Source organism: Streptococcus porci DSM 23759, from assembly GCF_000423765.1.
In the GTDB taxonomy this organism is placed as follows: Bacteria; Bacillota; Bacilli; order Lactobacillales; family Streptococcaceae; genus Streptococcus; species Streptococcus porci.
In genome coordinates this window covers 127,137-184,807 of record NZ_KE384090.1, presented here as the reverse complement: position 1 = coordinate 184,807, position 57,671 = coordinate 127,137, and the positions used below count along the sequence as shown (strand labels likewise).

Below are 57,671 nucleotides of genomic sequence, written 5' to 3'. Positions count from 1 at the left end.
CAAATGAAAGGAGGTTTGCTTGATGTCATTTTTAGAAGCAAACGAAAAAATCGCAGAGAAAGTTGTTGGTGCCCATAAGGCAATAGAAAAAACGGTTGTGGGAGGCTATAAGGCAACAGAAAATGCAGCAGTTTCAGGCTTCAATACAATTTCAGATAAATTTATCGGAGCATTTTTTACAAAGGATAATGAAACAGTAGAGGAAGCAAAGGCCCGCATGTCTAAAATGGACTTTAATCAACCTAACTCATCTAAGGGTGATGACAAGTAAGCAAGAGTAGATTTTCTTGCTAACCATACTAAATAATAAGAAGAAAAGGAATATTATGAAAAAAAGAGATTTTATCAGTTTGATTGCTTATACGGTGAGTTTATTGGTCTTAGCTTTAGGGATGTGCTTTTATACCTTGCCAGAATGGAAAATGACTACCCTAGGAATGCCCTTATCGGTAGCCGGTCTGCTATTACTTGCACTATCTTGGGTTCTGCAGAGGAAGTTAGCAGGTAAAGGGGCTCCTAAGTTTGATTGGAAACAGATTGTTAAAGTCATCTACTGTGTTTTTGCCTTGTTGGTTTTTGGTGGAGGCTTCGCCCTTGTGACAACTGGGAATTTTGTTCTGGGTCTAGTCCTAGGCCTTGTTGGCCTTATATTAGTGATTGGGATGATTCCTGTAACTGTTGGCTTAAAAAATTAAAGAAAACCTGAGGGATGTCTCAGGCTTTTATTGCTTTCTGGTGATACAGATTTGGATGATGTCAGCTATCTCTTCAATCGATTCAGCACAGCCATTTCTCACCCACTTGGATACGACTTGTGTTATGCCTGCCAGAAAGAAGCTAGATACATAGGCAATTTGTACTGGATTTTGGATCCCTTGAGCATGAAAGCGAGGAGTAAAAATCGTTGCTAGCAAGTGTTCAAAGTGTTCCTTGTGGTGAAAATCTAATTCGTGATGAAGATAAATCTGATAGATTTTCTGGTGGTCTTTTACAAATTGTAGGTAGGGAATGAGGTAGGCATCCCCTGTTAAATCAGCTTCGATGTTTATGTTGCTAAGATCATGAGATGGGAATTTAGTTAAAAAAAGCTGAGTAAGGAATTGATTGGCATCTTCTAATAAGTCAAATTGATTGTCATAATAATGATAAAAGGTAGAGCGATGCACCTTGGCTTGCTTACAAATTTTGCTAACAGAAATGTCTTCAAAATCTTCCTCATCTAAGAGAAGAATCAATGCTTGTTGCAGTTTTGTTTTGGCTGATTCAGTCATAGTTTCCGATCCTTTGGTTTCATTACTTACTAGTCTACCTCAACATTCTGTTTGAAACAAGTCGCTTTTACCACTTCGTTTCATTTATGACAATTGATACAACTGACAAGTTTCTCCAAATCCCTAATTTCTTCTTGAATGAAATTAACTGACTAGCAAACGTTCTGTCTGCCTTGAAACCGAGGAAGAAGTAGAATAGACTAGAAAAGATTTGAGAGTTCATCTCAGATTTTTTTTTGTGCGATAAATAAACCTACCAACAATTTTCAAAAAAAGTTGTAATAAAACTGTTGACAACTTCGAAGGGTTAGGATATACTAGTTTACATAAAGTTGTAACAAAATAATTTACAACAAAAAACAATTCGGAGGAAAAGAAAATGAAAATAGCAGTAGTAGCAGCAAACGGTAAAGCAGGTAGCTTGATTGTGAAAGAAGCGGTAGCACGTGGTTTTGAAGTAACGGCCATCGTTCGTGGTGAAAATAAGACAGTAGCACAGCAGGTTATTCAAAAGGATGTTTCTGACTTGACAGCCGATGATGTGATTGGTTTTGATGCGGTAGTGGATGCAGTAGGTGCTTGGACAGCAGACACTGTCCATGTGGTTCCTGATGCAGCCAAACATTTGGCGGCTATCCTAAAAGATTCACAAACACGTTTGCTTGTGGTAGGTGGAGCGGCAAGCCTCTATGTTAATCCAGAACATACCTTGACTGTGGCAGATGTGACAGAGTTTCCAGCGGAAGTATTGCCTGTGCTAAATGCTCACAAGGAAGCACTTGAGGCCCTTCGTCAAGTAGATGATGTCAACTGGACCTATGTAAGCCCGGCAGGTGATTTCCAAGCAGACGGTGAACGGACAGGTCGCTATATTCTTGGCGGTGAAGAGTTGGTCTTGAACAGCAAGGGAGAAAGTGTTATTTCCTATGCAGATTATGCCATTGGTATGATTGATGAGATTGCATCAGGTGATCATCTCAAAGCACGTATTAGCCTTGTCAGCGAGTAAAAGGTTGTTATGCAGATCTCAAATAAATTTACCATTGCCATTCATGCCTTGGCCTTTATCCATCTCTTTCAAGACCAGCAACGTGTCACCAGCAAGGTTTTGGCAAACAGCATTCAAGCCAATCCCGTTATCATTCGCTCGGTTCTATCTGGTTTGAAGGATGCGGGAATTGTAGATGCCAAGCAGGGTAGTGGCGGTTTTCGTTTAGCAAAGCCACTTGATGACATTAGCCTTTATGATATCTTTGTTACGGTTGACAATATCGATAAGAAAGGCTTGTTCAACTTTCATGAAAATCCCCATCCCGACTGTATCGTAGGGGGGAATATCCATGCTGCTGTGGACGACAAACTAGTCCAAGTCCAGACAGCTATGGAGAAAGAATTGAAAACTATGTATATGTCTGATGTTCTGGTTGACCTAGAAAAAGCCATTGAAGAAAAAGTGAAAAGGAATTAAATTGTTATCTTTTCACAATGCTCACTATATACAAAAAAGACTTAGAGTGACTGAAAAACAGTTGTCTAAGTCTTTTTGCTTGGTCTGGTCAAGATTGTTGATAAGCTTGCTCTATTGCTCACCCATCAACCGCATGATGTCATCAGGGCTTTCCTTACAGCCTCTAGCAACCCAGGTTTTAAGCACTCGGAAAAATCCTCCCACAATAAATTGCAGGTGAAAATCATCAGTCAAGTCCCCCAGTCTTTCTTTGAAATAGCGTTCCAAGACCTCCTCGAGCATGTAGTCCAAATGGTTGGCTGTCAACAATCGAATCTTGTCCTGTTGCTCATACCAAAAGTCAAAAAATTGCCGTAAAGCTAGTAAGAGATGAGCATCTGACCAATCCGACAAGTCAATCTGTTGCTCGGTCAACCAGGCTTGCAATTCCAAGTTGAAGGATCGTTCGAGCACCTCTTCCTTATTGGAAAAGTTTCTGTAAAAGGTCACCCGACCGATGCCAGCTCGCTCCACCAACTCTGACACACTAATCTTTTCAAAAGATTTGTCTTCCAGCAACTCCCACAAAGCCTCTACGACACTCTCCACAAATAACGACTCTTTCCGCTTCACTCTTTCCATGCGAAACACTTCCTTTCATTTGTTTCCTTTTGGGCAAATAGCAGAGCTGGGACTAGTTTTCCTACTGTTCATCTGCTATACTGATAAAAAAACGAAACACTTGTTTCTAAAAATATACCATAAAGGACAGAAAAAAAGAAAGTATGAAAAAAGTTTGGAAAATAGTAGCAGCTGTAATAGCCACCTTAGCTTTGCTTGGTTTTATTGCCTATAAAATGACCTTTGGTTGGTCCGCTCCTGAGCTTGTTGATCAGACCCCACAAGTGAATGAATGGTACAGCCTCAGTCCCGAAGGGGTTGTAGATTCTCAGGGCAATCAGGCACACGGCCTGCTTCGTATCGGTAAAGAGAAGAATAAGGTGATGGTCTATTTCTTTGGTGGTGGTGTGAGTATCAATGAAGAGACTGCTAGTGGAGGGACTCAATATTATGCGACCACAACTGGCCATCAAGATTATGTTGCGACTTGGGGAATTGGAAGTTCCCAGGAAGATAATCCATTTAAGGACTGGACTATGATTGTGCTTCCGTATGGGACAGGAGATTTTCATGCTGGCACACAGAATTTTACTTACGTAGATGATAAAGGTAAGGAACAAGCGATTTATCATCAGGGTTATAATAATTTGTCAAGTATATTAGCGGCAGCCAAATCGCACGTTGGCAATCCCGATACACTTCTGGTGACTGGATTTTCAGCTGGCGGATTTGCGACCTCACTGCTAGCGGATGATGTCATTTCTCATTTTCCAACGGCGAAAAATGTCACCGTTGCAGTTGACAGTTCCTTTTTGAGACATGATAACTGGAAAAGTATTGCGGAAAATGTCTGGAAGACACCGACTTCCATTAGTGACCGTCTCCATTCAGACAATATTGTTTTAGATAGCTTAGTAGCCCTCCATGAGAAACGCGGGGATAGCGTTAAGATTTTATTTGACATTTCCTATCGAGATGGAATTCTTCAGCAATATCAGGCTTATATTGACCAAGGGCAACTAGCAGATGCAACAGAAGAGAGCAGTGAGCACTTTCAAAAAGAACTTAAAAAAATGATTCAAGAACTGCAATCTAAAATTAATGGCGTGGGTATTTTTATCTGGAACTATGGGCAAGATGAAAAGACCACAGCTACTCAGCACACCACCATTAACTTCTCAACATTCTTTACCCCTATGTCTCAAGACAAGAGTGTGGCAGAATGGCTGGATGATGCGGTTAACGGAGAGGTAAAGAGTTACGGGTTAGAACTATTAGATTAGGAGAACAACATGAAAAAATTCAAAAAAATCATCTTATGGATCCTTGGGATTGTAGCTAGTCTCGGTATCATTGCTTATGTGTCTGTTACCAATCATCCGCAGTTGATGGTCGGTGTCATTCAATCGTTTATGTACAAGGAAAGTTCACCTAACTCTTACAGTCCCCTATATGATCCCATTGACGGCTTGAAAGATAATGGTCAGTATTTGAAAAGTGAGATTGCCTATAGCAAGGAATATCCTAACAGTTTTTTAGATATTACCTATCCAGACCAAAATTTTGAAGTTGACCGTCCAACCCTCTTCTATTTCCACGGTGGTGGATTCTTTGGAGGCAGCAAAAATATGGGGGACCCTCTGGCTGCTAGCCAATCGACCTATCTCATTGACGATATCGTTTCAAAAGGTTACAACGTTGTTAATGTTGACTACGCTTTGGTGCCCGATTACCATTTTCCAACGCCTGTGATTCAGATGAATCAGGCTATCGCCTACATGAAGGAACATGCTGAAGAATACCATTTGAACATGGATAATGTTGTCTTGATGGGTTCATCAGCAGGTGCCATCATGGTAGCACAATACGGTAGCCTCTTAGCAAATAATGATTACGCTCAGCTATTGAACATTGAACCAAGTATTGCAAAAGAACATGTCAAAGCTCTGATCATCGACGACGCTCCCTTAGATTACGCCAAGTTTAGCTTAAGCACGAAGCTCTTGGTTGGAAATTATGTTTCAGAAACCATTTATCTAAGTGAGGAAGAAATCAATGCCTATAACCCGATTTCACATGTGAACAAGGACTACCCAGCTAGTTTCCTTCTGGGAAGCGAGTATCGAACAGATATGGTATCGCTCAACAAGGCCTTGAAGCAAGCGGGAGTTGAAAATGAATTGGTCGATCCCTTAGCAGAAGAAGGGCTTGAAAAGCCACATGGCTTTGTGGCTAATTTACGAACAGACCCTGTGTCGGCCAAAGCATTTGAGCGGATGATTACTTTTATAAACGATAGAGCCAAGGAATAAAATAGATGACGATACAAGAATTGTCTCCGAAGTGGCGTCAATGGATAATTGTCTTACGAATCGTAGCGGTACTTTTGCCCCTGCTTTTCTTGCTTTATTTTAGTTGCTAGATGACATTCTTAAAGTATCTTTGTATTACACGTTCAGCATATGCAAAGATTGAGCGAGGAGAACATACATTATCAGCTGAGGTTTTAATACAATTCTCGAATCTTTACAACGTCAGTACTGATTATTTGTTGGGGCAAACTGACTTTCCCCACCGAATAAAGAATAATTTAAAATAGTCCTTCCTGATTTGTTCATTGACAATTGAATAATTCTAGGAGGGACTTTATTTATTTGTTGAGCAATAGAATGTAATGCGCCAGGAAATGAGCGAAAATCATTTATTCAAAAATAGGATGGTAACCTATCTGCCATGACACAAATAATGATAATGATACTTCTGACCGTTCAGGCTGCCATCGTAAAAGGACAGCGGGTGGAATTCCCATGATTGATTTAACCAGTCATACCCACAATGGATGAAAATATCAAAGAGAGAAGTAGTTATGAAAATAAAATTTGTATCTGTTGAAAATAGTATCGCTGAATGGGCAGATAAAAAAGCACTAATGAGAAGATGGGAAGGATTAAATCAATATACTTTGAATAGATGGTTAAGTCAAATGAGAGAAAATAAAGAGTTTAAAGATTATGTAATCAATCCGACCCATAAATTAGTCTTTATTAATTTAGAAGGATTTGAAGAGTTTTTAAGATGGAAACAAAGGGCGGTAAAATAAAGAAAATCGTGGTATAATAGACATTGTCAATTTTTCTATTAAATATAGTTTCGATTTTCTTTTAGATAATACTAAAGTGGGCGATATTATGTATTATAGAACACGAAAAAATGCTAAAGGGGAAACTCGTTTTGAAGTAGTTGAAAAATACAAGGATCCACTTACAGGAAAGTGGAAAAATGCTACAGTAACTTTTTCAAACGACACTTCAAGGTCTCGTATAGATGCTGAAAGAAGATTGATTGATAAGATTGATAAAATAGTCAACAACGTAGAATATCAATATAATCCTCAAAAAATCAAGACATTTGGTCAATTGAAACAAAATTGGTTAGAAACTTGGTCTGTTTCAGTGAAACCGCAAACTGTCAAAAGAGAAGCCTTTGTGTTAAAGAGATTAGGAGATATTATTGGTGATGACTTCTTGCTTGAAAGCATTACGCCATTACTTATGAAAATTTTGATATTAAATGTATTCGAGAAGGAAAGCAAAAAATTATTGGGTATGAAATGGTTTGGTGAAATCAGTCTAAATTTGGTGACTTTTTGGTGACCTGATAGAATTTTGACAAGTTTACCACCGTCAAACCCCTGCTAGGAAAGGAATTATACACTCATGGCAATTATTCAATGGTTTCCAGGGCACATGTCCAAGGCACGCCGTCAGGTGCAAGAGAATCTCAAGCATGTTGATTTCGTGACTATTTTGGTCGATGCAAGGCTCCCCCTATCCAGTCAAAACCCTATGCTGACCAAGATTGTCGGTGACAAGCCAAAATTGATGATTCTCAACAAAGTCGATTTAGCTGACCCTGTTCGTACAAAAGAATGGCAGAGCTACTTTGAAGGTCAGGGCATTCGTACCCTTGCTATCAACTCAAAAGAACAAGCGACGGTGAAAAAGGTGACCGACGCAGCCAAGAGTCTGATGAAAGACAAGATTGAACGTCTCCGCCAAAGAGGGATTCAAAAAGAAACCCTACGGACCATGATTATCGGTATTCCAAACGCAGGAAAATCTACCCTTATGAACCGTCTTGCTGGTAAGAAAATCGCCGTCGTCGGCAACAAACCAGGTGTGACCAAGGGACAGCAGTGGCTCAAAACCAACAAGGACTTGGAAATCTTGGACACGCCAGGGATTCTCTGGCCTAAATTCGAAGATCAGCTGGTCGGCTTAAAATTAGCTCTAACAGGCGCTATCAAGGATCAACTTTTGCCTATGGACGAGGTGACGATTTTTGGTCTTAACTATTTCAAAGAAAATTATCCAGAGCGCCTCCAAGAGCGTTTTAAGGGGATGGACTTGGAGCAAGAGACACCAGAACTCATAATGGAATGGACGCAAAAATTAGGTTTCCGAGATGACTATGACCGCTTTTACAACCTTTTTGTCAAGGACGTTCGGGACGGGCGTTTAGGCACTTATACATTAGACAGGGTGAGTGACTTAGATGGCGACCGTTAAGGAAATTAAAAACCAGCTGGCAGAGCTGACCGATTTGTCAGACCCTCGCTGGTCTAATTTTGAAGCGGATCAGCGGGCTGGAGTTCAAGTAGCAATCAAACAACGCCGCTCTGCTATTTTCAAAGAAATCCAAGAAGATGAGCGTTTGGAAAAAATGCTGCGCTACGAAAGGAATCTGTATGCGCAAGGCTTTGAGTTTATCGCAGGGATTGATGAGGTTGGTAGAGGGCCACTAGCAGGGCCCGTTGTGGCAGCCTGTGTTCTTTTGCCCAAAAATTGTAAAATTAGAGGCCTTAATGATTCGAAGAAGATTCCCAAAGCTAAGCATGATAAAATCTATCAGGCAGTGCTTGATAAAGCTTTAGCAGTCGGTATTGGTGTTATGGACAATCAGGTCATTGACCAAGTCAACATCTATGAGGCAACTAAGCTTGCCATGCTTGAAGCTTTGGGGCAGTTAGAGCAGGTACCGCAACACCTTCTTATTGATGCCATGACATTGGATACGCCAATTCCTCAAACATCGATTATCAAGGGTGATGCTAATTCTCTTTCCATCGCAGCGGCGTCCATCGTTGCCAAGGTGACCAGAGACAAGATGATGACAGACTACGATACCCAGTATCCCGGCTATGCCTTTGCCAAAAACGCTGGTTATGGGACTGCTGAACATTTGGCAGGACTGGCAGAGTTTGGGGTAACGCCTATCCACCGTAAAAGCTTTGAGCCCGTGAAAGGAATGTTAGGATATAGTGAGAGAACTTAAAAAAATGCTAGCAGGGGAATTTTACAATCCTGCGGACCCAGAAATCCAGTCGCTTCGACAGATTCGTCAAGAGAAAATGGCGCTTTTTAATGCTGAAGAGGATGCAAGTAAGCGCTCTGACCTGCTCAAATCTTGGTTTGGAGCGACGGGGGACAATCTCCATATGGAGCGCACCTTTTCCTGTGATTATGGCTGTAATATCTATGTCGGAGAGAATTTTTATGCTAATTTTAATCAGACTTTCTTGGATGTTTGTGAGATTAGGATAGGAGACAACTGCATGTTAGGTCCTAATTGCCAACTATTGACACCTCTGCACCCACTAAATCCCAGCGAGCGCAATTCTGGTTTAGAGTATGGAGCACCTATTACTATTGGAAACAATGTCTGGCTAGGTGGTGGTGTGACAGTATTGCCAGGGGTAACCCTGGGAGATAATGTCGTGGTTGGAGCTGGTTCAGTCGTTACTAAATCTTTCCCCGCTGATGTGGTCATTGCAGGCAACCCTGCTAGAGTTATTAAGAAAATCAACAGTTGAGCTTGTCTCAACTTTTTTTCGTCTTCACGAATAATCAAGTGGAGGTTATTTATGAATAATTTTGATTTGTATAAGTTGCGAAAAGCGGGGCTGACGAACCTAAATATTCTGAATGTATTGGATTATCAGGAGCGAGTTGGCAAGTCGCTTTCCCTGCGTGATATGGCGGTGGTTTCTCAGTGCAAAAATCCAGTCCTTTTCATGGAAAAGTTTAAAAATCTGGACAGCAAAAGCCTTCGTGAGGAGTTCAACCGTTTTCCGAGTCTGTCCATTCTAGATAAAGAGTACCCGCTGGAGTTGAAAAATATCTACAATCCTCCCGCTCTGCTCTTTTACCAAGGCAATTTAGAACTTCTCAATAAGGGAAAGTTGGCGGTCGTGGGTTCACGCAAATGCTCGGAGATTGGCGCTCAGTCGGTGGCTAAGATTATCAAGGAGCTGGGGAATCGCTTTGTCATTGTTTCTGGCTTGGCACGGGGGATTGATACTAGCGCACATGTGGCGGCTTTGAAAAATGGCGGAGCGACCATTGCTGTCATCGGTTGTGGCCTTGATGTCTACTATCCAAAGGAAAACAGTAAGTTGCAGGACTATATTTCCAGAAATCAACTTCTCTTAACTGAGTATGAAGTGGGGCAGGAACCAAAGAAATTTCATTTTCCAGAACGTAATCGCATTATCGCCGGGCTTTCCCAAGGCGTCATCGTGGCAGAGGCTAAAATACGTTCGGGCAGTTTGATTACCTGCGAACGTGCCATGGAGGAAGGACGGGATATTTTTGCTGTTCCAGGCAATATCTTAGATGGAAAATCTGATGGTTGTCATCAGCTAATCCAAGAGGGAGCAAAATGCATCACATCAGGTTTTGACGTCATTTCTGAATACAACTAAATAAGGACTTTTTCCTATAGGAAAAAGTTTTTTGTTGACAGGAAGAAAAAACTAGGTTATCATGCTATAGATTTATAGAAAATAAAGGAAAATCTATGGCAAGTGCAACAGCCACCACGGCAAAGAAAACAGGTAAGAAAAAAAATAGTACTTCTAAGAAAAACTTAGTCATCGTTGAGTCGCCTGCAAAGGCAAAAACCATTGAAAAATATCTAGGACGTAACTATAAGGTTGTGGCATCGGTCGGTCATATCCGTGATTTGAAAAAATCTAGCATGTCCATCGACTTTGAAAACAATTATGAGCCTCAATACATCAATATTCGTGGCAAAGGTGATTTAATCAAGTCTCTCAAAAAAGAGGCTAAAAATGCAAAACAAGTCTATCTGGCGAGTGACCCGGATCGAGAGGGGGAAGCTATTTCTTGGCATTTAGCTCATATCTTGGATTTGGATTTGTCCGACAAAAACCGCGTGGTTTTCAATGAAATCACCAAGGACGCTGTCAAGAGTGCCTTTGTAGAACCTCGCCAGATTGATATGAACTTGGTCAATTCCCAGCAGGCGCGCCGTGTTTTAGACCGTATTGTAGGTTACTCCATTTCTCCCTTGCTGTGGAAAAAGGTTAAAAAAGGTCTATCGGCTGGACGTGTGCAATCCGTTGCGCTTAAGTTGATTATTGACCGTGAAAATGAGATTAAGGCTTTTAAACCAGAAGAATACTGGACCATTGACGGTGCATTCAAAAAAGGAACCAAGAAATTTGAGGCATCTTTTTATGGACTTGATGGCAAAAAGTTGAAACTTGCTACCAATGACGATGTTAAAGTGGTGCTGTCACGCATCAAGGGTGATGACTTTAATGTCGACAAGGTTGAAAAGAAAGAGCGTCGCAGAAATGCTCCCTTACCTTACACAACTTCGTCTCTGCAACAAGACGCAGCAACCAAAATTAATTTCCGAACCAGAAAGACCATGATGGTTGCGCAGCAATTATACGAAGGAATCAATCTAGGTTCTGGTCAACAAGGTCTCATCACCTACATGCGTACTGACTCAACTCGTATCAGCCCCATCGCACAAAGTCAGGCGGCAACTTTTATTAGTGAACGATTCGGAGAAAAGTATTCTAAGCATGGAAGCAAGGTGAAAAATTCATCAGCAGCTCAAGATGCCCATGAGGCTATCCGTCCGTCCAATGTTTACCAGACGCCTGAATCCATTGCAAAATATTTGGATAAAGACCAACTTAAACTATACACCCTGATCTGGAATCGTTTCGTGGCTAGCCAGATGACGGCTGCTGTCTTTGATACCGTCAAAGTGACCTTGTCGCAAAATGGTGTCATTTTTATAGCCAATGGAAGTCAGGTCAAATTTGACGGCTACATGGCGGTTTACAATGACTCTGACAAGAACAAAATGCTTCCTGATATGGCTGAAGGAGATAGTGTTAAGAAAGTTCTGGCATCACCAGAACAACATTTCACTCAACCACCAGCACGTTACTCTGAGGCAACTCTCATTAAGACCTTAGAGGAAAATGGAGTGGGGCGCCCATCTACCTACGCTCCAACTTTGGATGTTATCCAGCGACGTTACTATGTCAAATTAGTTGCTAAACGCTTTGAACCGACAGAACTTGGGGAAATTGTCAACTCTCTCATTATCGCCTTTTTCCCAGATATCGTGGACGTCAAATTTACTGCTGAGATGGAAGGTAAGTTGGATGAAGTTGAGATTGGCAAGGAGCAGTGGCAGAAGGTTATTGACGCTTTCTATCAACCCTTTGCTAAGGAATTGGAAAAAGCAGAGACAGAGATTGAAAAAATTCAAATCAAGGATGAGCCAGCAGGATTTGATTGCGATCTTTGTGGTCATCCAATGGTCATCAAATTAGGACGCTACGGCAAGTTTTACGCCTGCAGCAACTTCCCAGATTGCCATAACACCAAAGCTATTACTAAAGAAATTGGTGTGCTCTGCCCAACCTGCGGTCAAGGTCAAATCATTGAGCGCAAAACCAAGCGCAATCGTATTTTCTACGGTTGTGACCGCTACCCAGACTGTGACTTTACATCATGGGATATTCCAGTTGGGCGTAACTGTCCCAAGTCAGGTCATTATTTGGTCGAGAAAAAAGTTCGCGGCGGTGGCAAACAGGTTGCTTGTAGCAGTGAAGACTGTGACTATAAGGAAGAAAAAGTCAAATGATTCAGGAGGACTACCTTTATTTCAATGAAGGTAGTTCTTTTTGTTAATGGCTGATTTCTGATATAATAGCAAAAAAGGAGTTTTCTATGACACTTAAAATGGTTGTAACCGACATGGACGGGACCTTTCTTAGTGGCTATAATAGTTATAATGAAGAGAGGTTCGCAAGAGTTTTTACAGAGTTAAAAAAGCGCGAGATTCCTCTTGTTATCGCTACTGGCAATAATATGAAGCGACTGACAGATCTCTTTCCTAATCACGCTAATCAGCTGACCTTTATTGCTGAAAATGGGGCTCAGCTTGTCCATCGTGGAGAAGAATTGTACTCGCTTTTTATGGACATGACCGAGCAGGAGCAGTTACTAGACTTTTTAGAGGACTCATTTTCTGATGAGCATCTCTTTTTGTCTGGAAAAGATAGGATTTATATCTTGAGCAGCCTGCCAGTTGAGCAAAAAAATCTCCTCTCACCATTCTTCAACCGAATGGAAGTCATCCCTCATCTCAATCAGGTTGCCAATCAGCCGATTTACCGAATTACCATGCAAGTTGAAGAGGACTTCAACCGTAAAACGGCAATGATTTCGCAGCGTCTTGCTGGAACAAATTTACGACTGGTGGAGACGGGATTTAATTGCTTCGATATATTACCCAAGGCAGTACATAAGGCCGTGGGACTGAAATTTTTGATGAAAGAGTGGCAGATTTCTCCTTCAGAAATCATGGTTTTTGGTGATAGCGCTAATGATCTTGAAATGTTATCCTTGGTCGACCAGTCTTACGCTATGGCAAATGCAACAGATGTCGTTAAGAAAGTGGCGAATTTTATGGCACCTGCTAATACTGAGGATGGCGTTTTACGAGTTTTGGAAAGCTTTTTGGGAGGGAAATAACATGTTTGAAGCAGAAGTCATCACTCCAGAGTTAGCTGTCTATCATCAAAAGCGTCTAGCTCAGTTCACAGCTGAAAATACGTCTATTCCTCCAGGGGGGATAGTCTTTGTCGGAGATTCAATCACCGAATTTTTTCCTTTGAAAAAGTATCTGGGTAGAGAGTTACCTCTAATCAACCGAGGGATTGCAGGGACGGATACTGGTTGGCTGCTTGCACATATGGACGAGCAGATCCTTGCTCTTTCACCAAGCAAAATTTTCCTTATGATTGGTATTAACGATTTGGGTATGGGCTACTCGGTAGCCGATACGGTGGGGAAAATAGCAGAGCTGGTGAGCCAGCTTCGCCTCATGGCTTGTCAAGCAGACATCTACGTGATATCTGTTCTCCCAGTTAATGAAGCGCCAGCTTTTTCCAAAACCGTCAAAATTAGGAATAATCGTGATATTCAGGCCTTGAATAGCGCTCTTGAAAACTTACCAGGTCTGGAATTTATCAATCTCTACAGTCTTTTTCTCAATGATGAGCAGCAGTTGTCGCTAGAGTCAACAACCGACGGCCTTCACTTGAGCCAGTTGGCTTATCAGCGACTTGCAGATACTCTTCGCCCTTATCTGACATAATTATGGTATAATCAGAATATGAATTTTGAAAAGAAGCATGTTTATTACATTATTGTGACCTTTACTCTCTGTTATATGGTTCAGACCTACTGGCAGACGGGTGCACATTTTATCGGGACCATCTGGTCTGCGAGTCAGCCCTTCCTGATTGGGGCTGCCATTGCCTACGTGGTCAATATTGCCATGTCTGCTTACGAGCGTCTTTTTGGTATGCTTTTAGATGGGACAAAAGCAGAGGGCTTCAAACGCGGTTTGTCTATGATTCTGGCTTATCTGACCTTTGTTGTGGTAATTGTCTGGATTTTCTCTATTGTCCTGCCTGACTTGATTTCCAGTCTAAAATCTCTATTAACGATTGACACCTCTGGTTTTAACCAATGGATCAATCAAATGAACGACAACAAATATGTGGCTAAAGTGCTAGGATATTTGGGGCAAGACACGGATTTAGCCAAAATGCTCAGCTCTTATAGTCAGCAGATTTTGCAGCAAGTTTTGACACTTCTAACAGGTGTTCTAACCTCGGCGTCCACGGTTGCTTCCACTCTTTTGAATGTCTTTGTCAGCCTGATTTTTTCTCTATATGTCTTAGGAAATAAGGAACAACTAGGCAGACAAGCAGGACTTTTAGTGGATACCTACCTAGGCAAATATGCTAGTAAGGTTCGTTATGTCTTTGGGATTTTGAACAGACGTTTTCATGGATTTTTTGTCAGTCAGACACTCGAAGCTATGATTTTAGGAACGTTGACGGCACTTGGTATGAACTTGTTCGGCTTTCCTTATGCGGCAACGATTGGAGTTCTCGTTGCGTTTACGGCCATCATTCCAGTTGTCGGGGCCTATATCGGGATGACTATTGGCTTTATTTTGGTGGCAACGCAGTCTTTCAGTCAAGCTATTTGGTTTGTGGTCTTTTTGGTTGTTTTGCAACAATTTGAAGGTAATTTCATCTATCCGCGCGTGGTAGGGGGGTCTATTGGTCTTCCAGGTATGTGGGTCTTGATGGCTATCACAGTCGGCGGAGCCTTAGCTGGTATTCCAGGTATGTTGATGGCGGTTCCACTAGCAGCTAGCCTCTATCAAATCGTTAAAGATCATGTTAGTAAAAGGCAAAAACGAAGCGCAGAAAGACTTTAAAAATAATACACCCCAAAAGTTAGATGCCATATCTAGCTTTTGTTTTTATAAATATACAAAACCGAAGTTTAATACTGATGATAGAATGTGATGAAAATCTGAAGAATATTAGAATAACAGATAGCTAGGAATGTCATAATTATAAGGATTTTTTTTTTTTTTTTATAATTATTGTATAAAATTGATTTTTTTGGATATTTACGATATAATGTTGGAGATATAAATTACATGGTTAATAACTTTAACTGAGGCATATTATATAAAAGAGGAGATTAGAGTGTTCAGGGGCATAGAGGAGGACGCTTCTTCGTCTACATACGATTATCTAGTTGTTGGTGCAGGTCTCTTTGGAGCAATTTTTGCCCATGAAGCAGCTAAAAAAGGAAAAAGAGTTCAGGTTATCGAAAAACGTGACCATATCGCAGGTAATATTTTTACTAAGGAAGTTGAAGGGATTCAAGTTCATGAATATGGGGCACACATTTTTCATACATCTGATAAAGAGATTTGGGATTATGTGACTCAATTTGCAGAGTTTAATCGGTACACCAATTCACCAATAGCTAATTACAAAGGGGAGATTTATAACCTTCCTTTCAATATGAATACCTTTAATAAACTCTGGGGCGTGATAACACCAGCAGAGGCTCAGTCTAAGATTGACGAGCAGCGTGAAATTCTTCGAGGGAAAACGCCTGAAAACTTAGAAGAACAAGCTATTTCTTTGGTTGGTACAGATATTTACGAAAAACTTATCAAAGGTTACACCGAAAAACAATGGGGCAAGCCCACAACTGAGCTACCGGCCTTTATCATTCGCCGTCTGCCAGTGCGCTTGACATACGATAACAATTATTTCAATGACACTTATCAAGGGATTCCTATCGGAGGCTATACGCAGATTGTTGAAAAAATGCTGAGTCATGACAATATCGATGTTGCGACAGGAGTTGATTTCTTTGACAGGAAAGAGGAGTACCTAAAGGAGTTTCCTAAAATTGTCTTCACAGGGATGATTGACCAATTCTTTGATTATAGACTTGGAGAACTTGAATATAGGAGCCTCCATTTTGAAACAGAAACATTGGATATGGAAAACTACCAAGGCAATGCTGTCGTTAATTACACAGACGCGGAAACGCCCTATACGCGTATTATTGAGCATAAGCATTTTGAGTTTGGTACACAACCAAAGACAATCATAACTAAAGAACATTCAATAACATGGAAAAAAGGTGATGAGCCGTACTATCCAGTTAATAACGACAAAAACAATCATCTCTACAAAGAATATAGGAAACTGGCTGAAAAACAGGAGAATGTTATTTTTGGCGGTCGTTTAGGCCAATACCGTTACTATGACATGCACCAAGTCATTGCAGCAGCCTTACAGTGTGTGAGAAATGAATTAGGAGAGTAGTTTAGGATGGCTTTAACACGTAATCAGAAGAAAATTATTTTAATGGTTGTGGATACATTGTTGATTATTTGTTCACTGTATCTAAGTCAAGACTTTTTAGATATTATTACACAGATAGCTAGAGATTATTTTAGGGTTGCGATTATCTTAATTCCGCTATTTTATCTCATTATAGCCTATATTTTTAAAGTGTTTTCAGTGATAAATCGTTTTACGGATTATAGGAGTCTCGGATACGTTGCCATTTCTATCCTGCTAAGCTATTTCTTTTTTACAGGTTTTTCTTTCTTTGCTTTTAATACCTTTAGTTTGAGATTTATTTTTCTAGGTGTCTTGCTTTCCTATATTATGGTAATTACACCAAGGCTTCTTTGGAGATTTATCTACGAGTTTAATAACAAAGATAAATCGGAAAAAATTATTAAAAAGAAGAAAACGTTAGTGATTGGAGCAGGTTCTGGAGGAAGTCTTTTTATCCGCACTGTTCAAAACGGAGATACTGACATCGAGATTGTTGGGATTCTTGATCAAGATTTAAATAAGAAAGGTAGTTATCTCCACGGCGTAAAAGTCTTGGGAAATCGGTATGATATTCCAAGACTGGTTCCAGAGCTAGAAGTAGATCAAATTACCATTGCAATCCCTTCTATCGCTGCCAGTGACCAAGAAGCTATCTTGGATATCTGTCAAGAAATCAATGTTCCTGTTACTATTATGCCTCCTGTTGAGGAGTTGGTATTGGGAAATGTCAAAACTAAACAATTAAAAGAAATTGATATTGCAGACTTATTAGGACGCAAAGAAGTTGTCCTTGACCAAAGCCAACTTAGTGAGTTTTTCGCTAGTAAAACAGTTCTTGTGACTGGAGCAGGAGGGTCGATAGGTTCAGAAATTTGTCGTCAAATTTCGAATTTTACTCCAAAACGCTTGTTGTTGCTAGGACATGGTGAAAATTCTATTTACTTAATTCATCGTGAGTTAACTAATAAGTATAAGGATAAGTTTGAAATTGTACCAATTATCGCCGACATTCAAGATCGTGAACTAATTTTTAGTTTAATGAACGATTATCGACCAGATGTGGTCTATCATGCAGCAGCACATAAACACGTGCCACTGATGGAATACAATCCTAAAGAGGCTGTCAAAAATAATATTTTTGGAACTAAAAATGTAGCGGAGGCAGCTAAGGCAGCAGGAGTTGCTAAGTTTGTGATGGTATCAACAGATAAGGCTGTTAACCCGCCAAATGTTATGGGGGCAACAAAACGAGTCGCTGAAATGATTGTAACTGGTCTAAATGAAGCAGGTAAGACCCAGTTTGTGGCAGTACGTTTTGGTAATGTATTAGGCAGCCGTGGTAGTGTCGTTCCGGTCTTTAAGGATCAGATTGCTAAAGGTGGTCCATTAACCGTGACAGACTTTAGAATGACACGTTATTTCATGACCATACCAGAGGCAAGTCGCTTGGTAATTCAAGCAGGGTATCTTGCTCAGGGTGGCGAAGTCTTTGTTCTTGATATGGGAGAGCCAGTTAAAATCCTTGATTTGGCTAAAAAAGTTATTAAACTCAGTGGACATACTGTAGAGGAAATTGGTATTATCGAATCAGGGATTCGACCAGGAGAAAAACTTTATGAGGAACTTCTGTCATCTGAAGAGCGCGTAAGTAATCAAGTTCATGACAAGATTTTTGTTGGAAAAGTAACTCCTAAACCATTACCAGAAGTTGAAGCATTCATTGGAAATCTTCTTGAATTAGAAGTGCCGATTTTAAAACAAAACTTGATAAGTTTTGCAAAGCAGGAATAAGGAAGTAGTCCCTATTACTTTCTTGGAAGTCAAAGGAATTTTGGCTTTTAAGAAGACAAAAAATATGTATTAGGAGTAAAAAATGTATTTAGGAATTAAACGGCTCATAGATGTTATCATTTCAGCTGTAGCAATCGTGCTATTGAGTCCAATATTATTAGTGATTGTCATCGCTATAAAATTGGATTCAAAGGGCCCTGTTCTTTTTAAGCAAAAACGAGTTGGAAAAGGCAAAAAATATTTTCAAATTTATAAATTTCGATCAATGTATGTAGATGCTCCATCAGATATGCCGACTCACCTTCTTAAAGATTCAACCGCAATGATTACAAAAGTGGGAGGTTTCTTACGTAAAACTAGTCTTGATGAATTACCTCAATTATTTAATATTTTCAAAGGAGAAATGTCTATCGTTGGTCCTAGGCCAGCTTTGTGGAATCAATATGATTTGATTGAAGAGCGAGATAAATATGGCGCTAATGATATTCGACCAGGATTGACAGGATGGGCACAGATTAATGGACGTGACGAACTGGAAATAGATGTTAAAGCAAAACTGGATGGGTATTATGTTCAACATATGGGCTTAATTCTAGATGCAAAGTGCTTTTTCGGGACTTTCTTAAGTGTTGCTAAGAGTGATGGTGTTGTTGAAGGTGGAACTGGAGAAATGAAAAATGAAAAAAGAAGCGAATAGCAAAAAGAAAGTATTGTTCCTTTCCAATCACTTTAAAACATTGTTTTGGTTTAGAAAAGAGTTGATTCAGAAGCTAGTTGATGAAGGACATGAAGTGTATCTTTCCCTTCCAGAGGATGAGAATGATTTTTTTACGAAAATGGGATGCCATATTGTGCTTACAAATATCGATCGTCGAGGAGTTAACCCCAAAAATGATGCGAAGCTTATTATGTTCTACAAAAAAATGATTCCAGAAATCAACCCTGACATTATCTTTTCATATACAATTAAGCCTAATATTTATGGATCTATGGCTAGCGGTAAAAAGTATAAGCAAATTTGTAATATTACAGGTACTGGTGCAACTTTCTTAAAAGACAATATGGTGGCTAAGATTTGTAAGGTGCTTTATAAGATGTCTGTTCGTAAGTGCTATAGGGTTTACTTCCAGAATACTGGGGATAGAGATTTTTTTGTTGAAAACAATCTTGTTGGCAAGAACTATGAAATGCTTCCTGGGTCTGGCTGTAACCTGGAACAGCATGTATTTAAAGCTATGCCAGAGGACGAAGTCACAAGATTTATTTTTATTGCTCGTGTAATGAAGCTAAAAGGTATTGATGAGTACTTGGCGGCAGCTAAGAAAGTCAAGGAAAAATATCCAAATACTGAATTTATTATTGCAGGTTGGAATGAGGAAGAAGAGTACAAAAAAATTGTTAGTGAATATCACGACCAAGACATCGTAAATTACATTGGATTTCGTGATGATCTTGATGATTGGATTGCACAATGTCATTGTACGGTTCTTCCGTCACATGGTGGTGAAGGTATCCCTAATGTGCTACTTGAGAGTGCTGCTGCGGGTCGTGCTTGCATCGGTTCTAAGATTAACGGAACCATGGATGTTATCGATGAGGGCAAAACAGGATACCTTTTTGAAACTGGTGATGCTGACAGTCTTGCGGAGCAGATGGAGAAATTTATCAACTTGTCTGTAGAAGAAAAAGCTGATATGGGTAAAGCGGGTCGTGAAAAGATTGAACGGGAATTTGATAGAAATATTGTAGTAAATATATATTGTGATGAGGTTAAGAGAGCATGAACGGTTACAAAAATTTAATTCGTAATCAGAAGATGAGATTTACTATACTTAGGCTTTTAAAATTTATCCCTGACAGGATTATGCTTAAAATCCAATACCGGATTAAGTTGAAGAGAAAATTGGACTTAAATAATCCTAAGAGATACACAGAGAAAATCCAGTGGTATAAGTTATACTATAGGAATCCTGTTATGATGGAATGTGTCGATAAATATAGTGTAAGAAATTACATTCATAGAAAAGGTCTTGATGATACACTGAATAAATTGTATCAGGTAGTCAACTCTCCAGATGATATTGATTTTTCTAAACTACCTGCCAAATTTATCATTAAGACAACTAATGGTAGCGGAACTAATATTATCGTAAAAGATAAGTCAAAACTTGATATTGAAAAAACAAAAAGAGAATTGTCTGATTTCTTACAAATGGCTGAAGCGTCTGCTGGAAGAGAATGGGCATATGGAGGTTCTTCGAAAAAGATTATTATTGAAGAATTATTAGAGGATACTTCTAATGAGGATAATGGCATTTCTGATTATAAGTTCTTATGCTTCAATGGTAAGCCTGAATATGTTGTTTATGATAAAGATCGGTTTAGCAATCATAAACGAAATTTCTATGATATGGAGTGGAATTATATAAAAGTAGATAGCGATTGCCCATGTTTTGAGGATTCGGTTGAAAAACCTGCAAATTTTGATGAGATGATAAAGGTTGCAGAGATTTTATCTAGTGATTTTCCAGCTGTAAGAGTCGATCTTTATAATATCAAAGGAAGAGTAGTGTTTGGAGAGTTAACATTTTATCCATGGAGTGGGTATGTTCAGTATGATCCAGATAGCTTTGATTTTGATTTGGGAAAGAAATTTATACTCCCAAATAAGAGGATGCAATAATGGGAAAGCTTTTTAGAAACGGAATTGCAATAATGAAAGGCTGTATTCTAAAATTGTTTCATCCAAACAATATTGGAGTGAAACTAAGATGTTTTAAAGGGGCTGAAATTAGAATATATAAAGGCTCTTCAGCCCATATTGGAATGGGATTGAAAGTTGACACAAACGCACTTATATCTGTACTAAGTGACGGAGACTTGGTCATAGGCAATAATGTAGGAGTTGGAAGTCATAATATGATTATCTGTCATAACCATATAGAAATAGGCGATGGCACCATAATGGGACCAGGCGTTTGCATTTATGACCATGATCATACGTTTAGTGCTGAAAAAGGTGTAGATCGGACACAGTATTCATTTGGAGAGGTTTTTATAGGAAAGAACTGCTGGATAGGTGCAAATACAATCATTTTAAAGGGAACCATTATTGGCGATAATTGTGTTATTGGTGCTGGATGTGTAATTAAAGGAAATTATCCGAGTGGGTCTCTTATTATTCAGAAGAGAGAAACTACAGTTGAAAAAATTAAAGGTTGATTATCAGTGATAGATTTAAAATATAGCATTATTGTACCTATTTATGGGGTTGAACAATATATAAATCAATGTATAGAAAGTATTATTAATCAGACTTATAAAAATATTGAAATAATTCTTGTTGATGATGGTTCAAAAGATAACTGTCCGAATATATGTGACGAATATGCCAAAATAGATAGTCGAATTTCTGTTGTTCATAAAGAAAACGGAGGTTTAGTAAGTGCAAGAAAAGCTGGTGCAGAGCTTGCAACAGGAGACTATGTATGCTGTGTGGATGGCGATGATTATATTGATTTAAATTATATTGAAGAAATTAACAAGATAACTCAAAACCAGTTGTTTGACATTGTATGCTGTGGGTACCATCAAACAATGCCAAACAAAACAATTGATGTTATGGTGAATGCTGAAGTTGGTGCATATGATAAGAAATGTCTTCAAGAAAAGATTTATCCTAATTTGATTCTGAATTCACGCGGAACTTATTTTTTGCCGACAGTATGGGCTAAAGCTATTAAAAGAGATTTGTATAAATTCTATCAAATGCAGGTGCCTAATGAGGTTTCTATGGGTGAAGATGGGGCATGTACAGTTCCGTGTATTGCTCACGCTAACTCTATGTATATAAGCGAAAAATGTTTGTATTATTACAGATTTAATCCGTCTTCGATGACAAAATCAAAGAAAGCTTTAAAATGGGAGGGCCAGCTTTATATTGCTAATCATTTGCGTAATATGCTAGATTTGTCAATTGCAGATTTTCAAGAACAATATTACAGACGCGTCGAAAAGGGATTCTTTACGGTTGCAAAATCTCAATTTAATAGAAACGAAGCGTATCAAATTATAAAAGATGAGATTTTGATGATGTATGATCAAAAAGTGTTCCTTGAAGCGATTGAAAATGCTAAATACAAAGGATCTAAAATGACAGTTATTGATTTTTTCGTTAAGAACAAAATCTTTTTAGGATTATGGTTATTAAATTATATATCATAGCGCGGTAAGTGCTTTTTTTGGGGGAAGCAATCTTGTTAATTGACAAAAGAAAATTCAATAAACTATTAATACTAGTGGCAATACTTTGCTTATATATTCCAGTGCTTCTAGGACATAGATATGATTCTAATTCAGATGCTTTTATAAAGCTTGTATGTATTAGTTCATTAATAATCTATTTATTTGAAATATGGTGTATCTATGATTTAACAAAAAGAATATTTACACCGACCGTATTATTCTTAGCTGCATTTTATTTGTTTCAAAATGGTCAGCTTTTATTGTTGGCATTGGGGATTGATTTTAATAGTTTTTATATCAACACATTGAGAGAATATCTCACCCAAGTTGTTGTATTTTCATCGGTTAGTAATGTTTTGGCTGGGTTTGTAGCTGTATTAACTGTTAAGACTAAAAACATAATCTTAGCTCATAATCGAAAAATAGATAGATATTCTCAAGATTTTATTGTAAAAAGTGCGAAGATTGGACTGATTTGTACAGGTGTTATTACATTTCCTTTAATCTTTCTTAAGACTTCTTACAGTTTAGCCGGCGGTTATAATGCAGTTAGAGCCTTTGAAGAAACGATACCATCAATCATAAATTTAATAGAATATATGTTCATTCCGTATGCATTGTTATATATGGTTTACAAAGGGAAAAAACAAAGTGTACTTGTTCGAAATTTAATTATTGTTTGGGCATTGCTTACGGCTTTATGTGGAGATAGAACAACCGGCATCGGAGCACTTGTAGTTGTTGTATATTTTTCATATTTGAATTCCGACAATGAAGGATTTGGTAAGATTATATTAAAGTATGTTGGATTAGCAATAATCGGACTTTCTCTTATTGTATTTATTCAGGTTGCATATTCATTTAGAATAAAAGGAACTTTCACATATTCATCAATTTTTGATATTATTATAAACACTATTTCTGACTTGGGTTTTAATAGCTTTCCTTTGTTTACAATGATGAGCGTTGTGCCAGGGTCAGAGTCATTTTTGTATGGAAAAGGGTATTTATTGTCATTAATTGGTGGATTTATTCCATCTTTCGTTGATATAACTGGTACAATCAGTAAAATTAATGCACAATCACGTATTTTTGAAACATGGCAGTCAAAATACTTTGGCCAATATAGCTTTGGATTTGGTTTTTCACTTAACTCAGAAGCATATATTAATTTTGGATGGTTTGGCTTAATAGCTATATTCATAGTATTAATAGTGATTTTAAAACTTCTTAATTCTTATAATGCCGATGATAAAGAAGATTTATGGGGATGTTATAGAACCTGTATATTGGTGTTTTTGTGGTTTACTTTACCAAGAAGAGATAGTTATTACATTTGGAAAGCAATTTTATATTCGTTAGTTATGATGAGATTTTATCTGTTATTTATGAAAAGTATTATCAGAAAAAACTAGGAATATGTAGTTTGGAGATAGATTATGAGCAACATCAATGAAAAAGTCGGAAGTGCAACGAAATGGTCTATATTTACTGAAATAGTTGTTAAATTGATTTCGCCGATTACTAATATGATTTTAGCGCGCATATTAGCACCTGGAGCTTTTGGTGTTGTCGCAACAGTTACAATGATTATTTCATTTACAGATATTTTTACTGATGCAGGTTTTCAGAAATATATAGTACAACATCAGTTCAAAAATGAAGATGATGAAGATTTGTCCATTTGTGTTGCATTCTGGACTAATATTTGTATATCAATTGTTTTCTGGCTTTTGATTTTTGTGTTTTCTGATCAGTTGGCGTATTCTGTTGGGAATGCAGGTCTTGGTAGAGTTATATATATTGGAGCTTTGGTGTTACCACTCACTTCATTTAGCAGCATTCAGACGGCGATTTACAGAAAAAGCTTAAAGTATAAGACTATATCAATTGCAAGAATTACAGTCAAAATAATCCCCTTAATTGTAACTGTTCCTTTGGCAATTTACGGTTTCTCTTATTGGGCACTAATTATTGGAAATATTATTGGCGAATTTTGTAACGCAGTATTATTAACAGTCTTGTCAAATTGGAAACCTAAATTAAGGTACAGTTTCTCAAAACTTAAAGAGATGTTTAGTTTTTGTGGATGGACGCTTTTGGAAACGATTTCTTCATGGCTCGTTACGAATGTCGGAATATTCGTTATTGGCCGTTTGTTTAATGAATATCATCTTGGTATTTATAAAACGGGTACAACGATGGTTGCCCAAATTACTTCTCTAATATCGGGAGCAACGATTAGTGTACTTTTTTCAGCGTTGTCTAGACTGCAAAATGATGAGCAGGAATATCGAAAAATGTACTTTGCATTTTTGAAGGGCATTGGCTTGCTTGTTATTCCGTTGGGAGTAGGTATATATCTATATAAAGATGTTGTGCGTCTTATTCTTTTAGGTGACCAATGGGGAGAAGCGGATTTATTGGTTGGATTTTGGGGATTCATTTTGGCTGAAAGCGTTATTTTCAATGATATGAGTGGGACACTAATATTGTCAAAAGGACACCCTAAATTGCTTTTTGTATCAAATATGATACAGGCAATTTTGATGATACCTGCACTGTGGATTAGTAGTCGTTATGGATTTAAGGCTATGGTGATTACTAGCTGCTTTGTAAGAATACAATTGCCTATAACTCAGACATATATGGCATATAGAGTTTCTAAGATTGGAATGTTAGATATATTAAAGCAAGTAAAATGGTATATCTTAGCTACAATAATAATGGCCATAATTGGCGTATCTTTAATAAATGGGGTACCAAATCAGTTTAGTAGATATTTTTCAATTGGAATCTGTATTTTATCTTATTTTACAGTATTGTTGGTTATTCCCAATAGTAGAGGAGAACTACTTAATTACTTAAATGTATTAAAAAAGAAATTTAAGTAATAGAGTCAATATGCAAGAATGTAAAACGTTTATATGATGTTTTGTTATTTTAGTGTTAGAATAAAACAACATTAGGGTAAATGAACTGCTCTAATGTTAGCGATGTATTTGTGAGGAGGAATGTCAAATGCCAAAAGTACTTAGCTGTGCAAGCTACTATGGCACGGGATCGAGTGCTATTACTGATTTCTTTTCAGAGTTTGATGATTTATATTCAATGACAAATTATGAATTTAGATTCTTGCAAGACCCTGATGGAGTATCTGATTTAGAGTATAATTTAGTGGAAAATCATAATAGGCATAATTCGGGACATGCACTTAAACGCTTTAAGCGATTGGTGGATTTTAATTCTGGTACTTTTTTTAACAAGAGATATGAACCTTTTTTTGATAATCAGTATAAAAGTATTTCTTATGAATATATCAAAGAACTGACGGATTTCTCATTCAAAGGGTATTGGTTTTATGATTTTTACGATAGAGGAAAGTTTTTTTATTATAGAAAACTGTTGCCAGGTAAAGTAATTCGGAAATTAATGCCAAATAAGACAGAGAATACCTATATAAATGCATTACCTAATGAAATGACTTTCTGTTCAAGGCCAGGAAAAGAGAAGTTTATCAAATGTACTCAAAAGTATATCTCTACGTTGCTAGATGCTGCTAATAAGAAGAAGTGCGAGTATATTATGGTTGATCAAATGATTCCACCATCTAATGTGAACCGTTATACGAAATATTTTGAGGATGTAAAGGTATTCGTTGTTGATAGAGATCCAAGAGATGTCTACTTGCTTTCAAAATATGTTTGGAAAGATAGAGTGATTCCTACAGATTCTGTTGAAATCTTTTGCAGATGGTTTGAATATACAAGAGCACACCGACTAGAAGAAGTTTATAATCCTAATACTACAATGTTAGTGCAGTTTGAAGATCTAATCTATAAGTATAATGAGATAACAGATAATTTGGTTAAGTGGGTGGGATTAGATCCAAATATGCATAGACGTAAAAAAGCCTTTTTTGATCCAAATAAATCAATTAAGAATACTAGATTGTGGATTGGGAAAAAGGAATATGAAGAAGAAGTGAATTATATAGTAGAAAGACTTCCTCAGTATCTTTACAACTATCAAGATTAATAGGAATGTAAAATACTTTCTACGTATTGGAGCTGAAATTATTATGAAGAAAATTTGTTTTGCATTTAATCATTTCCAATATTCTGATGGTATTGCGAGATCTGCTGCAGCTATGGCAAATGCACTTGTTGAACGTGAGAATATTGAAATCACACTGAGGCCAATTTTTAAATTACAAAAGGAAGCACTAGCTATTTTAGATAAAAGAGTAAAGGTAAAACCAGTGTTGGGCTTCTACTTTAATGGCTTGTCAAAATTATTAAGAGTGATACCGGATGAGTTGCTTCATGATTTGATATTTGGTAAGAGCCGATACGATATTGAAATTGGGTTTCAGCATGGAGTATCAACTCGAGCAGTTGTGTCAACAAAAAATAAGGCAAATCATATTGTATGGATGCATGGATATGATATTGGTTTATTGATGGAAGATTATTATAAGAAGGCAGATCAAATCGTATGTGTTTCAAAATTTAATGCTGACAGATTAAAGAATGAATTGAATTATAACGTACCTATAGACTACTGTTACAACCCAATTGATGAAAGGCTAGTAATTGAGAAAGGAAATGAACCAATTGATGTTAGGTCTAGTTCTCGTGTTACATTTGTTACAGTTGGTAGACTTTCGGAAGAAAAAGGATATTCTAGGTTGATTACTGTTGTAAAGAGACTTAAAACTCATAATTATGATTTGACGCTCTGGATAGTAGGGGATGGGCCTGAAAAAAATACACTTCAGAAACAAGTTGATGAGTTAGGCTTAAATGATAATGTCAAATTTATGGGGAATCAGAAGAATCCTCATAAATTTACGTCAAAAGCTGATGTATTTATTTGTTCTTCTCTTTCAGAAGGGTATAGTACTGCATGTACAGAAGCAATTATGCTTGGGATACCAGTAATATCAACAGATGTAAGTGGTGCTGAAGAAATTATTGATGATGCTAGCTGTGGTTGTGTAGTAGATAATTCTGCTGATGGACTTTATTATGGAATGAGGCATGTATTGGAGTCACCTAATATAATTAATGAGTGGAAATCCGTACTAGTAACAACAAAACAAAAATTCTATGCAAAGACAAGGATTGCTAAGTTGTTTTCATTATTAAGTTTATAAGTTACAATTGGGAATCTTAGCTAAACAAGATTCCCTAAATGTTAGCAAGGTGTTTATGAAAATAAATAAAGGAGAAGTTCATGAACAAGCAAGAATCTGATATCTTGAACAATTTGTTTGTAGAATCATTTATAAATCAGAGAATATTATCTGAGACAAGCGGCTATTCGTTAGGTGTCGTAAATAAATGCATAAAGAGCCTCATTAAAGATGGCTATCTTGATGATTATATCCGTCCAACAGAAAAGGCAAGAGAAGAGTTCCAAGCCAAATCGCCCAAAAATGCAATTATTTTAGCAGCAGGTTTTGGTATGAGAATGGTTCCGATTAATACGCAGAGTCCTAAGGCTTTAATGGAAGTTAATGGTGAGCCGCTTATTGAAAGAACAATCAAACATCTTCATGAAGTTGGTGTGACTAACATATATGTTGTGGTTGGTTTCATGAAAGAGCAGTTTGAGTATTTGATTGATGAATTTGATGTAGAACTTATTGTAAATGAAGACTATGCTTCAAAGAATAATCTTCACTCCTTAGCTCTTGCAGCGGACCATCTTTCGAATTCTTATATAGTACCATGTGATATTTGGTGTGATAGAAATCCATTTCACAGGCATGAATTGTACTCTTGGTATATGGTTTCTAATCTAGTTGATAATGAAAGCAATGTCCGAGTCAATCGTAAGATGGAACTTGTATCTGTACCAGAGAAGCAAGGAGGAAATGCTATGGTGGGCATTTCTTATCTTGTTGAAGACCAAAGTAAAGTCATACGAGAGAGGTTAAAAACACTGGACAGTAATTCAAGATATGATGGTGCATTCTGGGAAGAAACTCTATATGAAAATGATCGAATGATTGTTCAGGCAAGAGTAGTACATGCGAATAATGTAGTCGAGATAAATACATATGAACAACTTCGAGAACTTGATGAAGAATCAAATCATCTGAAATCAGATGCTATTAATATTATTGCTAAAACTCTCGGTGTGACAACATCCGAAGTGGTTGATATTACTGTTCTTAAAAAAGGAATGACGAATAGATCTTTCTTATTCACTTGCAGAGACAAGAAATATATCATGAGAATCCCTGGCGAAGGAACGGATCAACTTATTAATAGAAGAGAAGAAGCTGAGGTCTATAAGGCTATTGATGGAAAACATATTTCTGATGATATTGCGTATATCAATCCAGAAAATGGTTATAAGATTACAGAGTTCTTGGAAGGGGCAAGAGTATGCAATTCGGATGATGTGAACGACCTTAAATCCTGTATGGAGAAACTAAGAGAATTTCATTGTCAGAAACTAACTGTAGATCATGAATTTAATATTTTTGACCAGATTCATTTTTATGAGACATTATGGGATGGAACCCCATCAATTTATAGAGATTACGAGAAAACAAAAGCAAATGTTCTTTCTCTAAAGAGGTATATTGATGAACATGTAGAGATAAGGTGCCTTACACATATCGATGCTGTTCCAGATAATTTTCTTTTTACATCAGAAGGGGATATAAGATTGATTGACTGGGAATATGCAGGAATGCAGGATCCTCATGTTGATATTGCTATGTTCTGTATCTACGCACTTTATAATAAACGTCAAGTGGATCGTTTGATAAACATATATTTCGAAAATAAATGTCCTGATGAAACAAGAATAAAAATTTATTGTTATATTGCGGCTTGTGGCCTTCTATGGAGTAACTGGTGTGAATATAAAAGAAGCCTTGGTGTTGAGTTTGGTGAGTACTCATTACGTCAGTACAGATATGCTAAGGATTATTATAAAATCGTTAAGGAGAAGCTGAATGAAGGTAGATAATGCTATTATTATGGCTGCTGGAACGTCAAGTCGATTTGCTCCTTTGTCATTTGAGGTGCACAAAGCTCTTATAGAAGTAAAAGGTGAAGTTCTAATTGAAAGACAAATTAAACAGCTAAGAGAAGCAGGCATTGAAGAGATAATCATAGTGACAGGATATAAGTCTGAACAGTTTGAATATTTGAAAAATAAGTTTGGAGTTAAGCTCATTTATAATCCAGATTATCTTACTCGAAACAATAACTCTAGTATATGGGTGGCAAAAGATTACCTAAAAAACTCCTACGTCTGCTCTTCCGATAACTACTTCTTCAACAACCCATTTGAAGCGGAGGTTGATGATTGCTATTATTCAGCAATCTATGTCCAAGGTGATACCAACGAATGGTGTATTGAAGAGGATACTGATGGAAGGATGAAAAAAGTTGTAGTAGGAGGTAAAAATTCCTGGGTGATGCTCGGCCACGTATTTTGGTCTGAAAAATTTAGCAAGAAGTTTCTTTCTATATTGGAAACTGAATATGATCAGAGTGAAACAGCAGATAAACTATGGGAAACAATTTACATTGATCATATTGACGAACTTGATATGAAAATAAAGAAATATCCCTCAGATTTCATCTTTGAGTTTGATACTCTGGACGAGCTTCGAGAATTTGATAAGTCTTATATAAAAGATACACGTTCAGAAATTCTAAAAAAAATGGCTAAAAAATTGGGGGTAGAAGAGAAACAAATCATAAAGGTTAAAGCATTTAAGGATAAAAACAATGCCGCAGCGGGTTTTACATTTGAAGTCAATCAGAAGTATAAATACTATTACGAAACGCAGAAAGTAGAGGTATGTTATGAATAAATTAAAGAGTAGTAGAATTGATTGGCTGATAATGTTGGCTCCGTTTATTATAATCATAGGGTTGGCAAGATTATTATTTATATTTCCAAATCAGTCAAATGCCATTATTGGTCAGGTACGATACTTTTTCGGCGATACGTTAGGTATTTATTATCTTGTAATAGGACTTGGAGTATTTCTTGTATCTATTTTCCTTTCGTTTTCAAAATATGGAAACGTTATACTTGGTGAGTCAAACGAGAAGCCTAAGTATTCTTTCTTTGCTTGGGGAAGTATGATGTTCACATGCGGTCTTGCAGCAGATATTCTTTTTTATTCATTTGCTGAATGGGCTATGTATGCAAACAGTCCTCACATTGAAGAGTTAGGTTCAATTGCAGAATGGGCAGGAGTATTCCCATTATTCCACTGGAGCTTTATTCCTTGGGCTTTCTATCTCGTACTTGCAGTAGTATTCGGATTTATGCTTCATGTCAAAAAGACAAATCGTCAGAGATATTCTGAAGCATGTCGTCCTATCATTGGGAAGCACGCAGATGGTATTCTTGGTAGAATTATTGACTTATTTGCATTATTCGCATTACTTGCTGGAACTGCAACAACATTCTCGGTCGCAACTCCTTTAATAGCAGCAATCATTGTAAATCTTTTTGGAATTACAATCAGTCGTACGGTAGTTACAATTATTATTCTTTTAATTACTTGTGCTGTTTATACATATGCAGTACTTCATGGCTTAAAAGGAATTAGTTTTCTTGCAAAACTATGTATTTATTTATTCTTTGGACTTTTGATTTTTGTGCTCATTATCGGAGGACAAGGAAGATTTATTATTGAAAATGGCTTCCAGAGTCTTGGTAAGCTGGGACAGCATTTCATCGAACTTAGTACTTATACAGATCCTTCAAGAACAAGTAACTTTCCACAAGATTGGACAATCTATTATTGGGCTTACTGGATGGTATGGTGTATTGCAGCTCCATTCTTTATAGGTAACATTTCAAGAGGTAGAACTATTAAACAGACCATCCTTGGTGGCTATGTTTTCGGTGTAGGTTCAACAATTGTAAGCTTTATTGTACTCGGTAATTATGGACTCGGCTTACAGGTAAGTGGTGGAGCAGATTTTATAGCTCAATATGCAGCTGATGGTGATCTTTATGGCTTGATTCTTAATATCATCAACACAATACCTGCAGCTAAGTTCATTCTTGTGGTTACTATGTTTTGTATGATTGCTTTCTATGCAACATCCTTTGATTCAATCGCATATACTGCAGCTTGCTACAGTTATAGAAAGCTAGGAGAGAATGAGCAGCCTCACAAGTTGGTATCTTTGATGTGGTGTATTCTTCTTATCATACTTCCGATTGCACTAGTGTTCTCTGAGAGTTCAATGAATAACATTCAGAGTATTAGTATTATTTCAGCATTTCCAATTGGTATTATCATGATTATTATGATCTGGGGATTCATGAAAGATATTAAGAATTATGTGGAAGATAGTAAAAAGAAAAATAATTAAAAATATAGTGCGATTAAAATGATTTGATGGTGTGTATAGATGAAATTTTAGCTGATGTGTTCAGATTATATATATAATAGAACGATATATAGAAAAAGCTATTATCCAAGGATTGTATTAGTATTACCAATTTATTTTTAGTCAATGTCAAAATTCTTGATGAGGAAAAATATACACTAGCAAGATAATAATGAAAAAGGGAACTTATAATGAAAACTAAAATTGATTTAAATAATAAAACAATACTCGTGACTGGGACAGCAGGTTTTATTGGAGCAGCATTAGTAACACGACTTTTACGTGATTACCCTACATCTAATGTAATAGGCCTTGATAATCTTAATGATTACTATGAGGTTGAACTGAAAGAGGAAAGACTGAGAAAGCTAGATGAAGCTGATATGAATGGGAAATATACATTTATTCGTGGATCTATAGCGGATAAATTTTTGGTGGATGAGCTATTCAGTACGCATCACTTTGACATTGTAGTCAATCTCGCTGCTCAGGCTGGTGTTCGTTATTCCATTGATCATCCTGATGTATATATCGAATCAAACCTTATCGGTTTTTATAATCTTCTTGAAGCTTGTCGCCATAATCCGGTTAAACATCTTGTCTATGCAAGTTCTTCCTCAGTATATGGTGGTAACAAAAAAGTACCGTTCTCTACTGATGATAAAGTAGATAACCCGGTTTCTCTCTATGCAGCGACAAAAAAATCTAACGAGTTACTGGCACATGCCTATAGTAAACTCTACAACATTCCCTCCACAGGACTGAGATTTTTTACTGTGTATGGTCCTATGGGAAGACCGGACATGTTCTACTATAGTGCTACAAAACGCTTGCTAAAGGGAGAAACTATTCAGATATTCAATTATGGAAATTGTAAGCGAGACTTTACATATATTGATGATATTGTGGAAGGTTTGATCCGTGTTATGGGAGGAGCACCTGAGAAATCTAACGGGGAGGATGGATTGCCTTTACCTCCGTACGCTGTCTACAACATCGGTGGTGGAACGCCGGAGAATCTTCTGGATTATATCAACACACTCCAGGAAGAATTAGTTCGAGCAGGTGTGCTTCCAGAGTACTATGATTTTGATTCTCATAAGGAACTGGTTGGTATGCAGCCTGGTGATGTCCCGGTAACCTATGCGGACAGTGAAGCTCTTGAGAAGGATTATGGATTTACACCAAAGATTGGAATTCGCGAGGGTTTAAGAAAATTTGCAGAATGGTATAAAGAATTTTATAATTAAATAAACAATATAGTTAATGAAATTTGGAGAAATCTTATGAAAATTGCAGTAGCAGGAACAGGCTATGTGGGTCTGTCATTAGCAACTTTATTGTCACAGAATCATGAAGTTGTTGCAGTGGATATTATTCCTAAAAAGGTTGAGATGATTAATAAACGTCAATCTCCAATTCAAGATGATAAGATTGAGGAATATTTTGCGGATAAAGAGTTAAACTTGATTGCAACTTTAGATGCAGATGAGGCTTATAGAGATGCTGATTTTGTCATTATTGCTGCACCTACAAATTATGACAGTAAGAAAAACTTCTTTGATACGTCTGCAGTAGAAACAGTAATAGAAAAGGTATTGTCCGTTAATGAACGTGCGATTATGGTAATCAAGTCAACAATTCCAGTTGGCTATACTTCTCATGTTCGTGATAAATACAAGACTAACCGCATCATCTTTAGCCCAGAGTTTTTACGTGAGTCAAAAGCATTGGAAGATAATTTGCATCCGTCACGTATTATTGTTGGTACTGATCTATCTGATAAAGAGCTAACAGACAAAGCCCAACTATTTGCCGAGTTACTTAAAGAGCAATCTTTAGATGACGATACGCCAGTATTGATTATGGGATTTACAGAGGCAGAGGCGGTCAAGCTTTTTGCTAATACGTATTTAGCTCTTCGTGTTTCTTATTTTAATGAATTAGATACCTATGCTGAGTCTAAGGGGTTGGATACACAGCAAATTATTGATGGTGTTGGTTTGGATCCCCGTATTGGTTCTCATTACAATAATCCTTCGTTTGGATACGGCGGTTATTGCCTTCCCAAAGATACGAAGCAGTTACTAGCCAATTATTCAGATGTACCTCAAAATATGATGACAGCTATTGTAGAAAGTAATCGTACACGTAAGGATTATATAGCGGATCGTGTTCTTACTATAGCTGATTTTGATGAAAGTAATGCTCAAGAGATAACGATTGGAGTTTATCGTCTTACGATGAAGAGTAATAGCGATAACTTCCGTCAAAGTTCTATCCAAGGTGTCATGAAGCGTATTAAGGCCAAAGGTGTTAAAGTTATTATTTTTGAACCTAGTCTTGAAGATGGAAGTCAATTTTTTGGAAGTGATGTTATTAATGATTTGGAAAAATTTAAAGCAGTAAGTAATGCTATTATTGCTAATCGTTATAGTAATGATTTGGATAATGTCTCTGATAAGGTTTATACAAGGGATATTTTTAGAAGAGATTAATCTTGTTGTTTTTTGTTTTTAACACTATGCTAGGAGAAATCTAATGTCAACTATTTTAGTTACTGGCGGAGCTGGTTTTATTGGTTCCCACACTTGTATTGAATTGTTGAATGCTGGTCATGGGGTTATTATTTTAGATAACCTTAGAAATAGTAGTTCAAAGAGTTTAAAAGTTGTTGAAGAAGTTACCGGGAAGAGTGTTACTTTTTATCAAGGTGATATTCGTTATGAGTCTGATTTAGTTTCTATTTTTCAGACACATAAGATAGATGGGGTGATTCATTTTGCTGGATTAAAGGCAGTGGGTGAGTCCTCTGTTATCCCTTTGGATTATTATGATAATAATATTTCTGGTACTGTTAATTTACTTAAGGTAATGAAAAGTTTTGACTGTAAGAATATTATCTTTTCGTCATCAGCAACTGTTTATGGAAATCCTCATACTGTTCCAATTCAAGAAGATTTTCCTTTATCGGTTACCAATCCTTATGGACGTACCAAGTTAATGTTGGAAGAAATTTTAACTGACCTATACCATTCAGATCAAGAATGGAATATTGTTTTGCTCCGCTATTTTAACCCAATTGGTGCTCACGAGTCAGGAGATTTGGGTGAAGATCCAAGAGGAGTTCCGAATAATTTACTACCTTATATTACTCAAGTTGCTGTTGGTAAACTTGAGCAAGTCGGTGTTTTTGGTGATGACTATGAGACAGTGGATGGTACTGGAGTTCGTGATTATATCCATGTTGTTGATTTAGCCAAGGGCCATGTTGCTGCTCTTCAGAAGTTAGTTCCAGATAGTGGATTATCTATTTATAATTTAGGAACAGGTAAAGGCTATTCAGTTTTTGAGATGATTCAAGCTATGTCAAATGTCGTTGGAAAATCTATTCCATATCAGATTTTACCACGCAGAGCTGGTGATATTGCGACCTGTTATGCGGATGCTTCAAAGGCTAAAGAAGAATTAAATTGGGAAGCTCAATTTGACATTCAGAGAATGTGTGAAGATGCCTGGAGATGGCAGAGTAAACATCCAAATGGTTTCGAGTAAGCTACTAAAATCTGCTGGTATAAGTTATTAGTAATATTCTGCTATTACTAATAATCTAAGATATGAGGCTTAAGTGAAAAGATTTTTTCGTCGAATATAAACTATAAATTACTTTGAGGATTAATAGTTAGTAGGAAATTTTTATTTTTGTGAATATCGTATTTGCCAGCTCTGCTATTTTTTGATAGAATAGCAGTAATTGAATAGTGTCTTTTGAGACTAGTAGCCTTATGGAAGTTGTCAGGGAATGGGAGCCGTGGACTGGAAGCTCCTTGGATGAAAGTTTGGTGAATTCACTCAGTGACAAGACGAGAATTAAGGTCTGCTTTAGTAGATGAAAAACGGATGGTACCGCGTGTCAACGCTCCGCTTATGGAGTTTTGGCATGCTTTTTTCTTTGTCTATCTATTCAGATAAAAGACAAAACTAAAGGAAAGGATGGTTTGGTTTAGTGAGATAGCTGAACTGAACATGGGATTAAATGCCTAGGAAAAAAGATAAGTCTTTCTAGATGCTAGGGCATCTTTGTTAGATTTCCTCTTTTTCTACAGCATGTTTCGGCAAGCCGAAAGGTCCCTTTGTATCTTAAATTATGGATTTACAGGCACAGTTAGAGGAGTTGAAGCTTTCAACTCAGGCTAAGTTAAAGGAAATGAATGGCAATCACGTCAAGGAATTGCAAGACTTGCGTGTCGCTGTTCTAGGTAAAAAGGGGTCTTTGACGGATCTTTTGAAGGGGCTCAAAGACCTGCCAAATGAACTGAAACCAGTTGTTGGTAAGCAGGTCAATGAAGTACGCGATATTTTAAATGCGGCTTTTGATGAAACCGCAAGGCTGGTCGAAGAGGCTAAGATTCAGGCTCAGCTAGAAAATGAAAGCCTTGATGTGACGCTTCCAGGGCGTCAGATGAAGTTGGGCAATCGCCATGTTTTGACCCAGACTTCAGAGGAAATCGAGGATATTTTCCTTGGTATGGGGTTCCAAGTGGTTGATGGTTTTGAGGTTGAGAAGGATTATTACAACTTTGAGCGCATGAACTTGCCTAAAGATCACCCAGCGCGTGATATGCAGGACACTTTCTATATTACTGAAGACATCTTGCTTCGTACGCATACCTCTCCAGTTCAGGCGCGCACGCTTGATCAGCATGATTTTTCAAAAGGACCTTTGAAAATGATTTCACCAGGGCGCGTGTTTCGTCGTGACACGGATGATGCCACTCACTCCCACCAGTTCCACCAAATCGAAGGTTTGGTTGTTGGTAAAAACATTTCCATGGGTGACCTTAAAGGAACCCTTGAGATGATTAGTAAGAAAATGTTTGGTGAAGACCGTAAGATACGTCTTCGTCCTTCTTACTTTCCATTTACTGAACCATCCGTGGAGGTTGACGTGTCATGCTTCAAGTGTGGTGGTGACGGCTGTAATATTTGTAAGAAGACTGGTTGGATTGAAATTCTTGGTGCCGGTATGGTTCACCCGCAGGTTCTTGAGATGTCTGGCGTAGATTCAGAAGAGTACTCAGGTTTTGCCTTTGGTATGGGACAAGAGCGTATCGCCATGCTTCGTCATGGAATCACAGACATTCGGGGCTTCTATCTTGGTGATGTGCGCTTCTCTGAGCAATTCAAATGAGCAAATATTCTTGCGAGTGGAGCTCGCTAATGATACAAGGCTAGTTGCCATGGTAACTTGCTAGCTCACTTACCGTCGCTCTGAGTATGACACATTACGAGTGAAACCCGCTAATGAACTTAGCCTACTGGCTAGGACTTGGCAAAAGCTAAATTGATATTCTGTGAAATTCATCGCCTGGCTACGTTTAGGGCATGTGACTTTCTAGAATATTGAAAGCTTCGGTCGAACATTGGCCTTGAAGAGTGCTATTGAAATTTTAACTGTGTCATATCTGAGCAAGTTAGATTGTGAAGTTGTCGATAAGCTAATCCGAAAAAATGGTAAAGGAGTATTGTCATGATTACAATGTCGAAAATTAGAGTAGATGAGGTGGGGACACTACGTAGCTTAGCTATTCAGACCTATACAGAGACTTTTGGTCACGATACGACGGCTGAGCAGTTGGCAGAGTTTTTTGCTCATGATTATAGTCTGGAAAGGTTGACTAAGGAGCTTTTGTCTCCTGAGTCAGAGCACCACTTTATTTACGTTGATGACAAGTTGGCCGGTTATCTTAAGGTTAATTGGGGTTTTGCCCAAACCGAACAAGAGCTTGAAAATGCTTTTGAAATTCAGCGTATTTATGTCCTGCGAGCCTATCAAGGCTATGGTCTGGGTAAGCAGTTGTTTACCTATGCGTTGGAAATAGCGGAGCAGAGAAACTTTACTTGGGCTTGGCTTGGTGTCTGGGAACACAACGATAAGGCTCAGAATTTCTATGCCAAATACGGATTTGAAAAATTCTCAGAGCACAACTTTGTCGTCTCAGAAGATAAAATCGACACCGACTGGTTGCTCAGAAAAAAGTTGAAGTAAATCAAACAGATATTGAATATCACTGTTAAAAGTAAAAATGAAAGGAGTAGTTTAGTTAAGTGTTTAACTGAACATGGGGATATACCACTATGAAAAATGATTAATCTTTCCTAGATGCAAGCATCATCGGAGGATTACCTATTTTTCTACCTGATTTATCATTGGCGGAATGCCCCTTAGTATCTTAAATTTATGTTAGTATCATATAAATGGCTAAAAGAATTGGTTGATGTCACTGTTCCATCAGCCGAATTAGCAGAAAAAATGTCGACGACAGGTATTGAAGTTGAGGGGGTAGAAACCCCAGCTCAAGGCTTGTCAAAATTGGTAGTTGGGCAGGTGATATCATGTGAAGATGTGCCTGACACTCACCTACACCTCTGCATGGTGGATACTGGTGACGAGGAGCCTCGTCAAATCGTCTGCGGTGCACCAAATGTAAGGGCAGGTATCAAAGTGATTGTGGCGCTTCCGGGTGCACGTATCGCTGATAATTACAAAATCAAAAAAGGCAAAATCCGTGGTATGGAGTCGCTAGGTATGATTTGCTCGCTCCAAGAGCTTGGTCTTTCTGACAGCATCATCCCAAAAGAGTTTTCAGATGGCATCCAAATCCTTCCTGAAAATGCAGTTCCTGGCGACAGCATTTTTCCCTACTTAGACCTTGATGATGAGATTATCGAGCTCTCAATTACACCAAACCGTGCTGACGCCTTATCGATGCGAGGTGTTGCTCACGAAGTGGCTGCTATCTATGGAAAAGAGGTGTCTTTCCCTGTTAAGACTCTTATTGAAAATAGCAAAGCTGCTAGCCAGTCTCTGTCAGTCGTGATTGAATCTGACAAGGTTGCTTATTATGGTAGCCGTGTGGTGGAAAATGTAACTATCGCGCCGTCTCCACAGTGGTTGCAAAACCTGCTCATGAATGCAGGTATCCGACCTATCAACAATGTTGTGGATGTCACCAACTATATCCTCTTGCTGTTCGGACAGCCCATGCACGCTTTTGACCGTGATAAGTTTGAGGCAAATACTATTGTAGCTCGAGATGCGCGTGCAGGTGAAAAATTGGTTACCCTTGATGGCGAAGAACGTGAACTGACAGAAGATGACATCGTTATCACCGTTAATGACAAACCAGTAGCTCTCGGTGGTGTCATGGGGGGGCAGTCAACAGAAATTGACAAGTCATCTAAAAACGTTGTTCTTGAAGCAGCGGTCTTTAATGGTAAATCAATCCGTAAGACATCAGGTCGTCTCAACCTGCGTTCGGAATCCTCATCGCGTTTTGAAAAGGGAATTAACCTTGATACTGTAACAGAGGCTCTTGATTTTGCGGCAGCTATGTTGCAAGACTTGGCAGGTGGTGAAGTCCTCTCAGGTCGTGTGGAAGCTGGTTATCTGGATACAACTCCAGTTGAGGTATCAACGACACTTGATTATGTCAATGTTCGTCTTGGTACTAATTTGACTTATGCTGATGTCGAAGAAGTTTTCGCCAAACTTGGTTTTGGTCTGACAGGTTCAGCCGATAAGTTTACGGTTTCCGTACCGCGTCGTCGTTGGGATATTTCGATCCAAGCTGATTTGGTTGAGGAAATTGCTCGTATCTATGGTTATGACAAATTGCCAACGACCCTTCCAGAAGCAGCAGGTACTGCCGGTGAATTGACTGAAACACAGAAACTTCGTCGTAAGGTTCGTACGATTGCAGAAGGAGCTGGTCTAACGGAAATTTTGTCTTACGCTTTGACAACGCCTGAAAAAGCTGTCGAGTTTACAGCTAAGAAAACAAAGGTGACAGAGCTTATGTGGCCGATGACTGTTGATCGCTCTGCCCTTCGCCAAAACGTGGTATCAGGCATGCTTGATACGGTAGCCTACAACGTCAACCGTAAAAATAGCAATGTAGCCATCTATGAAATTGGAAAGATCTTCCATCAAACTGGTGACCTAAAGACAGATTTACCTCAAGAGGTTAATACTTTTGCCTTTGCCATTTCTGGTTTGGTAGCTGAAAAAGATTTCCAGACACAAGCGACTCCAGTTGATTTTTTCTATGCAAAAGGGATTCTCGAAGTTCTCTTTGATAAGCTTGGGCTTGCAGTGGATTATGTAGCGGATAAAACACTTGATAGTATGCACCCAGGTCGTACAGCAGCTATTAAGCTTGATGGGAAAGTTCTTGGATTTGTGGGGCAAGTGCATCCGCAGACAGCTAAAGCTTATGGTATTCCTGAGACCTATGTTGCTGAATTGAACCTAGATACCATTGAAGCTGCGCTCCAACCCTCAGCTGTCTTTGAAGAAATCACGAGATTCCCAGCAGTTTCTCGTGACATTGCTCTGCTATTGGCCAAAGAAACTAGCCACAAAGACATCATGGATGCCATTCAATCTGCAGGTGTGAAGCGCTTGACTAGCGTCAAACTCTTTGATGTCTACGCAGGAAGCAACATCGAAGCTGGCAAGAAATCAATGGCATACAGCCTAACATTCCAAAATCCAGCTGATAGCCTGACAGACGAAGAAGTTGCAGGCTATATGGACAAAATCACCAAAGCCCTAACCGAAAAAGTCGGAGCAGAGGTGCGATAAGAGATGAAAAAATCCACTAAAACAGGTGGATTTTTTGTATAATGAAGGATAGAAGAATGTGAGGAAACTATGGATTTATCAGGTCAAAGGGAAAAAGAATTTAAAGCTTGGTGCCATCGGAAGAAGTCAAAGGATGGTTGGATAGCTGAAGATGCCAAGGCTAATTGGCTAAGTGGCAATAAACAATGGAACGATAGCAGTGATACAAAATTTAGCTCAATTAGAGAACTCTTGCTAGAGATAAAAATCCTTACAAGCAAGGAAAAAGAAAGGTTATCAATACTTCCAGAAAATTTATTTTCCTTGGAAAGAACTATCCTTTAACATTCCTCAGGAAAGTCAATCTTATTTAGATTTTGAAAAGCAGATGAAGATTGAGGAAAAGTATTTTAGGCAAGTGCTTCATGAGTGGATTGATACGATTAACGTTGAAGCAAGATGATTTTCGCACTCAAAAAGAGGCTGGGAAAATCCCAAAGCCTCGAATTTATTTTAGTGATAGACACTTGACGTAGTGTTCAATTGGTCATCTTTATCCCTTGCTAGGCAAGGGATGGCGCTAGCCTAATCAACTGTGTGGGGTCGGGATTTCTGTCCTACTCTTTTTTTATAGCCATTTGAATTAGCTTTGATTCATCGTCATTTTCGGCTTGCCCTATTCTAGTACTAGCTGCACCCCAGTTCCTTGTCTGAAAGCTAATTCATCCGACTATCTCTTATTTTTTAAACAATTTATCGTTTTTGTAGATTGGGTCAAAGGTGATATTAATGCCAAGTTTGCGGAAGACATTTTTGTCTTCTTCTGGCAGAGCAACGGTTGAGTGAACCTCGCTACCTTTGAGGTTGCCCAGTTCTTTCATAGCTTTATCAGCTTCCTGGCTATTCATAGCGGTGATAGCAAGGGCGATAAGGAGTTCATTGGAGTGGAGTCGAGGATTGCGGTTGCCAAGGTGATTGATTTTCAGGTTTTGGATTGGTTTAACGTATTCTGGCTCAATCAGGTTGGTTTCTTTATCAATGCCTGCTAGTGCTTTGATGCCGTTGATAATGACTGCGGCTGATGGTCCAAAAAGTTCAGAGGTTTTTCCTGTCACGATTTGTCCGTTTGGTAGCTCCAGAGCAAGGGCTGGTGCGCCAGTCACTTCGGCCTTTTCACGCGCAGCTTTTGTCACTGAACGGTCAAGCGGGGAAAGGCCCAGATCGTTCATCAGTAGTTCGATCTTTTTAACAGCCGTTTCAGTGACCCGCTCCGCTTTATACTCCACCAAGGTCTGGTAGTAGCGACGGATAATTTCTTGCTTAGAGGCCTCTCTGGCTGCTTCGTCGTCGATAATAGCAAAGCCGACCATGTTGACTCCCATGTCCGTAGGAGAAGCGTAAGGGGACTGCCCTAGGATTCGCTCCAACATGCGCTTAACAACAGGGAAAATTTCAATGTCGCGATTATAGTTGACCGTAGTTTTTCCGTAGGTTTCCAAATGGAATGGGTCAATCATGTTGACATCGTCGAGATCAGCGGTTGCTGCTTCATAAGCTAAGTTGACGGGATGATGAAGCGGCAAATTCCAAACTGGGAAGGTTTCAAATTTAGCATAGCCAGATTTGACGCCATTGATTTGGTCGTGGTAGAGTTGCGAGATGCAGGTTGCTAATTTACCTGAACCTGGGCCAGGAGCTGTCACCACAATCAGGTTACGACTGGTTTGGATGTAGTCATTTTTCCCCATACCTTCTGGAGAGATAATATGATCGATAGCTGTTGGATAGCCGGCGATTGGGTAGTGCAGGTAAGAAGTGATGCCATGCTTGTCTAGTTCCTTACGGAAAGCGTCGGCAGCAGGTTGTCCCGAATATTGGGTAATGACAACAGACCCAACGTAAATATCAAGGTCGTTGAATTTATCAATCAAACGAAAAACTTCTTGGTCGTAGGAAATGCCCAAATCGCCTCGAGCTTTTGAATGCTCAATATTGCTTGCATTGATGGCAATAACGATTTCAACCTGTTCACGGAGTTCATGGAGGAGCTTGATTTTATTGTCTGGTTCATAACCAGGGAGTACGCGGGCGGCGTGGAAATCTTCCAACATCTTTCCCCCAAACTCCATATAGAGTTTTCCATCAAACTGAGCAATTCGTTCCAAAATATGGTCACGTTGCAAATTCAAATAGTTTTCCGAGCTAAAAGCTTGTTTCATCGTCTGATTCCTTTTCTATGATTTTTAATTAGTTTTGTTTTTAACAGCAGCTGTCACAAAAGCCGTATAGAGTTCTTCGGCATGGTTTGGACGGCTGTGATACTCAGGGTGGTATTGAGCAGCTACAAAGAATTTTTTATCTGGGAGCTCAACAACTTCCATCAAGCGATTGTCAGGAGAGACACCAGAGAAGACAAATCCAGCGGCTTCAAATTGCTCACGGAATGCTGTGTTAAATTCGTAGCGGTGGCGGTGACGTCGTTGCACCACTTCTTGATTATGATAGGCAGCAGATGCTCGACTGCCAGCCTTGAGTTTACATGGGTAAAGTCCAAGGCGAAGCGTTCCTCCCATATCTTCAATATCAATCTGATCACGCATGATGTCAATGATAGGGTATTTGGTTTCTGGATCAAACTCAGCAGAGTTGGCCTCTTCCAAATGAAGAACGTGACGAGCAAACTCAACACAAGTCAATTGCATTCCCAGACAAACACCTAGCATTGGCACATCATTTTCACGCGCATAGCGAATAGCTTGAATCTTACCTTCTGTTCCACGTTGACCAAATCCACCAGGAACGATAATCCCTTGGGCTTGGCCAAGACGCTCCTCTACATTTTCAGCTGTTAAATCATTGGCATTGACCCAGTCCAATTCGATAGCAGCATCATTAGCATACCCGGAATGTTTCAAAGCTTCGACAACTGAAATATAGGCATCCTGAAGTTCAACATATTTACCAACTAGGGCAATTTTCACCGTTTTCTTCAAGTTCAATACCTTGTCTACCATTGCAGTCCACTCTGTCATATCTGCTGGTGGCACATCTAATTTCAAATGGTCGCAAACGATTTGATCCATATTTTGGGCTTGCATATTGAGTGGAATTTGATAAAGATGCTCAACATCCAATGATTCAATGACAGCTTCTGGAGCCACATCACAGAATTGAGCCAATTTATTTTTAATTCCTTGACCAGCTGGTTGCTCAGTACGAATCACCAACATATTTGGCTGAATCCCCAGACCACGCAGTTCTTTAACAGAATGCTGGGTTGGTTTTGTTTTCATTTCACCAGCCGCCTTAAGGTAGGGTAGAAGTGTCGTGTGGATATACATGACATTATCTGAACCCACATCCGCTTTCATCTGACGTAGTGCTTCAAGGAAAGGCAGACTTTCAATATCACCAACTGTACCACCTACTTCCGTGATGATGACATCCGCATCTGTAGTACGGGCAGCTCGTTTAATTTTATCTTTCAAAGCATCTGTAATATGTGGAATAACTTGAACAGTTGCGCCCAAATACTCACCTTTACGCTCTTTACGAAGGACTTCGCTATAAATTTTACCTGTTGTGACGTTTGAGTATTTATTGAGGTTGATATCAATAAAGCGTTCATAGTGACCAAGGTCCAAATCAGTTTCGGCACCGTCATCTGTTACGAATACTTCACCATGCTGGTAAGGACTCATGGTTCCTGGATCAATATTAATATATGGGTCAAATTTTTGGATGGTAACTTTCAATCCTCTGTTTTTCAAGAGGCGGCCCAAACTTGCTGCCACAATACCTTTACCAATTGATGACACGACGCCACCTGTTACAAAAATATATTTTGTCATGCAAACTCCCTTTCTACAAATCAGGCTAAATGAAAGATTCTGGGGATAGCATCTGACTAACCTGACGAAAAAACAAAAATAGCCCCCCAAGAGGGGAGCCTTCATTTGACCTCATAAAAGAGGTGCCCGAACAATAATGTATCAGATTTAGAAAAGTTTGTCAAGAAAGAGATGTGGCTTAGTTAAACCAACCGAGAAAGAAAATAAGGAAAAATAAATAAAACTTGGCTGATTTAAAGTCTCCCTTTATCTTCCTTGTGTAGTGACATGATTTAATCAAATGTATAATCTTTTGTTACTTCGATTGATTTGATTAAGATGTCTTCTTTTGGTTTGTCAGCTTCATTGGTTTCAACGGTTGCAATACTATCTACAACGTCCATACCCTTGATAACTTGACCGAAGACTGTGTAATTGCCATCGCCTCCCATGATATTTGGGAAACCGCCTTTTTTGTAAGCTTCGATGATTTTTTCTGGATAATAGTTTTTATCTAGAGAAGCTGAGACATCTTGGCTATTTTGCACGATAAAAAATTGGCTGCCATTGGTATCTGCGCCAGCATTTGCCATAGAAAGCGCGCCACGGATATTGTAGAGATAATCGGAAATCTCATTTTTAAAACCTAGTCCTTGGTCAATTTTGCTATCCTTGCCATTCCAAATGGATTGTCCGCCAGTTCCGTCCCCTTGAGGGTCACCAGATTGAATCATAAAATCGCTGATGACGCGGTGGAAGATAACTCCATCATAGTAGCCTTCTTTTGCATGGGTCAAGAAGTTTTCAACAGCCAAGGGAGCTTGTTCTGGAAAAAGTTTGATAGTGATGTCACCTTTGCTGGTGTGCATGATAACAGAAGCTTCGTTTTTAGCAACTTCAGTGGAGAGTTGAGGGAAGATTGTATCAGCTTGGTTGAGCTTTTGAATACGTTCTTCAGCTTTTTTAGAAGCAAGCTTCGCATCTACATAATCATCTCCCTTGATGGCACGATCCAGTTGCTGGCATCCAGAAAGGACTGTCACCGACGCTAGCGCTAATAATGACAATTTAAAAAATGGTTTCATAACGACTCCTTAAATGTAAAAGTACTACCATTTTACCACAAAAATGGTGGAATAAACTTAACTGATAAGAGTTTGTAGATTTATGTTATAATGATAAAAAACTCTGAAGGAGAATGCTATGAAAACAAGAGAAGAGTGGTGCCAAATCTTTGAGATGGTAGTCGGTCGTGTACCAACGGAGGTAGAACTCTTGGCGGCTGAAGAAAGTCGTTTTAATCCCAAAGCCATATTGCCAATCTCTGAAGGCAGAGTTTTTAAAGAGGCTGAAGAAGAGCTAACCCAAGTTATAGCCGAAGAAACAGCCAATGCTCAGTTTCTAGAGAATAAGGAGCCTAATGAAAAAAGCACCTCTAGTATGGAAAGCACAGATGACCTGACATCTAGAAAAAGTAAAGAGATAAAAGCCGTCCCGATAGTGTCTTTTGTGATATCTGGATTGACCATATTGTTGAGTCTCCTTGTAAAATCACCGCTGGTACTTTTGCTTTTGTCTTTACTGTCTCTGACTTTTGGGATTATCAGTCTAACTATTAACTTGAAAAAGTCACAGAAAGTTCTTTCTTGGATTGCTCTGCCCTTATCCATAGGTGCCCTTGCGGTAGCAGGAAGTGTAGGTATCTATTATGCGACTTTTGACAGGGTCGCAAGTATCGTAAGAAACGTTGACCGAAGCAATAATGGATTTGATCAAGATATGTGGAAAGACGATTGGGAAGACTGGCCGGAAGATGTGGAGATTTATGTAGATGAACAGGCTCCTTTTCGTTGGACCGAGGCACGATTCAGAAGTCTTAAGTTTGGAAATCTAAACACGGGAACTGAGGGAATGATTTTAGATGAGCTTATTCAAGTTTATGGAAAAGCTAATGAAGCTAGTGTTTCCGATGGTTATCTGGATTTGACTTATATCGGAAAAGCAGATGAAGATTATGTCACACTTTATTTTGAGCAGGATGAGTTAGGAAATTGGATTTTGAGCTCTGGTTCAATGTCTTTGGGCTCCATGGATTTAAAAACACAACCCGAAGAGTCTTATCAGTCCACTTGGACAGAAGAAGCATTTGACAAATTGATTGAGGCGGATTATGATAAACCAGAATTAGGAAGTTCCTGGAATGATATTCATAAAAATTTTGGGAACCCTACCTCTGGGGAGTATCTGCTGAGCAATTTTGGAGATGGATTTGAGATGAATCTAGATCTTTACTATACAGATCAGTCTCCTGACTCAGGCAAATTATCGGATGTCAATTTGTATTTTTCGGAAAAAAACGGAAATTACTTTTTGACCTATAAGTTTTATGAATAATTTAAAGGTAGAGAAAGGATTTATAAGAATGAATCCCTTCTCTACTTTTTTACTGCTTGTGAGTTTTATAGGAAGAGATGTCACACAAATGCCCAAATCGATAGAAAAATGGTATAATGGTGTCATGTCAAATACTCGAAAAAATTCAAAAAAACGCTCAACCAAGCGTCAGACTAAGGCAGATAACGAGAAAAAGCAGGCAACTCAGCGATTGATAACGGCTATTATTGTTGTCCTTTTTTCTATTTTCGCGGTCTTTCGGATTGGTATCTTTGGTGTTACTCTTTATAACATGACCCGATTTTTGGTAGGAAGTCTGGCCTATCCCCTTCTTCTTTTTACGCTGATTTACTTGATTGGCTTTAAGTTTCTTCATAAGATTGAAGGGTTAATTGGCGGCTTTGTCATTTTTATGATTGGACTTTTGATGGAATGGCACGCCTGGCTTTTTACCATGAAAGCTTTTGCTGGTAAGGCTGTTTTCTCGACAACGATTGGTCTTTTAATCAAGGATTTGTCGGCTTTTGAGGTCAAGCATTTTGTCGGTGGTGGCATGCTGGGGGCTATTTTTTATGCACCAGTATCTTTCCTTGTGACCAATATAGGGGCCTTTATGATTGGAACCCTCTTTATCCTTTTGGGACTTTTCTTGATGAGCCCTTGGGATGTTCATGACCTGTCTCGCTTTTCTGCGCAAGCTTTTGACAAATGGCAGAGCCAAGCAGAATTACGACGTCAGGAGCGTTTTGTCCGTAAGGAAGAAGAACGTCAGCAAAAAGAGGCTGCCGCCCAAGAACAAGCTCGTCTTGAAGAGGAAGCTCGTCTGGCAGAATTAGCCTACGATGAGGAAACTGGGGAGATTTTAGAACCATCTTTTGAGCAGGACTCCAACTTTGAGCCTGAAATTTTAGGCTATCAGATTGATGATATTGCCGATGATGATTACGTCTATGATGTGGATCATTTGTTGGATGAGCAACCACAGGAAGCACCAGTGATGCCAGTGTCTGAGTCAGAGAATGATGACCTTGTAGCAGTTGACTTTTCTCCTAAAAAAGCAGCCTTGCTTTACAAGTTGCCCTCCATTGATCTCTTTGCCCCTGATAAGCCTAAAAATCAGTCTAAAGAGAAAACGATTGTTCGACAAAATATCAAGATTTTGGAAGATACCTTTAGGAGTTTTGGTATTGAAGTCAAGGTGGAACGTGCAGAAATTGGGCCATCAGTCACCCGGTATGAACTCAAGCCTGCTGTTGGTGTTCGTGTCAATCGTATTTCTAATCTGGCAGATGACCTAGCGCTGGCTCTTGCGGCTAAGGATGTTCGCATTGAAGCGCCAATCCCTGGAAAGTCCCTAGTCGGTATTGAAGTGCCAAATTCTGAAATTGCGACTGTTTCCTTCCGCGAACTTTGGGAGCAATCAGACACCACACCTGAAAATCTCTTGGAAATTCCGCTAGGAAAAGCTGTCAACGGGACAGCAAAATCTTTTGACTTAGCTAAAATGCCTCACCTATTAGTAGCAGGTTCGACAGGTTCAGGGAAGTCTGTTGCGGTCAATGGCATCATCTCCTCTATCCTCATGAAGGCAAGACCGGACGAGGTTAAGTTCATGATGATTGATCCCAAGATGGTAGAATTATCAGTCTATAATGATATTCCTCACTTGCTGATTCCCGTTGTGACCAATCCACGCAAGGCTAGCAAAGCGCTGCAAAAAGTGGTTCAGGAAATGGAAAATCGCTACGAGCTCTTTAGTCAGGTCGGCGTGCGCAACATCGCAGGCTACAATGCAAAAGTTGCTGATTATAACGCAAGCTCTCAGGAAAAACAAGTTCCTCTGCCCCTTATCGTGGTTATCGTGGACGAGCTGGCAGATCTCATGATGGTCGCCAGCAAGGAAGTGGAAGATGCCATTATTCGCTTGGGGCAAAAAGCGCGTGCCGCAGGTATTCACATGATTTTAGCTACCCAGCGTCCCTCGGTTGATGTTATCTCTGGTCTGATTAAGGCAAACGTTCCTTCACGGGTTGCCTTTGCAGTGGCGTCTGGAACAGACTCTCGAACTATTTTAGGTGAAAATGGTGCTGAAAAACTTCTAGGCCGAGGCGACATGCTCTTTCACCCAATAGGAGAGTCAGCGCCAATTCGTCTCCAAGGTTCCTTTATTTCTGATGATGACGTGGAGCGAATCGTTGCTTTTGTTAAAAACCAAGCAGAGGCTGACTATGATGAGTCCTTTGATCCAGGAGAGGTGTCTGAGATAGACGGTGGTTTGGACGCTGATGGCGGAGCTTCTGAGGGAGATCCCCTCTTTGATCAGGCTAGAGCTTTAGTTCTAGAAACCCAAAAAGCTTCTGCCTCCATGCTACAAAGGCGTCTCCAAGTTGGCTTTAACCGTGCTACTCGGCTCATGGAAGAATTAGAAGAAGCAGGCGTTATCGGACCAGCCGAAGGAACTAAGCCTAGAAAGGTCTTAGAACAATGAATTTAGAAACGACACACCATATCGCTATCATCGGAAGCGACTATGAGAAAACCCGTCACTTTTATATCAATTGCCTAGGCTTTGAGCAATTAGACGAGCACATTCGTCCTGAGAAAAATGACATTCTGTTCAATGTTCAAAAGGGGCAAATCCGACTGGAAATATTCATCAAGCCTGATGCCCCGAAACGACCAGTTATGCCAAATCCAGAGTATACAGGTCTCCGTCACCTAGCCTTTAAGGTTGATGACGTCGAAGTTTGTTTGAAAGAATTTGATGAGCTTGGTATCCCACACGAGGGGCTACGATATGATGATTTTGACGGAAAGAAGATGGCTTTTTTCTTCGATCCGGATGGGCAACCGCTAGAAATTCACGAATAAAAAAATCTGTTCAGAGATTAATCTGGACAGATTTTTTAGAAAGCAAAGACTGCGATAACCACAGCAAGGTAGAAAAAGAAGGAAAAAATAAAGCTGAGACGCCAAAAGATTTTGAAGAAACGCCTATAAGTGAACCCCTGCCCATTTTTCCGAAAAAGCCAAATAGCAGCGCCTATGGCTAAGATACTCAGCACAATCAGGTAGTGCGGGAGAAAGGAGTGGACGAAAAACTTCTGAGAAACGATGATAATCTCAAGAATAAAGACTGGTAGCGCCAAGTCTGCAAAGTTGATTTTATAGCGTTCAAGACCAAAGATTTTTACCAAAGAAAAGCCAAATAAGGGGGTTAAAAAAAGAAAGGAGGCAGCTAAAATTTTATAGAACATCATGTCTCTATTGTACCTTGAATACTTGAACTTGTAAAATATTTTTTTGCTTCAGCAACAGGAGAAATTTTAATTAGAAATATTCTAAAAAGCTTGCATTCTATTTTCTAAAGTGCTATAATGCAGTTAAGAAATAAGAACTGAATATGAACAAGCGGTAAATCGTGAGATTTATGCAGCCGGGTCTTCGAGTGTGAAGACAGCAGATTACCATGTCTATAATATAGAGTGCGTACCTGTGAGACAGTACAAAAACTGTCCACAAGTGCGCACTTTTTGTATTGTTTAAGCCCAAGCCCAGCCCATACCAGAGATATTTCCTACTATAAATTCTATTTAAAAAGGAGGCAATCTTATGATTGACTATATTAAAAGCAAAAGGACAGCCCAGTTTGTGATTCTTGGGACCGTCATGATGATTCTAGGTCTTATAAGCCAGAATCCGGCGCCACTTTTAGGTAAAGTTTTCCACTATTTGGCGGTTTTCTTCTTGGGGTATTATGCTTCGAAAAAAGCGGTGCATGATTCCATACGAGAAAAATCTCCAAACGTAGATTTGTTGATGATTCTAGCAGCACTAGGTGCTTTGATTATACAAGAGGAAAGTGAAGCGGCTATCCTGCTCTTTATCTTTGCGACAGCAGAGGTTCTGGAAGCTTATGCTACTGAAAAATCAACATCAGCCATCTCCAGCCTGATGTCACAAGTTCCTGAAACTGCGCAGCTATTAAAAGCAGACGGTCAAACGGTAGAAGTAGCGACTAGTGATTTGAATGTGGGAGATGTGATTGTAGTTGCCAAAGGAAATCAAATTCCTATCGATAGCCTAGCCATGACTATCACCACGGTTAATGAGATGGCTTTGACAGGTGAGTCTATTCCTGTCGATAAAAAAGTTGGAGATGAAGTCTTTGCAGGAACTCTCAATGAGGGGCACGCTGTCAAACTACAAGTCAATAAAAGGAGTAATGAGACTGTTTTTTCAAATATTATCCGTATGGTTGAGCAAGCGCAAAGTCAACCTTCAAAAATTGGTGCGACTATCGATCATTTTGAACGTTACTATGTGATGGGTGTTCTAATCGCTGTTCCTCTCTTTATCCTAGCTCTGTATTATCTTCAAGCTCTCTCCTTCCATCAGGCCTTTTACCGTGGGATGGTCTTGCTTACTGTGGCTAGTCCATGTGCCTTGGTCGCTTCCGTGACACCCGCCACACTTAGCGCTATCAGTAAAGGTGCTCGTATCGGGGTTCTCATTAAGGGGGGAACGGCTTTGGAAAATCTAGCTAGTGTTGATTTGATTTATTCTGACAAGACGGGAACATTGACTTACGGTGATTTCCAAGTGATTGACTGGCAACTTCCAAAAGATATCTTACCAGTAGTTATTGCAATGGAGCAGACCTCTCATCATCCGATTGCACAGGCTATTGTCAAACATTTCCCTGATGTTGATTTAACCAGTCTAAGCCCTGATGTGCAGGTGCAAGAGGAAGCGGGAATGGGGCTGGTTTATGGAGATATCCGAGTCGGAAAGCCTGGGGCTTTTACAAATTACAAGGATCCAAATGCTTATACAGACAGTCTCTCAGCCGGTCAAACCACAGTCATCGTTTCAAAAGGTGACACTGTGGTGGGTTACTTGACCTTGGCCGATCAGGTTCGACAAGAGTCGGCACAAGCTGTTCAAGATTTTCAAAAGGAAAATGTTGCTGTTATGATGTTGACTGGAGATAATGAGGCTGTAGCTGAGCGTGTGGCAAAAATAGTCGGCGTTCAAAGTTTTAAAGCAAATTGTTTACCTCAGGATAAAATCCAAGAAGTTCAAGCCAGCCAAGCGGCCGGTCACAGTGTCGCCATGATTGGAGATGGTATTAATGATGCTCCTGCCCTAGCCAATGCTAATGTTGGCATTGCCATGGGTTCTGGCTCAGCCATTGCCATGGAATCCGCAGATTTGGTTATGGTGCAAAATAACTTCGCTAAGCTTTTCCAAGTATATCAACTGAGCCACAGACTAAATAAAATCGTTTGGCAAAATCTTTTCTTCTCAGTGGGCGTCATTATTGTTTTAGTTAGTTTGAATATGCTAGGTTTGCTAGATTTGACAAAAGGGGTTATTTTCCATGAAACCTCTACCATTCTGGTGATTCTTAACGGACTTCGATTGCTCAAATAAAGGATTTTCATTTGGATAAAAGCCGCGACAAACGCATGAATAAATCTTTGTTTTATCAGATAGCTTTTTCAAATTTTAACATCATTGCCATGAAAACACATGACATAATGAAAACACCGTGAAAATATTCTGAAAAAATCGTACAACTAGAAAACAGTTACATGCATTTTCTTCATATCATCGACGTGGCTAGAAGACCATATTACTTGAAAAAAGTGGAAAGGAATGGTACAATTGCTGAGATATATAAATATCAAATTTGGTTATGTGGTTTTTCACAGAGGAAAAGAACAAAAGCCTAGTAGATGACTGAACGTCAAAACATCCTCTACAATTTGACGAGGGGGTTTCTCTTAAAGGTAACAGTAGTGCTTTTCCCTTGAGTTCTAACATAGCTATTCAAATTTTTCAGGAGGCATTCGATGCGCAAAATCAAGAAAAAATCATTTGATTGGTACGGAATGAAACAACACTTTTCAATCCGTAAATATCATTTTGGTGCAGCTAGTGTATTGCTAGGTATGTCGCTAGCCGTGGGTGCTGGTGCGCAAACTGCTCAAGCAGAAACAACCACTGCAACACCAGAAACAACAGAAGCAACAACACTAGCTTCATCAACAGAGGTTGCTCCGTCAACAACTACTGAAGCAGCAGCGACAGAAGCTACGACAACAACTACTGAAGCAGCAGCGACAGAAGCAGCAACTACAGAACGTACAGCGACTATTGAATATACCGTTGAGTACCAAGATGAATCAGGGAAAGTTGTATCATCAACTGTCAAGTCAGTTGAAACGAAAACAACAGATACAATTGCTATTGCAATCGTTACTGAGTCAGCAATAGTACCTGAAGGTTATGAACTAGCTGCGAATGAATTGGCAACAGCTACCACAGGAGTTATAGAAGCTGGTCATTCAAAAGTTGTCTTCAAAGTTGTGAAAAAAGTAGCAGCAGATACAGCAAGTACAACGACATCATCTAGTACAACAGAAGCGCCGGCAAAAACGACACCTGCTACCACTTCGACTGTAGCAGCACCGACAACTGTAGCAGAAGCAAAAGTCATTCTTGAGCAAAATATTTCAGAAGCTCAAGTCTTGTCAGATGAGGCAAACCGACTTTACACCGCTTCACCAGAAGGCGATGAAGCCTTGAAAATAGCAGCAGTAGCAACAAAATTGGTTGCTACAGAAGCAACAGCGACATTTAACAATGCGCTTGCAACACTTGACGAAGTTAACGCACAAATCAATGCAGTTCGTACAAACGTAGAAGCTCTAGTCTTAGAATTACGTAAGTATTATCCAGATGGTGAAATCACTGCAGTATTGGATACCGCTACTGGAACTCCAGCTGCAACGACAATCGAAACTACAAACCCAGCATCTGTCTCTTATGCACAACACGGTGTTTGGGAAATCCCAGATCCAGTTAAGGCTGCTAACTCAAATCTTACATCTGTTGAGAAAGAAGCAACAATTACAGTAGTTGAAAAGAATTATCCTGCAGGCTATATTGGAGACCAAGATGCCAACCGTGATACTTTCTTGCTTTTTAATTTCGACACTGTCGGTGGCTATGGAGATGGTAATAACTTTAATGATTGGGCGGGTCATAACTACTATATGACTTTCTCAGTGTCAACTGATTCAACTGAACGTGCGGCATCTGACGTTGTTTATGCTAAGTTGGTTGAGAAAACAATGAACGGTGATAGAGTTGTTAAAACTGTTGAACTACAGCCTAATGTCAAAACTGTGGTTGATGAGTTGAACGTTCTAGAGAATTACCAAACTCATAGAGTAAAATATGATTTTACTTACATTGTTTCAGAGGGTAATGGTGCCACAACTCGCCAACTTTCAATTACGAATTCAAATGGTGCCAACTGGAATACTGCAGTTTATAACAAACTAGATCAGACAAGAGTAAATGTAAACACGAATTCTTTTTCAACAGCTGTTCCGGGTGGTACAACCCAAACAACATCATATTATGTAAAAGAAAATGCAGCGACTGGTCGCCTTCGTGAGTTGTTAGCACGTTACACTCAAGATAGTGGTTTAGTCGGAGATGCTTTTCATATTGCTGGTGCTATCGATTTTGATAATTATGAATTAATTGAGTCAGAATTACCTAAGGTAGTAAGTGGTACATTAGCTAGCGACTATAAAGTTGGTACGCAATATGCTGTTTTCCGTGGAAATTGGAACGAGGCACGCTTGTACACCATTACAGATATTAATGGTGCGTTGCAAATGCAAGTCTATATGCTAGATCCAAGCAATCCAGACTGGGCTAATTTTTACAAAACTAAAATGAATAGTGGAACGGTCTCTGACTTGGATGATTACTTTACGTTGATGTTCACTACTGAAGAAATGCAACCAGGAGGAACATACAATACTAAGCCAGGAACGTTCACATCTAAATTTTACGACGCCAATAAACTTGTTCTTGAAGGAAAACAGGTTCAGGTTCTTGATTCCAATGGTGATGTACTTGGAACATTAAATGATGCCAAAACGTCTTACACCACTGCTACTGGTCAAATTGTAAATGTAAAAAGTGTGACAGATACTATGGTGACTGACGAAGATGGTACCGTTCATACTATTAACACAAAAAAAATCTATAAAACGGATGCAGCTGGTAATTACGTTGATGCAAACGGAAGTGTCATTACTCCGATTCAGTGGAACGTTGATGCTCCATATAGAAATGGAAAAATAGCAGATGGCTATGGAACAGACCGTAAATTCGATACTGATAGCGTAACTGTTTCTACAGGACCTCTAGATGCGACAAATACGAATGCTCTTTGGAAATTTGGATGGAACTACCACACACCAGATATCCCTGATGATGATGGTATTTGGGATCTTGGCGGGTTAGAGATGACATTATCCAACTCTAATGCTAAGAATGAACAACATGCTCGTTACTACTACACTGAAAAAGGTGGCGTTGATGTTTACTACGTAGACACAGAAGGTAACATCCTTAAGGATATGGTGACTGTAGTTGGACATGGTGACACAGGTTCAGAATACAATACCGCAGCCGTACGTGATAACAGCATCGTAGCAGCAGATGGTACCGTATACTACTACAAAGAAATTGATACTACAGCAAAAAATCTCCACCCTGTTGTAGATGACAAGACGGATACAGATTACCGTTCAAATGAAAAAATTGACGCAGAAAAAGGTACCATTAAGTCTGATACAGTTAAACAATTAACTTATGTTTACGAAAAAGCTGGTAATGTTAATATCAACTATGTAGACACAGAAGGTACCCCACTTCAAGCCTCAGTCGCAGATGTAACAGACGGTAAACCAGGTTCAGACTATAACACAGCTCAAGAAGGTGAAAAACCAGAAATCATCAAGACTAAAGACGGTAAGACTTACAAACTTGCTCCGGCAAATACTTACAACGTTGGTACCGTTTCAGATGATAGCAACTTGACAGCAGTTGGCAACGGTAAAGCCACAGGTATCGACGACGTAACAGGTACAGTCGAGTCAGGTGTTACTAAAGAAATCACTTATGTCTACAAAGAAGTAAAAGGTAACGTTATCGTTCACTACGTTGATACTGAAGGTAATCCAATCTCAGGTACAACAGATGACGGCAAACAAACTGCAAGCACAGTAACAGATACACCAGAAAGCTCAACAGGCACTAAGTACGACACAACAGACCTCCGTCCAAATACTATCACAACAGCAGACGGTAAGATCTACAAACGTGTTCCAGCAGCAACAATCGGTAAAGAAGATGGTGAGGTTGTAGAAGGTACGACAGAAGTCACTTATGTCTATGAGTTACTTCAAGGTGATGTTATCGTTCACTATGTGGACACAGAAGGTAACACCATTGCAGATGATGTGACAGACCAAACTATCACAGATACAGGTACAGACTACGACACAAGAGAGAACAAACCAGAGAAAATCGTTAATGACAAAACTGGCGATGTTTACTACATCTTGCCAAAAGATGAAGTCAAAGCAGGCGATAAAGAGACTGGTAAAGTTGTAGAAGGTACGACAGAAGTTACATACATCTACCAAAAAGCTGGTAGCGTTAATGTTAACTATGTCGATACAGAAGGTAATGTTCTTAAAGATCCAGTTGCAGACGTGACAGATGGTAAACCAGGTTCAGACTACAACACAGCTGAAGGTACTGAAAAACCAACAACAATCACAACAGCAGACGGTAAAGTATATGCTCTTGTTCCAGCAGGTGACTACCCAGTTGGTACAGTAGCAGCAGATAGCAACTTGGCTTCAGGCGCAACTCCAACAGGTACTGTTGAGGCAGGCGTAACTAAAGAAGTTACTTATGTTTACCAAGAAGTGAAAGGTGATGTTATTGTTGAGTACTACGATACAGAAGGCAACCAAATTGCCAAAACAGTCGTAGACGAAGACGATAAGTCTGTTGGTACTGTCTACAACACAGATGAAGATAACCGTCCAGAAACTATCACAACAGCAGACGGTACAGTTTACTACTACAAAGAAGTGAAAGATACTTCTGCACCAACAACTGGTAAAGTAGCAGAAACAACAACAACTGTTCAGTATGTCTACGAAAAAGCTGGTTCAGTCAACGTTAACTATGTTGATACAGAAGGTAACCCAATTCAAGCACCAGTAGCTGACGAAACAAACGAGAAAGCTGGTACTGAGTACACTACAGCTGATAACAAGCCAACAACTATCACAACAGCAGATGGTAAGACTTATCGTCTAGTTGAAGCAGGTACTTACAACGTTGGTACAGTTTCAGATGATAACAACTTGACAGCAGTTGGTAACGGTAAAGCAACAGGTATCGATGCTACGACTGGTACAGTTGAAGCTGGTACAACGAAAGAAATCACTTACGTTTACGAAGAAGTGAAAGGTAACGTTGTTGTTAACTACATCACAACTGACGGTACAGTGATCAAGCAACCAGTTGAAGACACACCAACATCATCAACAGGTACACCGTACGACACAACAGACAACAAACCAACAACAATCACAACAGCAGACGGTAAGACATACCGTATCGTACCAGTTCTTACAAAAGGTTCAGAAACAGGTAAGGTTGTAGAAGGTACAACATCAATCACTTACGTATACGAAGAAGTGAAAGGTGACGTTGTAGTTGAGTATTACGATACAGAAGGTAACTTGATTTCAGGTCTATCTGACTCAGGTGAAGCTGTAGATACTAAAGAAGTTGATACCCCATCAACATCAACAGGTACAGCATACAACACTGATGAAGACCACAAACCAAACACTATCACAACAGCAGACGGTACAGTTTACTACTACAAAGAAGTGAAAGACACTTCAGCTTCAACAACAGGTAAAGTTGTAGAAGGCACAACAACTGTTCAATATGTTTACGAAAAAGCTGGAAATGTTATCGTTCACTACATCACAGAAGATGGAACAGTGATCAAGGCTACTGTAACAGATGAAGAAAACGCTAAACCAGGTAAGTCTTATGACACAACAGATAACAAACCA

The 57,671-nt window shown here is 39.1% G+C and carries 47 protein-coding genes and 2 pseudogenes; 43 read left to right on the top strand and 6 right to left on the bottom strand.

The features are described from left to right. The first annotated feature begins 22 nt into the window (after nt 1-22). Entirely contained in the window at nt 23-271 is a 249-nt protein-coding gene (locus tag G576_RS0111860; RefSeq protein WP_024382292.1) for a hypothetical protein, read from the top strand. Between the two features lie 55 nt (nt 272-326). Continuing rightward, complete coding sequence (locus G576_RS0111855) at nt 327-695, top strand: hypothetical protein (RefSeq protein ID WP_027974791.1); 369 nt, start codon at nt 327-329, stop codon at nt 693-695. 27 nt (nt 696-722) lie between these two features. Here the strand turns inward: G576_RS0111855 and G576_RS0111850 are convergent, their stop codons facing one another. After that, complete coding sequence (locus tag G576_RS0111850; RefSeq protein ID WP_027974790.1) at nt 723-1,271, bottom strand: TetR/AcrR family transcriptional regulator; 549 nt, start codon at nt 1,269-1,271, stop codon at nt 723-725. Nucleotides 1,272-1,650: 379 nt separating this feature from the next. On the opposite strand from G576_RS0111850, the gene G576_RS0111845 reads away from it, so the two are divergent. Then, nucleotides 1,651-2,280, top strand: coding sequence for an NAD(P)-dependent oxidoreductase (locus G576_RS0111845; RefSeq protein WP_027974789.1), 630 nt, complete (start codon nt 1,651-1,653; stop codon nt 2,278-2,280). A 9-nt stretch (nt 2,281-2,289) separates the two neighbouring features. After that, nucleotides 2,290-2,739 carry an Rrf2 family transcriptional regulator gene (locus G576_RS0111840; protein WP_027974788.1) on the top strand — a complete coding sequence of 150 codons (450 nt, stop codon included), beginning with the start codon at nt 2,290-2,292 and terminating at the stop codon, nt 2,737-2,739. Nucleotides 2,740-2,850: 111 nt separating this feature from the next. Here G576_RS0111840 and G576_RS0111835 read toward each other — a convergent pair whose 3' ends face one another. Continuing rightward, on the bottom strand, nt 2,851-3,360 hold the full coding sequence (locus tag G576_RS0111835) for a TetR/AcrR family transcriptional regulator (protein ID WP_027974787.1): 510 nt from the start codon (nt 3,358-3,360) through the stop codon (nt 2,851-2,853). A 143-nt stretch (nt 3,361-3,503) separates the two neighbouring features. On the opposite strand from G576_RS0111835, the gene G576_RS0111830 reads away from it, so the two are divergent. The 34 genes and pseudogenes from G576_RS0111830 to G576_RS0111670 all read left to right on the top strand — a co-directional run bounded on the left by G576_RS0111830 (nt 3,504) and on the right by G576_RS0111670 (nt 40,810). Then, nucleotides 3,504-4,622 (top strand): pectin acetylesterase-family hydrolase, encoded by a 1,119-nt coding sequence (locus G576_RS0111830; RefSeq protein ID WP_027974786.1) that lies wholly within the window; start codon nt 3,504-3,506, stop codon nt 4,620-4,622. A 9-nt stretch (nt 4,623-4,631) separates the two neighbouring features. Further along, nucleotides 4,632-5,651 (top strand): alpha/beta hydrolase, encoded by a 1,020-nt coding sequence (locus tag G576_RS0111825; protein ID WP_027974785.1) that lies wholly within the window; start codon nt 4,632-4,634, stop codon nt 5,649-5,651. Nucleotides 5,652-5,779: 128 nt separating this feature from the next. Beyond that, nucleotides 5,780-5,938: pseudogene (locus tag G576_RS13440) on the top strand (helix-turn-helix domain-containing protein); the annotation flags it as partial. 267 nt (nt 5,939-6,205) lie between these two features. Further along, nucleotides 6,206-6,439, top strand: coding sequence for a hypothetical protein (locus tag G576_RS0111820; RefSeq protein ID WP_027974784.1), 234 nt, complete (start codon nt 6,206-6,208; stop codon nt 6,437-6,439). Between the two features lie 88 nt (nt 6,440-6,527). Next, nucleotides 6,528-6,923, top strand: a pseudogene (locus G576_RS12895) (tyrosine-type recombinase/integrase); the annotation flags it as partial. Between the two features lie 132 nt (nt 6,924-7,055). Then, nucleotides 7,056-7,907: a ribosome biogenesis GTPase YlqF gene (gene ylqF / locus G576_RS0111810; RefSeq protein WP_027974783.1), complete on the top strand. Its 852-nt coding sequence runs from the start codon at nt 7,056-7,058 to the stop codon at nt 7,905-7,907. Then, entirely contained in the window at nt 7,894-8,673 is a 780-nt protein-coding gene (locus G576_RS0111805) for a ribonuclease HII (RefSeq protein WP_027974782.1), read from the top strand. Before ylqF ends, G576_RS0111805 begins: the two co-directional genes overlap by 14 nt. Then, nucleotides 8,660-9,211 (top strand): sugar O-acetyltransferase, encoded by a 552-nt coding sequence (locus G576_RS0111800; RefSeq protein WP_027974781.1) that lies wholly within the window; start codon nt 8,660-8,662, stop codon nt 9,209-9,211. Before G576_RS0111805 ends, G576_RS0111800 begins: the two co-directional genes overlap by 14 nt. A gap of 51 nt (nt 9,212-9,262) precedes the next feature. Next, nucleotides 9,263-10,102, top strand: coding sequence for a DNA-processing protein DprA (gene dprA, locus G576_RS0111795; RefSeq protein WP_027974780.1), 840 nt, complete (start codon nt 9,263-9,265; stop codon nt 10,100-10,102). Between the two features lie 95 nt (nt 10,103-10,197). Beyond that, complete coding sequence (topA, locus tag G576_RS0111790; protein WP_027974779.1) at nt 10,198-12,315, top strand: type I DNA topoisomerase; 2,118 nt, start codon at nt 10,198-10,200, stop codon at nt 12,313-12,315. Between the two features lie 86 nt (nt 12,316-12,401). Then, nucleotides 12,402-13,208, top strand: a complete 807-nt coding sequence (locus tag G576_RS0111785) for a Cof-type HAD-IIB family hydrolase (protein ID WP_027974778.1) — start codon at nt 12,402-12,404, stop codon at nt 13,206-13,208. A gap of 1 nt (nt 13,209) precedes the next feature. Further along, entirely contained in the window at nt 13,210-13,833 is a 624-nt protein-coding gene (locus G576_RS0111780) for an SGNH/GDSL hydrolase family protein (protein WP_027974777.1), read from the top strand. 18 nt (nt 13,834-13,851) lie between these two features. After that, nucleotides 13,852-14,973, top strand: coding sequence for an AI-2E family transporter (locus G576_RS0111775; RefSeq protein WP_027974776.1), 1,122 nt, complete (start codon nt 13,852-13,854; stop codon nt 14,971-14,973). Between the two features lie 277 nt (nt 14,974-15,250). Further along, nucleotides 15,251-16,393, top strand: coding sequence for a UDP-galactopyranose mutase (gene glf, locus G576_RS0111770; protein ID WP_245563043.1), 1,143 nt, complete (start codon nt 15,251-15,253; stop codon nt 16,391-16,393). 6 nt (nt 16,394-16,399) lie between these two features. After that, nucleotides 16,400-18,205 carry a polysaccharide biosynthesis protein gene (locus G576_RS0111765; protein ID WP_027974774.1) on the top strand — a complete coding sequence of 602 codons (1,806 nt, stop codon included), beginning with the start codon at nt 16,400-16,402 and terminating at the stop codon, nt 18,203-18,205. 82 nt (nt 18,206-18,287) lie between these two features. Then, complete coding sequence (locus tag G576_RS0111760) at nt 18,288-18,902, top strand: sugar transferase (protein ID WP_027974773.1); 615 nt, start codon at nt 18,288-18,290, stop codon at nt 18,900-18,902. Continuing rightward, nucleotides 18,883-19,989 carry a glycosyltransferase family 4 protein gene (locus G576_RS0111755; RefSeq protein WP_027974772.1) on the top strand — a complete coding sequence of 369 codons (1,107 nt, stop codon included), beginning with the start codon at nt 18,883-18,885 and terminating at the stop codon, nt 19,987-19,989. The genes G576_RS0111760 and G576_RS0111755 overlap by 20 nt, the downstream gene beginning before the upstream one ends. Continuing rightward, entirely contained in the window at nt 19,986-20,888 is a 903-nt protein-coding gene (locus G576_RS0111750; protein ID WP_083960044.1) for an ATP-grasp fold amidoligase family protein, read from the top strand. The genes G576_RS0111755 and G576_RS0111750 overlap by 4 nt, the downstream gene beginning before the upstream one ends. Further along, nucleotides 20,888-21,427 carry an acyltransferase gene (locus G576_RS0111745; protein ID WP_037619046.1) on the top strand — a complete coding sequence of 180 codons (540 nt, stop codon included), beginning with the start codon at nt 20,888-20,890 and terminating at the stop codon, nt 21,425-21,427. The genes G576_RS0111750 and G576_RS0111745 overlap by 1 nt, the downstream gene beginning before the upstream one ends. Before the next feature lie 6 nt (nt 21,428-21,433). Continuing rightward, entirely contained in the window at nt 21,434-22,429 is a 996-nt protein-coding gene (locus G576_RS0111740) for a glycosyltransferase family 2 protein (protein WP_027974769.1), read from the top strand. A 32-nt stretch (nt 22,430-22,461) separates the two neighbouring features. Further along, nucleotides 22,462-23,865 (top strand): O-antigen polysaccharide polymerase Wzy, encoded by a 1,404-nt coding sequence (gene wzy, locus G576_RS0111735; RefSeq protein ID WP_169361581.1) that lies wholly within the window; start codon nt 22,462-22,464, stop codon nt 23,863-23,865. A gap of 24 nt (nt 23,866-23,889) precedes the next feature. Then, nucleotides 23,890-25,344, top strand: coding sequence for a lipopolysaccharide biosynthesis protein (locus G576_RS0111730; protein ID WP_027974767.1), 1,455 nt, complete (start codon nt 23,890-23,892; stop codon nt 25,342-25,344). Nucleotides 25,345-25,471: 127 nt separating this feature from the next. Continuing rightward, nucleotides 25,472-26,488: a hypothetical protein gene (locus G576_RS0111725; protein ID WP_037619045.1), complete on the top strand. Its 1,017-nt coding sequence runs from the start codon at nt 25,472-25,474 to the stop codon at nt 26,486-26,488. A gap of 43 nt (nt 26,489-26,531) precedes the next feature. Continuing rightward, a complete protein-coding gene (locus tag G576_RS0111720; protein ID WP_027974765.1) occupies nt 26,532-27,608 on the top strand; it encodes a glycosyltransferase in 1,077 nt (358 codons plus the stop codon). Nucleotides 27,609-27,688: 80 nt separating this feature from the next. Further along, nucleotides 27,689-29,440 carry an NTP transferase domain-containing protein gene (locus tag G576_RS0111715; RefSeq protein ID WP_027974764.1) on the top strand — a complete coding sequence of 584 codons (1,752 nt, stop codon included), beginning with the start codon at nt 27,689-27,691 and terminating at the stop codon, nt 29,438-29,440. Continuing rightward, nucleotides 29,427-30,296, top strand: coding sequence for an NTP transferase domain-containing protein (locus tag G576_RS0111710; RefSeq protein WP_027974763.1), 870 nt, complete (start codon nt 29,427-29,429; stop codon nt 30,294-30,296). Before G576_RS0111715 ends, G576_RS0111710 begins: the two co-directional genes overlap by 14 nt. Continuing rightward, the gene (locus tag G576_RS0111705) at nt 30,289-31,821 is read left to right on the top strand and encodes a BCCT family transporter (RefSeq protein ID WP_027974762.1); all 1,533 of its coding nucleotides are present in this window, start codon (nt 30,289-30,291) and stop codon (nt 31,819-31,821) included. Before G576_RS0111710 ends, G576_RS0111705 begins: the two co-directional genes overlap by 8 nt. A gap of 209 nt (nt 31,822-32,030) precedes the next feature. After that, nucleotides 32,031-33,089, top strand: coding sequence for an NAD-dependent epimerase/dehydratase family protein (locus G576_RS0111700; protein ID WP_027974761.1), 1,059 nt, complete (start codon nt 32,031-32,033; stop codon nt 33,087-33,089). Between the two features lie 36 nt (nt 33,090-33,125). Then, nucleotides 33,126-34,337, top strand: coding sequence for a nucleotide sugar dehydrogenase (locus G576_RS0111695; protein WP_027974760.1), 1,212 nt, complete (start codon nt 33,126-33,128; stop codon nt 34,335-34,337). Between the two features lie 43 nt (nt 34,338-34,380). Further along, nucleotides 34,381-35,394 carry a UDP-glucose 4-epimerase GalE gene (galE, locus tag G576_RS0111690; RefSeq protein WP_027974759.1) on the top strand — a complete coding sequence of 338 codons (1,014 nt, stop codon included), beginning with the start codon at nt 34,381-34,383 and terminating at the stop codon, nt 35,392-35,394. A 592-nt stretch (nt 35,395-35,986) separates the two neighbouring features. Next, nucleotides 35,987-37,030 carry a phenylalanine--tRNA ligase subunit alpha gene (gene pheS / locus G576_RS0111685; protein WP_027974758.1) on the top strand — a complete coding sequence of 348 codons (1,044 nt, stop codon included), beginning with the start codon at nt 35,987-35,989 and terminating at the stop codon, nt 37,028-37,030. Nucleotides 37,031-37,378: 348 nt separating this feature from the next. Then, nucleotides 37,379-37,888: a GNAT family N-acetyltransferase gene (locus G576_RS0111680; protein ID WP_027974757.1), complete on the top strand. Its 510-nt coding sequence runs from the start codon at nt 37,379-37,381 to the stop codon at nt 37,886-37,888. Nucleotides 37,889-38,080: 192 nt separating this feature from the next. Continuing rightward, complete coding sequence (pheT, locus tag G576_RS0111675) at nt 38,081-40,486, top strand: phenylalanine--tRNA ligase subunit beta (protein WP_027974756.1); 2,406 nt, start codon at nt 38,081-38,083, stop codon at nt 40,484-40,486. Between the two features lie 69 nt (nt 40,487-40,555). Next, entirely contained in the window at nt 40,556-40,810 is a 255-nt protein-coding gene (locus tag G576_RS0111670) for a hypothetical protein (RefSeq protein WP_027974755.1), read from the top strand. Between the two features lie 392 nt (nt 40,811-41,202). On the opposite strand, the gene G576_RS0111665 is transcribed toward G576_RS0111670, so the two are convergent. The 3 genes from G576_RS0111665 to G576_RS0111655 all read right to left on the bottom strand — a co-directional run bounded on the left by G576_RS0111665 (nt 41,203) and on the right by G576_RS0111655 (nt 45,380). Continuing rightward, nucleotides 41,203-42,684, bottom strand: coding sequence for a DUF1846 domain-containing protein (locus G576_RS0111665; RefSeq protein ID WP_027974754.1), 1,482 nt, complete (start codon nt 42,682-42,684; stop codon nt 41,203-41,205). A 24-nt stretch (nt 42,685-42,708) separates the two neighbouring features. After that, nucleotides 42,709-44,316, bottom strand: a complete 1,608-nt coding sequence (locus tag G576_RS0111660) for a CTP synthase (RefSeq protein ID WP_027974753.1) — start codon at nt 44,314-44,316, stop codon at nt 42,709-42,711. 272 nt (nt 44,317-44,588) lie between these two features. Further along, nucleotides 44,589-45,380, bottom strand: a complete 792-nt coding sequence (locus G576_RS0111655) for a peptidylprolyl isomerase (protein WP_027974752.1) — start codon at nt 45,378-45,380, stop codon at nt 44,589-44,591. 118 nt (nt 45,381-45,498) lie between these two features. Here G576_RS0111655 and G576_RS0111650 point away from each other — a divergent pair, with 118 nt between their 5' ends. The 3 genes from G576_RS0111650 (at nt 45,499) to gloA2 (ending at nt 49,560) form a co-directional block, all read left to right on the top strand. Next, nucleotides 45,499-46,689: a hypothetical protein gene (locus tag G576_RS0111650; RefSeq protein ID WP_027974751.1), complete on the top strand. Its 1,191-nt coding sequence runs from the start codon at nt 45,499-45,501 to the stop codon at nt 46,687-46,689. A 124-nt stretch (nt 46,690-46,813) separates the two neighbouring features. Continuing rightward, the gene (locus tag G576_RS0111645; protein ID WP_027974750.1) at nt 46,814-49,177 is read left to right on the top strand and encodes a DNA translocase FtsK; all 2,364 of its coding nucleotides are present in this window, start codon (nt 46,814-46,816) and stop codon (nt 49,175-49,177) included. Then, nucleotides 49,174-49,560, top strand: coding sequence for an SMU1112c/YaeR family gloxylase I-like metalloprotein (gloA2, locus tag G576_RS0111640; RefSeq protein WP_027974749.1), 387 nt, complete (start codon nt 49,174-49,176; stop codon nt 49,558-49,560). The genes G576_RS0111645 and gloA2 overlap by 4 nt, the downstream gene beginning before the upstream one ends. Before the next feature lie 35 nt (nt 49,561-49,595). Here the strand turns inward: gloA2 and G576_RS0111635 are convergent, their stop codons facing one another. Then, nucleotides 49,596-49,949, bottom strand: a complete 354-nt coding sequence (locus tag G576_RS0111635; RefSeq protein ID WP_027974748.1) for a DUF3397 domain-containing protein — start codon at nt 49,947-49,949, stop codon at nt 49,596-49,598. A 352-nt stretch (nt 49,950-50,301) separates the two neighbouring features. On the opposite strand from G576_RS0111635, the gene G576_RS0111630 reads away from it, so the two are divergent. Further along, complete coding sequence (locus G576_RS0111630) at nt 50,302-52,125, top strand: heavy metal translocating P-type ATPase (protein WP_027974747.1); 1,824 nt, start codon at nt 50,302-50,304, stop codon at nt 52,123-52,125. 422 nt (nt 52,126-52,547) lie between these two features. Beyond that, on the top strand, nt 52,548-57,671 hold a 5,124-nt coding region (locus G576_RS13085; protein ID WP_051178130.1), incomplete at its 3' end, for a MucBP domain-containing protein.

Bases quoted from the DNA above. Each gene is read 5' to 3' on its own strand.
- ylqF (WP_027974783.1), top strand. From the start codon at position 7,056: ATGGCAATTATTCAATGGTTTCCAGGGCACATGTCCAAGGCACGCCGT.
- G576_RS0111745 (WP_037619046.1), top strand. From the start codon at position 20,888: ATGGGAAAGCTTTTTAGAAACGGAATTGCAATAATGAAAGGCTGTATT.
- G576_RS0111680 (WP_027974757.1), top strand. From the start codon at position 37,379: ATGTCGAAAATTAGAGTAGATGAGGTGGGGACACTACGTAGCTTAGCT.
- G576_RS0111650 (WP_027974751.1), top strand. From the start codon at position 45,499: ATGAAAACAAGAGAAGAGTGGTGCCAAATCTTTGAGATGGTAGTCGGT.
- G576_RS0111860 (WP_024382292.1), top strand. From the start codon at position 23: ATGTCATTTTTAGAAGCAAACGAAAAAATCGCAGAGAAAGTTGTTGGT.
- G576_RS0111760 (WP_027974773.1), top strand. From the start codon at position 18,288: ATGTATTTAGGAATTAAACGGCTCATAGATGTTATCATTTCAGCTGTA.
- gloA2 (WP_027974749.1), top strand. From the start codon at position 49,174: ATGAATTTAGAAACGACACACCATATCGCTATCATCGGAAGCGACTAT.
- G576_RS0111700 (WP_027974761.1), top strand. From the start codon at position 32,031: ATGAAAACTAAAATTGATTTAAATAATAAAACAATACTCGTGACTGGG.
- G576_RS0111755 (WP_027974772.1), top strand. From the start codon at position 18,883: ATGAAAAAAGAAGCGAATAGCAAAAAGAAAGTATTGTTCCTTTCCAAT.
- G576_RS0111750 (WP_083960044.1), top strand. From the start codon at position 19,986: ATGAACGGTTACAAAAATTTAATTCGTAATCAGAAGATGAGATTTACT.
- G576_RS0111635 (WP_027974748.1), bottom strand. From the start codon at position 49,949: ATGATGTTCTATAAAATTTTAGCTGCCTCCTTTCTTTTTTTAACCCCC.
- G576_RS0111780 (WP_027974777.1), top strand. From the start codon at position 13,210: ATGTTTGAAGCAGAAGTCATCACTCCAGAGTTAGCTGTCTATCATCAA.
- G576_RS0111830 (WP_027974786.1), top strand. From the start codon at position 3,504: ATGAAAAAAGTTTGGAAAATAGTAGCAGCTGTAATAGCCACCTTAGCT.
- G576_RS0111720 (WP_027974765.1), top strand. From the start codon at position 26,532: ATGAAGAAAATTTGTTTTGCATTTAATCATTTCCAATATTCTGATGGT.
- G576_RS0111655 (WP_027974752.1), bottom strand. From the start codon at position 45,380: ATGAAACCATTTTTTAAATTGTCATTATTAGCGCTAGCGTCGGTGACA.
- pheT (WP_027974756.1), top strand. From the start codon at position 38,081: ATGTTAGTATCATATAAATGGCTAAAAGAATTGGTTGATGTCACTGTT.
- G576_RS0111705 (WP_027974762.1), top strand. From the start codon at position 30,289: ATGAATAAATTAAAGAGTAGTAGAATTGATTGGCTGATAATGTTGGCT.
- G576_RS0111695 (WP_027974760.1), top strand. From the start codon at position 33,126: ATGAAAATTGCAGTAGCAGGAACAGGCTATGTGGGTCTGTCATTAGCA.
- G576_RS0111845 (WP_027974789.1), top strand. From the start codon at position 1,651: ATGAAAATAGCAGTAGTAGCAGCAAACGGTAAAGCAGGTAGCTTGATT.
- G576_RS0111820 (WP_027974784.1), top strand. From the start codon at position 6,206: ATGAAAATAAAATTTGTATCTGTTGAAAATAGTATCGCTGAATGGGCA.
- G576_RS0111835 (WP_027974787.1), bottom strand. From the start codon at position 3,360: ATGGAAAGAGTGAAGCGGAAAGAGTCGTTATTTGTGGAGAGTGTCGTA.
- G576_RS0111670 (WP_027974755.1), top strand. From the start codon at position 40,556: ATGGATTTATCAGGTCAAAGGGAAAAAGAATTTAAAGCTTGGTGCCAT.
- G576_RS0111855 (WP_027974791.1), top strand. From the start codon at position 327: ATGAAAAAAAGAGATTTTATCAGTTTGATTGCTTATACGGTGAGTTTA.
- dprA (WP_027974780.1), top strand. From the start codon at position 9,263: ATGAATAATTTTGATTTGTATAAGTTGCGAAAAGCGGGGCTGACGAAC.
- G576_RS0111805 (WP_027974782.1), top strand. From the start codon at position 7,894: ATGGCGACCGTTAAGGAAATTAAAAACCAGCTGGCAGAGCTGACCGAT.
- G576_RS0111825 (WP_027974785.1), top strand. From the start codon at position 4,632: ATGAAAAAATTCAAAAAAATCATCTTATGGATCCTTGGGATTGTAGCT.
- G576_RS0111645 (WP_027974750.1), top strand. From the start codon at position 46,814: ATGTCAAATACTCGAAAAAATTCAAAAAAACGCTCAACCAAGCGTCAG.
- G576_RS0111840 (WP_027974788.1), top strand. From the start codon at position 2,290: ATGCAGATCTCAAATAAATTTACCATTGCCATTCATGCCTTGGCCTTT.
- G576_RS0111775 (WP_027974776.1), top strand. From the start codon at position 13,852: ATGAATTTTGAAAAGAAGCATGTTTATTACATTATTGTGACCTTTACT.
- G576_RS0111660 (WP_027974753.1), bottom strand. From the start codon at position 44,316: ATGACAAAATATATTTTTGTAACAGGTGGCGTCGTGTCATCAATTGGT.
- G576_RS0111715 (WP_027974764.1), top strand. From the start codon at position 27,689: ATGAACAAGCAAGAATCTGATATCTTGAACAATTTGTTTGTAGAATCA.
- G576_RS0111630 (WP_027974747.1), top strand. From the start codon at position 50,302: ATGATTGACTATATTAAAAGCAAAAGGACAGCCCAGTTTGTGATTCTT.
- G576_RS0111850 (WP_027974790.1), bottom strand. From the start codon at position 1,271: ATGACTGAATCAGCCAAAACAAAACTGCAACAAGCATTGATTCTTCTC.
- G576_RS0111785 (WP_027974778.1), top strand. From the start codon at position 12,402: ATGACACTTAAAATGGTTGTAACCGACATGGACGGGACCTTTCTTAGT.
- G576_RS0111665 (WP_027974754.1), bottom strand. From the start codon at position 42,684: ATGAAACAAGCTTTTAGCTCGGAAAACTATTTGAATTTGCAACGTGAC.
- pheS (WP_027974758.1), top strand. From the start codon at position 35,987: ATGGATTTACAGGCACAGTTAGAGGAGTTGAAGCTTTCAACTCAGGCT.
- G576_RS0111765 (WP_027974774.1), top strand. From the start codon at position 16,400: ATGGCTTTAACACGTAATCAGAAGAAAATTATTTTAATGGTTGTGGAT.
- topA (WP_027974779.1), top strand. From the start codon at position 10,198: ATGGCAAGTGCAACAGCCACCACGGCAAAGAAAACAGGTAAGAAAAAA.
- galE (WP_027974759.1), top strand. From the start codon at position 34,381: ATGTCAACTATTTTAGTTACTGGCGGAGCTGGTTTTATTGGTTCCCAC.
- G576_RS0111725 (WP_037619045.1), top strand. From the start codon at position 25,472: ATGCCAAAAGTACTTAGCTGTGCAAGCTACTATGGCACGGGATCGAGT.
- G576_RS0111730 (WP_027974767.1), top strand. From the start codon at position 23,890: ATGAGCAACATCAATGAAAAAGTCGGAAGTGCAACGAAATGGTCTATA.
- G576_RS0111710 (WP_027974763.1), top strand. From the start codon at position 29,427: ATGAAGGTAGATAATGCTATTATTATGGCTGCTGGAACGTCAAGTCGA.